This window comes from Pseudomonas sp. UBA1879, assembly GCF_002338065.1.
Lineage (GTDB): Bacteria > Pseudomonadota > Gammaproteobacteria > Pseudomonadales > Pseudomonadaceae > Aquipseudomonas.
Genome location: NZ_DDHJ01000005.1, coordinates 56753 through 113121 on the forward strand (window position 1 = coordinate 56753; position 56369 = coordinate 113121).

At 59.8% G+C, this 56369-nt stretch carries 56 protein-coding genes and 1 pseudogene (2 of these 57 running past the window's edge); 28 read left to right on the forward strand and 29 right to left on the reverse strand.

Annotated elements, in window-relative coordinates; genetic code table 11:
• The 7 genes from B3N48_RS07955 to B3N48_RS07985 form a co-directional block, all read right to left on the reverse strand.
• A protein-coding gene (locus B3N48_RS07955) for an amidase (RefSeq protein ID WP_296181794.1) crosses the window boundary here: on the reverse strand, nt 1-70 show its 5' portion. The gene continues 1223 nt to the left of window position 1, outside the view; the window shows 70 of its 1293 coding nt (coding positions 1-70); the start codon lies at nt 68-70; its stop codon lies beyond the left edge, outside the window.
• Nucleotides 71-148: 78 nt separating this feature from the next.
• Nucleotides 149-613, reverse strand: a complete 465-nt coding sequence (locus tag B3N48_RS07960; RefSeq protein ID WP_296181797.1) for a helix-turn-helix domain-containing protein — start codon at nt 611-613, stop codon at nt 149-151.
• 345 nt (nt 614-958) lie between these two features.
• Entirely contained in the window at nt 959-1576 is a 618-nt protein-coding gene (locus B3N48_RS07965; protein WP_296181800.1) for a PqiC family protein, read from the reverse strand.
• Nucleotides 1573-3258, reverse strand: a complete 1686-nt coding sequence (locus B3N48_RS07970) for an intermembrane transport protein PqiB (protein ID WP_296181803.1) — start codon at nt 3256-3258, stop codon at nt 1573-1575. Before B3N48_RS07970 ends, B3N48_RS07965 begins: the two co-directional genes overlap by 4 nt.
• On the reverse strand, nt 3248-3865 hold the full coding sequence (locus B3N48_RS07975) for a paraquat-inducible protein A (protein WP_296181805.1): 618 nt from the start codon (nt 3863-3865) through the stop codon (nt 3248-3250). The genes B3N48_RS07970 and B3N48_RS07975 overlap by 11 nt, the downstream gene beginning before the upstream one ends.
• Nucleotides 3862-4494, reverse strand: a complete 633-nt coding sequence (locus B3N48_RS07980; protein ID WP_296181808.1) for a paraquat-inducible protein A — start codon at nt 4492-4494, stop codon at nt 3862-3864. The genes B3N48_RS07975 and B3N48_RS07980 overlap by 4 nt, the downstream gene beginning before the upstream one ends.
• 335 nt (nt 4495-4829) lie before the next feature.
• The gene (locus B3N48_RS07985; RefSeq protein ID WP_296181811.1) at nt 4830-5708 is read right to left on the reverse strand and encodes a LysR family transcriptional regulator; all 879 of its coding nucleotides are present in this window, start codon (nt 5706-5708) and stop codon (nt 4830-4832) included.
• A gap of 118 nt (nt 5709-5826) precedes the next feature.
• On the opposite strand from B3N48_RS07985, the gene B3N48_RS07990 reads away from it, so the two are divergent.
• Nucleotides 5827-6999, forward strand: a complete 1173-nt coding sequence (locus B3N48_RS07990; RefSeq protein ID WP_296181814.1) for a mandelate racemase/muconate lactonizing enzyme family protein — start codon at nt 5827-5829, stop codon at nt 6997-6999.
• A gap of 78 nt (nt 7000-7077) precedes the next feature.
• On the opposite strand, the gene B3N48_RS07995 is transcribed toward B3N48_RS07990, so the two are convergent.
• The 4 genes from B3N48_RS07995 to B3N48_RS08010 form a co-directional block, all read right to left on the reverse strand.
• The gene (locus B3N48_RS07995) at nt 7078-8139 is read right to left on the reverse strand and encodes a sensor histidine kinase (RefSeq protein WP_296181816.1); all 1062 of its coding nucleotides are present in this window, start codon (nt 8137-8139) and stop codon (nt 7078-7080) included.
• Between the two features lie 9 nt (nt 8140-8148).
• Nucleotides 8149-9633 carry an ATPase domain-containing protein gene (locus B3N48_RS08000; RefSeq protein WP_296181819.1) on the reverse strand — a complete coding sequence of 495 codons (1485 nt, stop codon included), beginning with the start codon at nt 9631-9633 and terminating at the stop codon, nt 8149-8151.
• A complete protein-coding gene (locus tag B3N48_RS08005; protein ID WP_296181823.1) occupies nt 9630-10064 on the reverse strand; it encodes a hypothetical protein in 435 nt (144 codons plus the stop codon). The genes B3N48_RS08000 and B3N48_RS08005 overlap by 4 nt, the downstream gene beginning before the upstream one ends.
• Nucleotides 10065-10512: 448 nt before the next feature.
• Nucleotides 10513-10770 (reverse strand): hypothetical protein, encoded by a 258-nt coding sequence (locus B3N48_RS08010; RefSeq protein ID WP_296181825.1) that lies wholly within the window; start codon nt 10768-10770, stop codon nt 10513-10515.
• A 273-nt stretch (nt 10771-11043) separates the two neighbouring features.
• Here B3N48_RS08010 and B3N48_RS08015 point away from each other — a divergent pair, with 273 nt between their 5' ends.
• A complete protein-coding gene (locus tag B3N48_RS08015) occupies nt 11044-11541 on the forward strand; it encodes a DUF1543 domain-containing protein (protein ID WP_296181827.1) in 498 nt (165 codons plus the stop codon).
• 143 nt (nt 11542-11684) lie between these two features.
• Here B3N48_RS08015 and B3N48_RS08020 read toward each other — a convergent pair whose 3' ends face one another.
• The 6 genes and pseudogenes from B3N48_RS08020 to B3N48_RS08045 form a co-directional block, all read right to left on the reverse strand.
• Complete coding sequence (locus B3N48_RS08020; RefSeq protein ID WP_296181829.1) at nt 11685-12512, reverse strand: oxidoreductase; 828 nt, start codon at nt 12510-12512, stop codon at nt 11685-11687.
• Between the two features lie 105 nt (nt 12513-12617).
• The gene (locus tag B3N48_RS08025; protein WP_296181831.1) at nt 12618-14480 is read right to left on the reverse strand and encodes an NAD(P)-binding domain-containing protein; all 1863 of its coding nucleotides are present in this window, start codon (nt 14478-14480) and stop codon (nt 12618-12620) included.
• Between the two features lie 166 nt (nt 14481-14646).
• Nucleotides 14647-15491: pseudogene (locus B3N48_RS08030) on the reverse strand (alpha/beta fold hydrolase).
• Nucleotides 15492-15715: 224 nt separating this feature from the next.
• On the reverse strand, nt 15716-16378 hold the full coding sequence (locus B3N48_RS08035) for a hypothetical protein (RefSeq protein WP_296181837.1): 663 nt from the start codon (nt 16376-16378) through the stop codon (nt 15716-15718).
• Nucleotides 16379-16408: 30 nt separating this feature from the next.
• Complete coding sequence (locus tag B3N48_RS08040) at nt 16409-16993, reverse strand: chorismate mutase (RefSeq protein ID WP_296181980.1); 585 nt, start codon at nt 16991-16993, stop codon at nt 16409-16411.
• Between the two features lie 111 nt (nt 16994-17104).
• Entirely contained in the window at nt 17105-17548 is a 444-nt protein-coding gene (locus B3N48_RS08045; protein WP_296181840.1) for a chorismate mutase, read from the reverse strand.
• Nucleotides 17549-17962: 414 nt separating this feature from the next.
• Here B3N48_RS08045 and B3N48_RS08050 point away from each other — a divergent pair, with 414 nt between their 5' ends.
• Nucleotides 17963-18814, forward strand: a complete 852-nt coding sequence (locus tag B3N48_RS08050) for a LysR family transcriptional regulator (RefSeq protein ID WP_296181843.1) — start codon at nt 17963-17965, stop codon at nt 18812-18814.
• Nucleotides 18815-18857: 43 nt separating this feature from the next.
• On the opposite strand, the gene B3N48_RS08055 is transcribed toward B3N48_RS08050, so the two are convergent.
• Nucleotides 18858-20297, reverse strand: a complete 1440-nt coding sequence (locus B3N48_RS08055; protein WP_296181844.1) for an MFS transporter — start codon at nt 20295-20297, stop codon at nt 18858-18860.
• A gap of 44 nt (nt 20298-20341) precedes the next feature.
• Complete coding sequence (locus B3N48_RS08060) at nt 20342-20887, reverse strand: TetR/AcrR family transcriptional regulator (RefSeq protein WP_296181846.1); 546 nt, start codon at nt 20885-20887, stop codon at nt 20342-20344.
• Nucleotides 20888-21147: 260 nt separating this feature from the next.
• Between B3N48_RS08060 and B3N48_RS08065 the strand changes: the two genes are divergently transcribed.
• Complete coding sequence (locus B3N48_RS08065; RefSeq protein ID WP_296181850.1) at nt 21148-21906, forward strand: SDR family NAD(P)-dependent oxidoreductase; 759 nt, start codon at nt 21148-21150, stop codon at nt 21904-21906.
• Between the two features lie 58 nt (nt 21907-21964).
• Nucleotides 21965-22459 carry a nuclear transport factor 2 family protein gene (locus tag B3N48_RS08070; protein WP_296181853.1) on the forward strand — a complete coding sequence of 165 codons (495 nt, stop codon included), beginning with the start codon at nt 21965-21967 and terminating at the stop codon, nt 22457-22459.
• A gap of 156 nt (nt 22460-22615) precedes the next feature.
• On the opposite strand, the gene B3N48_RS08075 is transcribed toward B3N48_RS08070, so the two are convergent.
• Nucleotides 22616-23353 carry a TetR/AcrR family transcriptional regulator gene (locus B3N48_RS08075; protein ID WP_296181857.1) on the reverse strand — a complete coding sequence of 246 codons (738 nt, stop codon included), beginning with the start codon at nt 23351-23353 and terminating at the stop codon, nt 22616-22618.
• A 318-nt stretch (nt 23354-23671) separates the two neighbouring features.
• On the opposite strand from B3N48_RS08075, the gene B3N48_RS08080 reads away from it, so the two are divergent.
• From B3N48_RS08080 to B3N48_RS08115, 8 genes are all read left to right on the forward strand, one after another.
• The gene (locus B3N48_RS08080; RefSeq protein WP_296181859.1) at nt 23672-24922 is read left to right on the forward strand and encodes an alpha/beta hydrolase; all 1251 of its coding nucleotides are present in this window, start codon (nt 23672-23674) and stop codon (nt 24920-24922) included.
• Nucleotides 24923-24951: 29 nt separating this feature from the next.
• Nucleotides 24952-26673 carry an AMP-binding protein gene (locus B3N48_RS08085; RefSeq protein WP_296181862.1) on the forward strand — a complete coding sequence of 574 codons (1722 nt, stop codon included), beginning with the start codon at nt 24952-24954 and terminating at the stop codon, nt 26671-26673.
• Between the two features lie 93 nt (nt 26674-26766).
• Nucleotides 26767-27615 carry a VOC family protein gene (locus B3N48_RS08090; protein WP_296181864.1) on the forward strand — a complete coding sequence of 283 codons (849 nt, stop codon included), beginning with the start codon at nt 26767-26769 and terminating at the stop codon, nt 27613-27615.
• On the forward strand, nt 27612-28772 hold the full coding sequence (locus B3N48_RS08095; protein ID WP_296181865.1) for an FAD-dependent monooxygenase: 1161 nt from the start codon (nt 27612-27614) through the stop codon (nt 28770-28772). Before B3N48_RS08090 ends, B3N48_RS08095 begins: the two co-directional genes overlap by 4 nt.
• The gene (locus tag B3N48_RS08100) at nt 28769-29221 is read left to right on the forward strand and encodes an acyl-CoA thioesterase (RefSeq protein WP_296181867.1); all 453 of its coding nucleotides are present in this window, start codon (nt 28769-28771) and stop codon (nt 29219-29221) included. Before B3N48_RS08095 ends, B3N48_RS08100 begins: the two co-directional genes overlap by 4 nt.
• Entirely contained in the window at nt 29214-30398 is a 1185-nt protein-coding gene (locus B3N48_RS08105) for an acetyl-CoA C-acyltransferase (protein WP_296181870.1), read from the forward strand. Before B3N48_RS08100 ends, B3N48_RS08105 begins: the two co-directional genes overlap by 8 nt.
• Before the next feature lie 109 nt (nt 30399-30507).
• Nucleotides 30508-31443 (forward strand): SMP-30/gluconolactonase/LRE family protein, encoded by a 936-nt coding sequence (locus B3N48_RS08110; RefSeq protein ID WP_296181872.1) that lies wholly within the window; start codon nt 30508-30510, stop codon nt 31441-31443.
• A 159-nt stretch (nt 31444-31602) separates the two neighbouring features.
• Nucleotides 31603-32757 (forward strand): OmpP1/FadL family transporter, encoded by a 1155-nt coding sequence (locus B3N48_RS08115; protein ID WP_296181875.1) that lies wholly within the window; start codon nt 31603-31605, stop codon nt 32755-32757.
• Nucleotides 32758-32879: 122 nt separating this feature from the next.
• On the opposite strand, the gene B3N48_RS08120 is transcribed toward B3N48_RS08115, so the two are convergent.
• Nucleotides 32880-33170, reverse strand: coding sequence for a helix-turn-helix domain-containing protein (locus tag B3N48_RS08120; RefSeq protein WP_296181878.1), 291 nt, complete (start codon nt 33168-33170; stop codon nt 32880-32882).
• A 53-nt stretch (nt 33171-33223) separates the two neighbouring features.
• On the opposite strand from B3N48_RS08120, the gene B3N48_RS08125 reads away from it, so the two are divergent.
• Together B3N48_RS08125 and B3N48_RS08130 are read left to right on the forward strand one after the other, a co-directional pair.
• Complete coding sequence (locus tag B3N48_RS08125) at nt 33224-33847, forward strand: hypothetical protein (protein WP_296181881.1); 624 nt, start codon at nt 33224-33226, stop codon at nt 33845-33847.
• 32 nt (nt 33848-33879) lie between these two features.
• Nucleotides 33880-34893 (forward strand): membrane dipeptidase, encoded by a 1014-nt coding sequence (locus B3N48_RS08130; protein WP_296181884.1) that lies wholly within the window; start codon nt 33880-33882, stop codon nt 34891-34893.
• Nucleotides 34894-35035: 142 nt separating this feature from the next.
• On the opposite strand, the gene B3N48_RS08135 is transcribed toward B3N48_RS08130, so the two are convergent.
• Nucleotides 35036-35791 (reverse strand): SDR family NAD(P)-dependent oxidoreductase, encoded by a 756-nt coding sequence (locus B3N48_RS08135; protein ID WP_296181886.1) that lies wholly within the window; start codon nt 35789-35791, stop codon nt 35036-35038.
• Between the two features lie 263 nt (nt 35792-36054).
• Between B3N48_RS08135 and B3N48_RS08140 the strand changes: the two genes are divergently transcribed.
• Nucleotides 36055-36939 carry an AraC family transcriptional regulator gene (locus tag B3N48_RS08140; protein WP_296181889.1) on the forward strand — a complete coding sequence of 295 codons (885 nt, stop codon included), beginning with the start codon at nt 36055-36057 and terminating at the stop codon, nt 36937-36939.
• A gap of 244 nt (nt 36940-37183) precedes the next feature.
• Here B3N48_RS08140 and B3N48_RS08145 read toward each other — a convergent pair whose 3' ends face one another.
• Nucleotides 37184-37819 carry a TetR/AcrR family transcriptional regulator gene (locus B3N48_RS08145; protein WP_296181891.1) on the reverse strand — a complete coding sequence of 212 codons (636 nt, stop codon included), beginning with the start codon at nt 37817-37819 and terminating at the stop codon, nt 37184-37186.
• A 17-nt stretch (nt 37820-37836) separates the two neighbouring features.
• Entirely contained in the window at nt 37837-38715 is an 879-nt protein-coding gene (locus B3N48_RS08150) for an alpha/beta fold hydrolase (protein ID WP_296181892.1), read from the reverse strand.
• Nucleotides 38716-39323: 608 nt separating this feature from the next.
• On the opposite strand from B3N48_RS08150, the gene B3N48_RS08155 reads away from it, so the two are divergent.
• On the forward strand, nt 39324-40274 hold the full coding sequence (locus B3N48_RS08155; protein WP_296181894.1) for an alpha/beta fold hydrolase: 951 nt from the start codon (nt 39324-39326) through the stop codon (nt 40272-40274).
• Between the two features lie 482 nt (nt 40275-40756).
• Nucleotides 40757-41287: a GlcG/HbpS family heme-binding protein gene (locus B3N48_RS08160; protein WP_296181895.1), complete on the forward strand. Its 531-nt coding sequence runs from the start codon at nt 40757-40759 to the stop codon at nt 41285-41287.
• Nucleotides 41288-41477: 190 nt separating this feature from the next.
• On the opposite strand, the gene B3N48_RS08165 is transcribed toward B3N48_RS08160, so the two are convergent.
• Nucleotides 41478-42410: a helix-turn-helix domain-containing protein gene (locus B3N48_RS08165; RefSeq protein WP_296181896.1), complete on the reverse strand. Its 933-nt coding sequence runs from the start codon at nt 42408-42410 to the stop codon at nt 41478-41480.
• Nucleotides 42411-42579: 169 nt separating this feature from the next.
• Here B3N48_RS08165 and B3N48_RS08170 point away from each other — a divergent pair, with 169 nt between their 5' ends.
• The 3 genes from B3N48_RS08170 (at nt 42580) to B3N48_RS08180 (ending at nt 44506) form a co-directional block, all read left to right on the forward strand.
• Nucleotides 42580-43338 carry an SDR family NAD(P)-dependent oxidoreductase gene (locus B3N48_RS08170; protein ID WP_296181898.1) on the forward strand — a complete coding sequence of 253 codons (759 nt, stop codon included), beginning with the start codon at nt 42580-42582 and terminating at the stop codon, nt 43336-43338.
• A 225-nt stretch (nt 43339-43563) separates the two neighbouring features.
• Nucleotides 43564-43917 carry an SPOR domain-containing protein gene (locus B3N48_RS08175; RefSeq protein ID WP_296181899.1) on the forward strand — a complete coding sequence of 118 codons (354 nt, stop codon included), beginning with the start codon at nt 43564-43566 and terminating at the stop codon, nt 43915-43917.
• A gap of 94 nt (nt 43918-44011) precedes the next feature.
• Complete coding sequence (locus tag B3N48_RS08180) at nt 44012-44506, forward strand: hypothetical protein (RefSeq protein ID WP_296181902.1); 495 nt, start codon at nt 44012-44014, stop codon at nt 44504-44506.
• Nucleotides 44507-44674: 168 nt separating this feature from the next.
• On the opposite strand, the gene B3N48_RS08185 is transcribed toward B3N48_RS08180, so the two are convergent.
• A complete protein-coding gene (locus B3N48_RS08185) occupies nt 44675-44992 on the reverse strand; it encodes a DUF883 family protein (RefSeq protein ID WP_296181903.1) in 318 nt (105 codons plus the stop codon).
• Nucleotides 44993-45184: 192 nt separating this feature from the next.
• Between B3N48_RS08185 and B3N48_RS08190 the strand changes: the two genes are divergently transcribed.
• Nucleotides 45185-45442, forward strand: coding sequence for a hypothetical protein (locus B3N48_RS08190; RefSeq protein ID WP_296181905.1), 258 nt, complete (start codon nt 45185-45187; stop codon nt 45440-45442).
• A 65-nt stretch (nt 45443-45507) separates the two neighbouring features.
• Here B3N48_RS08190 and B3N48_RS08195 read toward each other — a convergent pair whose 3' ends face one another.
• Entirely contained in the window at nt 45508-45987 is a 480-nt protein-coding gene (locus tag B3N48_RS08195) for an LEA type 2 family protein (RefSeq protein WP_296181907.1), read from the reverse strand.
• Nucleotides 45988-46040: 53 nt separating this feature from the next.
• Nucleotides 46041-47525: a nucleobase:cation symporter-2 family protein gene (locus B3N48_RS08200; RefSeq protein WP_296181908.1), complete on the reverse strand. Its 1485-nt coding sequence runs from the start codon at nt 47523-47525 to the stop codon at nt 46041-46043.
• A 380-nt stretch (nt 47526-47905) separates the two neighbouring features.
• On the opposite strand from B3N48_RS08200, the gene B3N48_RS08205 reads away from it, so the two are divergent.
• The gene (locus tag B3N48_RS08205; RefSeq protein ID WP_296181910.1) at nt 47906-48202 is read left to right on the forward strand and encodes an ArsR/SmtB family transcription factor; all 297 of its coding nucleotides are present in this window, start codon (nt 47906-47908) and stop codon (nt 48200-48202) included.
• A 120-nt stretch (nt 48203-48322) separates the two neighbouring features.
• Nucleotides 48323-49756: an NAD-dependent succinate-semialdehyde dehydrogenase gene (locus tag B3N48_RS08210; RefSeq protein ID WP_296181913.1), complete on the forward strand. Its 1434-nt coding sequence runs from the start codon at nt 48323-48325 to the stop codon at nt 49754-49756.
• 47 nt (nt 49757-49803) lie between these two features.
• On the opposite strand, the gene B3N48_RS08215 is transcribed toward B3N48_RS08210, so the two are convergent.
• Nucleotides 49804-50547 carry a GntR family transcriptional regulator gene (locus B3N48_RS08215; RefSeq protein ID WP_296181915.1) on the reverse strand — a complete coding sequence of 248 codons (744 nt, stop codon included), beginning with the start codon at nt 50545-50547 and terminating at the stop codon, nt 49804-49806.
• Between the two features lie 106 nt (nt 50548-50653).
• Here B3N48_RS08215 and B3N48_RS08220 point away from each other — a divergent pair, with 106 nt between their 5' ends.
• From B3N48_RS08220 to B3N48_RS08235, 4 genes are all read left to right on the forward strand, one after another.
• The gene (locus B3N48_RS08220; RefSeq protein WP_296181918.1) at nt 50654-52009 is read left to right on the forward strand and encodes a class-II fumarase/aspartase family protein; all 1356 of its coding nucleotides are present in this window, start codon (nt 50654-50656) and stop codon (nt 52007-52009) included.
• A 214-nt stretch (nt 52010-52223) separates the two neighbouring features.
• Nucleotides 52224-53525, forward strand: a complete 1302-nt coding sequence (gene dctA, locus B3N48_RS08225; protein ID WP_296181919.1) for a C4-dicarboxylate transporter DctA — start codon at nt 52224-52226, stop codon at nt 53523-53525.
• Nucleotides 53522-54922 carry a class II fumarate hydratase gene (locus tag B3N48_RS08230; protein WP_296181922.1) on the forward strand — a complete coding sequence of 467 codons (1401 nt, stop codon included), beginning with the start codon at nt 53522-53524 and terminating at the stop codon, nt 54920-54922. Before dctA ends, B3N48_RS08230 begins: the two co-directional genes overlap by 4 nt.
• Nucleotides 54923-55501: 579 nt before the next feature.
• Nucleotides 55502-56369 carry the 5' portion of an MFS transporter gene (locus tag B3N48_RS08235; protein WP_296181925.1) on the forward strand. 602 nt of this gene lie beyond the right edge of the window, so the window shows 868 of its 1470 coding nt (coding positions 1-868); its start codon is at nt 55502-55504; its stop codon lies off the right edge, out of view.

Genomic DNA, 56369 nt, shown 5'->3' on the forward strand with positions numbered 1-56369 from the left:
CCCGGCGTTGAAGCAAATGCGCGGCTGCTTGGGCGGTCAGGCGGGAAAGGTCAGGGCGGGCAGGGGGCACGGCAAGGTCCATTGAGGGGAATGTGAGTTGCAGAGAATGTGCTCTGGAGCAGGCGTTGTACACCAGAGCGTGGAGGATTCAACTGAGCTTCGACGTAACGAAGATCAGTCGCACGGACGCTTGGGCCAGCTCTTGAGCTTCTGCCCGGATGGTGTCGAGTTCCTGTTTGACCGCAGTGTCTTGAGTGTCACTGGCGCGCAGTTCGACCAACAAGGTTATTTGATACAGCGCGTCGATTAGCCCATGAAGATTGCGATGCAACTGTTGGGTCACTTTGTCCAGGTGTTCGACGTGTGCATTGTCATCAATATGCGTGGCTGGCGTAATGCCATCCATTTGGGTCTGTCGTACGCCCGTTAATACATAATAAATATCGACCCCTGCTTGAGTGATGCGCAATAAGTAATCGGCTTTAGGTGAACGCGCTCCACTTTCATAATTGCCTTGTGCGTTGGTTTCCACGCCGCCAATGGCGCCCAGTGCACTCTGCGAAAGCTTGAGGCGGTTACGTTCTTGCCTCAGTCGCTGACCTATCCCTGTCATATATGCCTCTCACATTTCCTGTTCTGCTGCCACGGTCAGGCCAGTTCAGGAAGTTGCCCACACAAACCACTGCTATTGCGTGGATGATTAATCGAATGAATCGATAAAGATCATCGAATTCGCGCAGCTGTTCTGCATGCGATTGGATGACAATACCGAATATCCAATTGAAGTGGAAAGGGATCCAATCGGTTGTTGTCGATATTTCTTGAAACACACGTATGACCGAATAGCGATCAAAGCTATACACCCAACCTGTTTTGTACAGGTTGGTTTGCGGGATTCAGTCAGCGCAGTTGCCTGGAAGCCTCGTTCTAGAGAGGCTCGGCCAGGCGACAAACGTGTTCAGGAGGGGCAGCGAGAAGTGGGTTGTTGCACCCAACTGCGTGCGGTTCGGGCAATAGTGTCAGCCAGGGTCGACACCGCTTTCTGGTGAGCCAGTATCAGATTCTCCATGCCAGCGCCTGCTGGCTGACGAATGACGCTGCTGCAAGTGAGTGTCTTACGTTTGTTGCCACTGCCATTAGCGCGCAGACTCAAGTTCCAGACCACATCGATCAAGGCGTATTGATCCAGTGCCGATTCAAAACGCCTCACATCCGTGCGGACTGTGAGCACAGGCTCATCGCTCTGCTTGGGCAGCCCTGCCAGATCACGAGAACCGAAGCGACGTTCCAGTTCGCCGGTCAATGCGTCGTGGAATTCATCCCCCAGCGGTGCCCCCCACCGCTCGTTCTCCAGAATGGCCAGGCTGCCATTGCCCTGGCGCACGACCAGCGGGGGCTGGTCCACTTGAACGGCCATCAGCACCGGTTGCATTTCGAACTGAAAAGGCGCTGGCGTGACAGCAGCTGTCGACGGCGCGGCGGGGGCAATGAGAGTGTAGTAATGCGTCGGTGTCGACGAGCAGGCGCCGAGGCTCAAGGCGCATGCCATTGCCAGCAGGTGAGTACGCACAGTCATTGGGCAGGCTCCGGAGGAATTTCACGGGAAGAGGACGAACCTTTGTACGAACCCGGCGCAGCGTCACCCGAGCGACCGCGGATAAGCGACTCGGGATGGCGGCTAAGGAAGTCGGTCAGCACGCGGACCGAACGGGCCGTGCGCTGAACTTCATCCAGTGCTTGACCCAACTGCTGACGCGCCGGGGAGTCGTCCGACAATGTGTCATTCGCAGTGCCGAGGGTCTTCTGCGCTTGCTGCAGCGTACCGGCCATCTGAGGCAGCACTTGGCCATTGACGTTTTTCAAGGTCTTCTGCAGTTCGATCAGGCTACCGTTGAGGTTTTTCGCCAGGTCGTCGATCGGGATCTTGCCGAGCTTGTCGACGAACGCCTGCAGCTGTTCCTGCAACTTGTCGAAGCTGCCGCCCACGGTCGGAATCTCCAATGGGCGGGCCTTGGCGTTATACGCAATCTTCGGTGCCTTGGGGTCGAAATCCATGGCCACGTACAGCTGGCCTGTGAGCAGGTTGCCCGTGCGCACCTGTGCGCGCAGCCCACGTTCTACGAAGCGTCCCAGAATGCGCGAGGTCTGTTCTTCCTCGTCGTTGCCTGAACCGGCCTGTTCCTTGAGCTTGTCGTTGGCGGCGCCCAAACGTTGCGGGTAGATGACCGCGCCGACCACACCGGGGAACGTGCCACTGGCTGCGTCGTAATCAAGGTCGACCGAGACCACACGCCCGATGTTCACCCCGAGGAAATCAACCGGGGCATTGACTACCAGACCGCGCAGCGATTGGTTGAAGCGCATGCGGATGTATTTCGGCTCGCCGTCCGGGGGGGCCAGTGCCGTGGTCTGGTCTTCGAACAGTTTGAATTCGGCGTTTGGCTCGGCGGGCTTGGCGTCCGGGCTGTATTTCGGTTCGCGGAAGGCGATCCCGCCCGAGATGATCGAGGTCAGGGACTGGGTCGAAACCTTGAGGCCCGCAGCGCCCAGACTGACGTCAACGCCGCTGGCATTCCAAAAGCGTGAATCGGTGAGCACGTACTGGTCGTTGGGCGAGTTGACGAAGATTTCGATGTTCACGCCCTTGCCGTCCTTCGCCAACTCGTAGGCCACCACCTGTCCCACTTGGATGCGCCGGAAATAAATGGGCGAGCCGATGTCCAGCGAACCGAGGTCATCGGTGTGCAGAATGAAGCGCTTGCCCTTGTCGCCAAAGGTGACAGGAGGCGGGTTTTCGAGGCCGGTGAAATTTCTCTCGGTCTTGTCCGAGCTGCCCGCGTCGGCACCGATAAACGCCCCCGACAGCAATGTGTCGACGCCCGACACGCCGTGGGCGCCGATACGCGGTCGCACCACCCAGTATTGCGAGTCGGCGCGGGTGAACGGGGCAGCCGACTGATTGAGTTCGATGGTCGCCAGCACGTGGGTGCGATCCTCGCTCAGTTCGATGTCGGTGACCGTGCCGATTACCACGTTTTTGTACTTCACTTGGGTTTTCTTGGCTTCCAGACCTTCGGCGGTCAGGAAGCTGACGACGACCTTGGGGCCGACGTTGAGAAAATCGTGAATGACCATCGACAGGCCGATGACCCCGGCCAGAATAGGCACCAGCCAGACCAGCGAAACACGTGCCTTGCGAGCCTTGACCTGCGGTCGCGCCGGCTCGGGCGCCGAAGGGGGGAGGGCGTTATCGGACATCTTCAACCTCTGCGTCCCAGATCAACCGGGGATCGAAACTCATGGCGGCCAGCATCGTCATCACCACCACCAAACCAAAGAACAGGATGCCCAGTCGCGGCTCGATGGTGCTGAGCCCGCGAAACTGGACCAGCGCCGCCACCAGGGCGACCACCAGCACGTCGAGCATCGACCAGTAGCCGATCAACTCGATGAAACGGAACAGCCGGGAGCGCTCGCGCATCGCCCACTGGCTGCGGCGCTGGCAGGTGACCAGCAGCATGCCTAGCACCAGAAACTTGAGGCAGGGCACCAGCACGCTGGCGACGAAGATCAGAATGGCGATGTCCCAGGAGCCGCCTTCGGCAAACTCGATGACACCGCTCATGATGGTGTTTTCGCTGGCGCTGCCCAGCAGGGTCGTGAACATCACGGGCAACGTGTTGGCCGGGATGTAGAAAATCAGCCCGGCGATCAGGAAGGCCCAGGTACGGGTCAGGCTGTTGGGCTTGCGCCGATGGACTGGGGATTCGCACCGGGGGCAGCGCTCGGCGTCCTCCGGGCAGACATAGGCGCAGGTGTGGCAAAGCGTGACCTGGCGCTCGCGGGCGTAGGGAATGCCGTTCATTCGGGTACGACCCCCAATTCGTCCCACAGCCTGCGAATGTCTTTGCCGGCAATCAGCACGATCAGCACCATGAGCATGGCCATGGCCCACAGACCGACACCGGGGTGAACGTCGAGCATGCCGGCCAGCTTGACGATCGCGACCAGAATGCCCAACAGACACACTTCGAGCATGCTCCAGGGGCGCAAATGTTCCAGCGTGCGCATGCAGGTCTTGAAGCCGGGGGCGATTTCACGGCGTTGGGCGTGTATCAGCACCCAGAACAGCAACGCGATTTGCAGGGCCGGTGCGAGGATGATCGCCAGCCCGGCCACCAAGGCGATGAGGGTGATCTGTCCTTGGGCCAGCGCCTGCACCGAACCCCAGAGGGTCACTTCGTTGTACAGGCCTTTCATGCTGATGCTGATCACCGGGAACACGTTGGCGAAAATGAACATGATCCCCGCCGCGATGCTCAGTGCGAGCAGCTGTTCGATGGTCATGCGATGGCCTCGGTTGAGGACCGCCGCGCAGCGCAGGCAATACGCTGACTGCCCCTTGCTCAGAGGCTGGGCGTGATACAGCGAATCGCAGTGTTCGCAAATGATCCAGTGCGCCGGATCGGACTGCTCTGTCGGGCTGCTGGTCATTGGCGCCGTCGGTGGGGGAGTGGGCGTATTCACGTTCTTCGGTATCTAGGCGTGCATGTGAGTCATTGACCACAATGCCAGCATGGCGTTCGGTGCCATTCGGGCGGTGTGAGCAAACAGCTGAATCAACGCTCGTTCGACCTTGCGCGGGGTAGGCGAGGTGTTACGACGAGTGTCGTTTTGGAGCGCGGGAATTGTAGCGTGATCCGTAGCGGGTGCGCTGTCTGAAGTGGCCTTAACCGTCTGATAAACAGCGTTTCTTTCGCCTGGAAAGTGGCACCCGATCTGTAGGAACACGCCAGCGCCTGATCCGCAACCCGTTGGGGGGGGCATCGCTAGAGCTTCGCCCAAAAGTCTTCGGCAATGTCACTCAACGTCATGGTCGGCCTGAACAGACGGATTTCCATGGGAATGTCCCAGTGTTCCTCCAGCGCGCGGTGCAGTTTTCCGCTGGTCATTTCAGGTTCGGCCAAGGTGTTGGGCAGCCAGGCGAAGCCTTTTCCTTCCAGTGCCATGGACAACAGCACCGCCGCCAGGTGAGAGCTGAATACCGTCTGCAAACTCGGCGGTCGAGGCTCTCTGCGCAAGCGCGCGGAGACGATTCGACCCAGCCCGGACTCAGCCGTGTAGCCCAGCAGCGAGAGGGGAGCGGCTTGCCCGGATGGGGTATTGAGCGCCTGCGGTTCGGCGCCGAGGGCGATCAGCACGTCGTGACCCACAACCTTCGAATAGAACGACTCGGCCGGGAATGGCGGCGGCACGTCCGGGTGCTGATGACAGAGCAGAAACTGCACCTCGCCACCCAGCAGCATTTGCTCACAGATCCGCATGTTGTCCGAATGCAGGCGGATGGCTTCGATGGGACCGCTGCGCTCGGCGGCGCGCACCCACCCCGGAAAGAAAGTGAACGACAACGAGTGCGTGGCCGCGAAATGCAGTGAGCGCGCCTGCTTTCCTGCCACCTCCCGCGCCTCTTGCCGCATCTGGTACAGGCGTCGGGTCATGTCTTGCGCGCTGCCGAGCATGTGCCGCCCCGCGTCTGTGAGCGTGGCGCCTTGGGTGGTGCGCTCGAACAGATCGACCCCGACCCAGGTCTCGAGCGCCTTGATCCTGCGGCTGAACGCCGGTTGCGTCACGTGGCGCGTTTGCGCGGCGCGGGAAAAATTGCCGCTCTGGGCCAGCGCATTGAAGTCTTCCAGCCAAACCAGTTCCATCGTGATGCCGTCCGCGCATTGAGTGCCGCGTTTTTAGCATTGGCTGTCGCGCAAGGTCCAGACCTAGAGTGAGACACCGCTTCACGACCCACTCGTCCAAAACAACAAGGAGTCTTCCATGCGTATCGTCGACATTCGCGAAAAGACGGTGTCCATTGCCTCGCCGATTGCCAATGCCTACATCGACTTTTCGAAAATGACCTGCTCGGTGGTCGCGGTCATCACCGACGTCGTCCGCGACGGCAAGCCGGTCATCGGCTACGGCTTCAACTCCAACGGCCGTTACGGCCAGGGCGCCCTGATGCGCGACCGGTTCCTGGCCCGTGTGCTGGAAGCCGACCCCGAATCGCTGATCGACCCGGCGCACGACAACCTCGACCCGTTCGCCATCTGGAAAACCCTGATGACCAACGAAAAACCGGGCGGCCACGGCGAGCGTTCGGTCGCGGTCGGCACGATCGACATGGCGGTGTGGGATGCCGTGGCGAAGATCGAAGGCAAGCCGTTGTACCGTCTGCTGGCCGATCGGTATCGCAATGGCGTGGCCGATGACAAGGTCTGGGTGTACGCGGCGGGTGGCTATTACTACCCCGGCAAGGACCAGACCAAGCTCAAGGCGGAAATGCAGAGCTATCTGGACCGTGGCTATGACGTGGTGAAGATGAAGATCGGCGCCGTGCCGCTGGACGAAGACCTGCGCCGTATCGAAGCGGTGCTGGAGGTGGTGGGGGATGGTCAGCGCCTGGCCGTGGACGCCAACGGCCGCTTCGACCTGGAGACGGGCATCGCTTATGCCGAAGCGATCAAACCCTACAACCTGTTCTGGTATGAAGAAGTCGGCGACCCGCTGGATTACGCGCTGCAGGCCGAGCTGGCGAATCATTACGCATTGCCGATGGCCACGGGCGAGAACCTGTTCTCTCACCAGGACGCGCGCAACTTGCTGCGCCACGGCGGCATGCGTCCGGATCGTGATTTCCTGCAGTTCGACTGCGCATTGTCCTACGGCCTGGTGGAATACCTGCGCACACTGGACGTGATGAAAGACCTCGGCTGGTCTTCTCGCCGTGTCGTGCCACACGGTGGCCATCAGATGTCGCTGAACATTGCCGCGGGTTTGCATCTGGGGGGTAACGAGTCGTACCCGGACGTGTTCCAACCGTTTGGCGGGTTCGCCGATGGCATTCGGGTCGAAAACAGCTACGTCGGCCTGCCGGACATTCCGGGTGTGGGCTTCGAAGCCAAGTCGGCGTTGTACGCGGTCATGCGGGCATTGGGGGAGGGTGCCTGATCGGCCGGGTATCTGGCGTCCAACAGCGAATCGATTGGGCGGCGCATACCGGGTGATCTCAGAGACGACAGACGCGTCTCACGCCTCGGGTGACGCCTGACCGCGCCGTGCCAGCAGGGGCAGCCTGATTGTGAACTGGCTGCCTTTGCCTTCGCCGGCGCTTTCAGCGTTCACGGTGCCGGCATGGGCGTGAACCAGTTCACGAACGACCGTGAGCCCGATCCCCAGCCCGGAGGCATTGAAATCGACCGCGTGGCTGTCCTGAACGTAGGGTTCGAAGATGAGGGGCAGCGCCTGGGGTGATATGCCTATGCCGTCATCTGCGACGGTGACGTGCAACGTGTCTGAGACCACGGCTGCTATCAAGCGAACATTGCCGCCCGAGGGCGTGTATTTGACCGCGTTGGTCAGCACGTTGGTGAAGACCTGAGCCAGGCGGACGGCGTCCCCGTAGATCAGAAGGGGCTCACCCGGCACCACGACGTCGAAGCGCAAATGATGCGTGGCCATCAAGGGCGAGGACGCTTCGATCACCTCGGTGAGCACCTGGCCAAGGTCGGTGGCCGTGTAACTCAGTCGCAGCTTTCCAGTATTGGCGCGGGAGACATCCAGGAGATCTTCCACCATGCGCGAGAGGCGCTGGACTTGCCCTTCAATCAGCGCACACATCTTGGGCAGCTTCTCCGCAGGTACGCTGGCAATCCGCTCGGCCAACAGGCTGATAGGGGTCAACGGGTTGCGCATTTCATGGGCGACGGTCGCCAGCACGGTCGTCTGGCGAGCCAGGGCCTGTTCGGCTTGTAGCTGGAGTTTCTGGGCCTGGAGAGAAGAGAGGACCAGGGACTCGTTCGCTTCCCGCAACTCGAGGTAAAGACCGGGCAGGGTGTCCAGATGCGGGAGCGCTTCCCTGGCGTGATCCTGTCCCTCCGTCGACAGGGCTCTGAGCACCAGTTGCTGATTCGCTTCGATCAATTCGTCGAGGTGGAGACGTTTTGCCGTCGCGGCCTCGGCCTCCAGCAATTCGCGCTGCAGAAACGCCAGGTGCGCCAGCGCCTGCGCTTTTTTTCCGCCGCTCGCGGCGTCATCCGGGGCGTAGCCCGCCCTCCGTGGCACCTGTTCGTCGTCCTTGTTTTCAGTCACGGCAATGGCTCATGTGAGTTGATCCCCATGTTGCGTCGGGCCTGAGACCCGACGGCTCGGGCGGCCCCCCAGCAGACCTTCCTGCTCGTAGAGGCGGTCGGATATCTGCAACCCTTGATCGTTGATGCTGTACAGGCGCAACTCATCCGAATGGGCGCTTGCCCTGACCTTGACCACTGCCATGATGCGCTGAAGGCGTGAATCGACCTCGATGTAGCGTTGCACGATGATCGCGTCGGTGAGGAACGCCGTGCCATAAGGACTGAAGCGCAGGTCGGTGTAGCGGTCTTCCAGCTCGGAGGTCATCAGTAAGGTCACCCCGGTGCTGGTCAATGCGCTGACCATCCGCGACAGGGACTCGCGGAAGTCGTCACGAAAGGCCGGAGCGATCGCGAGCTCGAACCCAGAGAGCGAGTCGATGACGACCCGCGTGGCCTTCAACCGGTGAATTTCGCTCAGGAGCTGATGCACCACCTCGTCGATCGACAGGTCGGCAACCCGCCGGTCGATCATGCCCACTTGATCGTTTCGGATCAGCTGCGTGAGCGCTGCGCTGCGCAGGTGGTTGGGTCGCTGCTCGAACACCGCCATGACGCCGGTTTCGCCGTTGCGTGCGCCTTCCTCCAGGAAGGCCGCCGCCAGCAGGCTCTTGCCGGAACCCGACGGCCCGGCCACCAACAGCGAATAGCCTTGAGGAAGGCCGCCGCCGAGCATGTCGTCCAACCGCGGGACACCCATGCGCAGCCGATGAGGCAGCGCGCTGTGGGCCATTTCGGCGTAGTTGGGCACGACTGTGGACGGCGGGGGGAACACCGTGACGCCGTTCTCGCCTATGCGAAATGCATGCAAGCCGGGGAGGGTCGGCTGACCGCGCATCTTCATGATCTCCATCTTGCGGACCATGGAATTGCGCTGGACGCTCTGCCGCAGCCAGATCAAGCCATCGGCGACCGTGAAGATGGGATTGCTGTCGAGCTCGTTGAAATATTCGCCGAGCAGGAAGGTCGTCGCCTGCCATGTCGTCATCAACATGCCGAGCTGCTGCACGAATTGCGGCAAATTGTTGTTGGGGTTAGCGTGGGTCTCACTGGCCAGCACCACCGAGCGGAACGAGTCGACGAACACCAGCGCGGGTGCGTGAGTCTCGACCTCATGCACGATGCGCCGCAGCACTTCCTCGAGGTCGCCCGCCAGCGTGTCGTCGGCCAGGTTGACGTAGCGAATCGAGGTGTTGACCGCCTCCTCATCGAAAAAGCTGAATTGCTGCTGGTAACGCAGCATCTTGAGCGGCGGCTCACCGAGAACGGTGAAGAAAATCGCCGGACGTTCCGGCGTGGCCAGCGAAAACATCATCTGATGCGCCAAGGTGGTTTTGCCGCAACCGGGCGGGCCGGCGATGAGGTTGAACGAAAACTCCGGCAACCCTCCGCCCAGAATCTCGTCAAGACCTGGAACGCCTGTCGCCAGACGGTTGATTGTCACTTTGGTGCTCATGGTGAATTTTCCTGCACAGGTGTGCCGCTCAAAGGTCTTCCCCACACGTCAAGCAGCAGTCGTGCAGCGAGTGATCGCCCGATCAGGGTGGCCAGCAATTCGTAAAAGGTTTTCAGCAATGCCTCACAGAAAAACAGGGCATCGCCTTTGTTCTGCTCCGCGAGCAGGGATTTCAGTTCGCCCAGGTCCATGGCGACGATCAGCGTTTTGTAGGTGTCGGCAAACTGCGGATAGGCTGAAGTGCACAGAAACAGGCTGCGGCGGTGAAGCGCAGCCACGCCCTTGGGCCCTATGATCGGAATCAAGGTTCTGTTGATGTCCTCGAACATTGAGGTGATGGCGTCGGCGACCTGCGAACTCTCAGCGCTATGGGCCGTCCGTTGTGCCAAGGATGCTGCGATCCTCTGGCCCGCTTCGCTTTCAGCAAACATGGGAATGATTTCTGGTAGGGGTCTGGTAATGCCGCGGGTTCCGGGCACAGGGCCGAGAAACGTACGGCATGCGTGGTGAGCCAGCTCGCAAGGCTTTCGATGATGTCCAGACGGGATAACGGGTCTGACTACGACGTAGGGATACGTGAATGCCACCGCGGCGCCAATTTCATCAGTTGGCTGCACCCATGGGGGCATTCGCACGAAACAGATGCCGCTGATTTCCATTCACGGCAGGACTGGCGGAACACTACTCCAACTTGAGCGCGCTTCAAAGCCCGCCGGCAACAATAAGACAAACACAGGTCGTACGGGTGGAAGCAGGCATGCGATTGGATAGCGCCGGACCCTGCATCACAGGATGTTCAGCGTAAACGGGGCAGGTTTTTCACTGGAGGTCTTCAAATGCGGGGAAACCAGGGCATAGCGCCCTGGCGGACAACCGGTGTTACTTTTTCTTCTTTGCAGGTTTATCAGCCTTTTCAGCCTTGTCGGCTTTTTTGGCCTTTTCTGGCTTGCTGTCAGCCTTCTTTGCAGCCTTTTTCGGCTCAGCGTCCTGTTTCTTTTCCTTCTTCTCGGACGATTTCGACAGCGCAGAAGCGGCAGCCGATTTCTTCTCCGGTGTGGCTTTTTTGTCCTTCAAATCCTTACTGGCTTTCGAAGCGTCACTTTTGCTTTTCTTGTCATCTTTAGCCACGTTAACCACCTCGTGAAGTGTGCCTTGATTGGCATCGGGCTTGCGGAAGTATCCCCAAGCTGATCATTAGGCGAATGCTTGCAGAAGCGGTTCAATCTTTTTGAGGTAACGCGTGAAAGCGTCCGTAGGAACTATGATCCGCTGGCGCTGCACGCGGTTTTATCGGATGGGATTAACAGCGACCGGTAGTGTCAGGTGCAACTCATGTGCAGCGCTTTTGCTCCGGTTGACGCGCTGCCGGGTTGGAGGTTTGGGGGGTCGCACCTTGATTGAGGGCAGAAAATGCTATTCGTGGTCATGCTGGGTGGTAAGCACCCGAAAGCAAAAATAGAAGTCCACGATGTGGCCTTCGTGGTGGCCGACCGGCTGGAAGCGGCCTACCCGCAGCTTCGAGACGGTTGGTTTGGCAGCCCCGCAGGGTTGCACATCGACGCCTGGATGGCAGTCGACGGCGTTGAGCAATGGAAGCTTGAGTTGAGCCCATTGGCGCCGTCGCCTGATTCGCTGCGTTTGTTCTTCATCAATTTGGGCGGATACGAAGCACGGTCTTTTGGTGAGGCCCATCACTACCTGTTGGTGGTGGCCCGGACCCGAAAGGACGCGATGGCCAAAGGCAAGCGTCAAGGCCTTGCCCGCTGGACTCAACCCCACACCGACGCGGTCTTGGACCTCGACGATTGCCTGCCGATCGATGAAGTCGGCGGCCGCTATGTTCACTTGGTCGAAGGGGATCACGCCGGGGTGACACAGGGCAATGACTACATTGTGATCTCGCGCTGACCGCGTTCCGTTGAGCGACGCAGATGCCTCTTCATACTCGAGGCCGGAGGAGGTGTACGCCTCCTTGATCCGGGACGTGCGAGGTCAACGTGGCGCGACGGTCAACTCAGGCACGCTTTCAGCGAGCGTCCGTGTGCGGCGGGCTAGAAGTCCGTGTGGCTGGCCACGCTGCGCCATGCATCAGCGTCTTGCTTGAGCGCTGCAATTTTTTTGTCGACGATGTCGAACACCACGGCTCCGATGGGCAGATGCAGCGGCGGTCGATCACTGTTTACTGCATTGAGAATGACGGCCGCAGCCTTCGCAGGATCGCCTTTTTGCAGGCCGTCGTTGCGCTTGCTGTATTGGCGTTTCATTCCAGCGGTCTGGGCGTAAGCCGCCAGCTCCTGAGCGGCCAACACCGCCGAGCGTCCAAGGAACGCCGTACGGGAAGGGCCCGGCTTGGCGATGATGACGGCGATGCCCAATGGACTGACTTCTTGCGCGAGTGCTTCGGAAAGCCCCTCTACCGCAAACTTGCTTGCGTTGTAGTACCCATACCCTGCCGAGCCGGAGATGCCGGCGCCAGACGACACGTTGACGATACGACCTGCACCTCGGCGCCTTAACGCGGGCAGGACGGCCTTGGTCACTTCGATCAGGCCGAACACGTTGGTGTCGAACAAGGCTCGGTATTCTTCCGCCGACCCCTCTTCAACCGCCCCGATCATGCCGTATCCGGCGTTATTGACCAGCACGTCCAGGCCTCCAAACGCTTCCTGCGCGATTGCCACTGCTCGCACGGCTGTCTCGGGACGGGTGACGTCCAGTTCAGCGATTCGCACCTGTTGCGGGTAGCGACGTTCGAAATCCTGAAGCGTATCGACATTGCGCGCCGTCGCGACCAATTGATCGCCATCGCCAAGCACTGCCTCAGCCAATGAACGACCCAAGCCATTCGAGCAACCCGTAATCAACCAGGTCTTCGTCATCAAATTCATCCTTCAATACGTTGAGGTGCATGTGCCCGGTCCAGACGGCACATGCCCTGATCAGAGGGTCGTCAGCGTGTGTTCGATTGCTGATCGTTCAATGCGTCATGCAGGGTTATTTGCGTCGGCTACCCCGGCGAGCCATTGCACGACCACCTCGAAGGCGGCGTCGGAATTGCGTTCGTAGATCAACCCATGCCCATTGCCATGGATGCCTAGCGCAGGCAGGTCCAGGTGATCCACTTGGGCGCCTGCGTTCTGCAGAAAGGGCACGATACTGGAGGCAAACGAAGCGAACGTTGAGGTTTCACCTGTCAATAACGCCACCGGCACGTCTTGCAAGCCAGGGATCTTCAAAGACGCAGGGTCGGCTTCGCGGACTTGGTCGGGCGTGTCACGAGGGGGATCGAACGTGATCGGCGCCGCGGTCAGGCCCCATTCCAGCGTCCCGATGCCAGGCGTGTGGCCGAACACCGGGCCCATGGGTTCCACCGCCACGACGGCTGCCACCAGACCGGGACGGCGATCGGCGATCAACCAGCCACTGGGGCCTGACGCGGAGTGCGTCACAACGATGGCTTTGCCGATCTTGTCCAGCAGTTGAGCCAGCCGGTCCGCGTCCAATGTTTGAGAGGCAGCGAGGTCGGCCGGCATCGGGCCGTATGCCGCGATGAAGGCATCGAAGGCGGCTTCATCGTCCAGCGCGAAAGGCCACTGGGTCTCGCCGCCGCCTTCAGGGAAGTACACCTCGCGGGCGCGCTCGTAGGAAAACGCCGGACCCGTAGGTCCCATGATGTCAGGGTGATACGGCGAGCGTCCGTGGCCGGGCCGGTCCACGCGGAACACCACGAAACCTGCTTCCACGAACCGTTGCGCCCAACCCGGACGACCATCGGGGGTGTCCAGCCATTCGGTGCCCTGCAGGGTGCCGCCGTGCACCAGCACGACAGGATAGGGTTGGGTGATGAACTCGGGAGATTCCCACGCCACGTACATGGGGCCTTTCTGATAATGCTTGCCGTCCTGCTTAACCCGAGGACCGGTGAGCCAGAAACTGCCCCGACGCGAACGTCTCACTGGGCCAGTGCGCCAAGGTTCATCGGACGGATCCGCCGAGCGGGTCACGGATTCGGTGGCAAACGTTGACCAGTCCTGATGCCCACGTCCGTGCGCGACGGCGGCTTTCATTTTCGACCGCACTGCGTCGGCGGCTGGCAGTCCCAGGTCTCGGGTGTGGGCCGCCTCAATGGCGAGGTTGATGTCCTTCAGACCCAGAGACAGCTTGAAGCCCGGTTCAAACGTGCCGTTGACGATGTTCTGCCCATAGCGCTGATAGCTGGAGCAGGCGAATTGGGTTTGGGTCATGAGGTCGATGAACGTGGCCGGGCTCAGCCCATAGCGCTCAGCCAGTACGCTGGCTTCACCGAGCGACTGGATGGCGTGGGTGATCATCATGTTGCCGGCGATCTTGGCGATACACGCGTGAACCGGTCGATCGCCCATGATCCAAGTCTTTTTCCCCAGCACGTCGAAGAGGGGTTGGACGGTGGCGATCGCTGCTCGCGATCCAGCCACCACAATGTTCATTTCACCCCTGGCCGCCACCGCCGGTATGCCGAAAACGGGCGCCGCGACCAGCGCCACACCCAGCCTGTGATGGACAGCCTGCAGTTCTTCGATGAGCAGGGGGGAGAGGGTCGACATCACAATGTGAACACACGCTGTGTCGGCACTTTCCAACGCCCCGGCAGACAACAGCACTTCGCGAACGGCGCGATCATCAGCCAGCATGCTGATGACGACGTCTTCCTGGAAGGCCGCTGCCGGGGATACGAGCGCGCGTACACCCTCCAAGTCGGCCAACGCCTCAGGGTTGCGGTTCCAGGCCGATACGCGGTGGCCTGCCTTGATGAGCAACGGGATCATCGCCCGGCCCATACTTCCTGTCCCGATAAAACCGATATTCATGTGGGGTCTCCGCTACGGTTGTGCAGTCCACCCAGTATGTGCGTTGGGGAATGGCTGCGGGACTGCCATTGCTGCAACCTCAGCGTTCATATTTGTACGAAGAGCGGTGTGGGCTGGAGTTTGGGGGGGGCAGGGCATTATCCGAAGCGGCCCACCCTCCTCAGACTCACTGGCTGTCATCCAGGAAATGCACTACGGCCGCGTTAAAGAAAGCGGGGTCCTGAATGAACGCGAAATGACTGCATTGGGCAGGATCAGCAGGCCGGCTTTAGGGATGGTGGCCGCCACGTACTCCAAGTGATCGCGCTTGATGGCTTCGTCATGGTCTCCGTCCACTATCAGAATTGGCGAAGTGATTTTCTTCAGATCGTTATCGCCCCAGTTCGGTTGGCTGGCCCACATGTGGCTGATCTGCTCGACGAACGCATCGAAATCCTTGGGCGTAGGAGAGAGGCGGGCGTATTCCTTTCCAGTGCGCTCAATAAATGCCGCGAAGGTCGGATTTTCCTCGACATGCTCCTTGACCCCGGTTGTCGAAGTATTGGGTGCAAAGGCAAACACCTTGCCGGTACGAAGCGGGTAACGCATCGCAAGGTCTAAACCGATGATCGCGCCATCACTCCAGCCAACGATATCAGCGCGCGGGATCTTCAACGTGTCCAGCACGCCCACCACATCGTCGGCCATGAGGTCGTAGCCAAAGGGTTGAGCATCGCGCGAGCTGCGGCCGTGCCCTCGACTGTCCACCGTTATGACCGTGTGTTTGCCCGAGAGCGCTTTAACCTGATTGCCCCAATAATCAGAGTTTGAAAGGCCGCCGTGCAGCAGAACCACTGGGGAGCCGTGGCCGCTGATGGCGTAATAGATCTTCACGCCATTAACAGAGGCGTATCCGCTTTTTACACCGGATACAGGAGCAGGCGTCTGGGGCAAGGTTTCCCATCGCTCGGCAGCATCCGTGATCGCCGACACCGACAAGCAAAGCGCTGCAAAAATCAACTGACGAATCATTGTGAGTCCTTGGGATTTCTGATGAATGCGGGGTGCCCGACTTTATTCAGGGGCGTTTTTATATACGTTCGACCCATGGCAGACGTTCAAGAAGCTGGCGTTGGCTAGCTATATCGGCCTGCACTTGGCCTCTGACGACAAACGCTTCTTTCATCGCAGGATTGCTATCGATGGCTCATGAGCGCGGTAAGTGTTTGGCACCCTCAAACCCTGCGGATAAAGGCTCACCGCGCATCGAAATGGACCGGGTCGTCTTTGAAAATGTCTTCGTAGAGTCTCGCGACGGCAGGCGTGAAGTTCTGTTTTGAAGGCACCAGAAACGCCTCTGCGGGTGCGAGCTGTTTGACATAAATGACTTCGTAGATACGAAGCAGGGTGCCCGGCTCGGTTTCTTCGAGATCAAAGCCCGGCATGATGCCTACTGCTGTGTAGCCCGCCCGCTCCAGGGCTTGTTGCATGTAGGGGGTTCTGGTCGTGGCCATGCCGTAGATCAAGCCTGCCCCCATGTGGCGGCCCATCTTTTCGCCAAGCTCTTGGGCGGCTACTGCCAGATTGGACTGTCGATGGGGGCGGGCCACTGCGCCGACTCGCCCGAAAATGACGTCCGGGCCGTCGATCTTTTCCCAAGTGGCGATAGCAACGATTTCATCGCTGTGGCGAACGACCATGGCAAGGATTGCCGTGGTGCGGCGGTCAGTACCTACGACTTTTTCTTCGTAAAACGCCGGGTCCATGAGCGAACTGCCCATGCCCACGGAGATGGAGGGAAACCATGTTTTGAAGAAAGTTATTGCGATGTCGATCTCGTCCTGCCTTAACAGATCCCAGCTGTAGTCGGCGGGGAGCGGGGTGAACATGCGTATTTCATCAATCGTCGGCCAATTCATTGACTTCACCTTGTCGAGGGGCTGGGGGCTTTAATGGGTTACAGCGGCTGTAGCGGGAGGTTGAGCGACGCATAACTCTCCGGTAGCTCGAATCAACGCCATTTCGTGCAGTCTGTCCTTGGCGAGTTTTGGCAGTGCCTGGTTCAGCCAAAGTGGGCAGGCCGGATCAGTCCTTGAGCGGCTGAACGTTGCGTATTGCTGCAGCAGTCCGGTCTGAAGTGCATCCAGGCGAGGACGTATCTGATTCCCCAAGTCGGGACGCGGCGTCGGCGGCGCCTTTCCATCCGAGTGCCAGGCCGAGAGCAAACCGTATTGAACGAGTTTGTTCGCTTCAATCTGGGCAGCCATCAATTGCGCCGCCTCGTCTCCCGCGATGGCGTAACTCGCGGCCTGCCGTTGTGCATTGGCGATCACGGTCGACTCTCGGTCACTGTCCTGAACAGGTTGTGCGCTGTCCCATTTGGTGAGCGCTACGAGGTCGGCGATTTCGAGGCGCTCGTTGATCATGCTCAGAAGAGGCTTCAACGACTCAGGGGGCGGTGTGTGCGGATCGCTGGCTGGCGTTGCCATGGCGCTCATGCTGGCGACGGCCAGGGGAAAAAGCGCGGTTCTCATCACGAATTTCAACATGGGAAATCTCTCTGTTCCTCGCTGATCTGCAGAAAGGCGAATGATGGAAAGTTGGAAAGCGCCGAAGTCTTGCAAAAAAAACGTCGCGTCTCGCCGTCAGTTGCGGGGGAAACCCTCAGCCGGACTGTGGCTCGCTGCTTCCTCGACGGCCGCTATTTGACGGTGGCGTTGCACCACCTCACTGATCACAAACTCCATCAGTTTTTCAACGAAGCCAGGATCGAGATTGGCCTCTTCAGCCAAGCGTGTGAGCCGTTCGTATTGACGCTGCTCACGTTCCTTGTCCACCGCGGGCAACTGATATTTTGCCTTGAGCAGCCCGACCTGATCGGTGCAACGAAAGCGCTCTGCCAGCATATGGATCAGCGCGGCGTCAATGTTGTCGATCGTCTGTCGGAATGTCGAAAGTTGGGTGCCGATGTCACGTGTGTCCACGGGATGTCCTCTTTGAAACTGTGCGTTTTGAAATCCCTGTAGGGTCTCCACATAGTCCTTTTTCAGGAGCTCGATTCGGCGTAACCGAACGTCGAGAATCGTCATTCATCCGCAGGCTGCTCTTCTCGCGGTCGTTGGAAGTGAGCTGAAGAGCGAGCCCGCCCCATAGCGATATCCAACCTACTAGAAGGTAGCCTTCAAGGCAACAGGTTACGTTCTACCCTAAGGTTCTTTGGTTTAGATGGCCACAGTCTCAGAGCTGGGTGGAAGAAACCGTTTTTAAGATAAGTTGGCGTAATACCTACTGGAAGGTAGGGTTTCGTCAGCAGCGTTTTGCTACCCGCGTCCCCCCACCCATGCTGAGCATCGACGTTCGAGCGAGGCAACCGAAGCAGGATCTGCAGCAAGACTGAATGCCCCTGCGCTAGGCCGGCAGACCTGCGATACCGCTGCGCATGGGATTGCTACAAGCACGTCAATGCTGCAACCTCGTCATACAGTTTTGTACGGGGTAGGGTGATGGACTGGAGTGATATGCGGGTCTTTCTGGCGATTGCTCGCAGCGGGTCATTGGGCGCCGCGGCGAAGCAGTTGGGCGTCAGCCACCCCACGGTCGGCCGCCGCTTGCAGTTGCTTGAACAGACGAGTGGCCAACCCCTGTTTTTACGGACTGCCCAAGGGCTGGTGCTCACCGACACCGGTGAGCGGATTCTCGGTCTGGCAGAGGAGATGGAGCAGAGTGCGTTGTCGATTGAACGTCGCTTGGCGGGTGACAGCGACCAGCCTGAAGGGCTGCTGCGGATCTCGTGTGCGGAGTGGTTCGCCGGTTACGTCCTGACGCCGGTTTTTCGTGAGATGGCGAGACGGTATCCGCTGATAGCGCCCGAGGTGATACCCGGCCATCGGTTGTTCGATCTGGCGCGACGTGACGCGGATATTGCCTTTCGCATCGTGCCGTTCACCGAACCCGATATCGTGCACCGCAAGCTGACCACCATGCGCTACGGTCTCTATTCGAGCGCTGGCAGTCCTGCGCCAAAGCCCGATGGCGAGGGCCTGGGGCTGATATTGATGAACATCGCTCAAGCTCACTACCCCGATGTGCACTGGCTGCAGCAGCGATATCCACTGGCCCGTACGGTCTTCACCAGTAGCAGCCGCACGGTACAGGCTCAGATGTGCGCGAGCGGCCTGGGTGTGGCGGTCTTGCCGCGACCCCTTGGCGATCGAACGCCGGGCCTTCAACTGCTTGACCCGGACGAGCCGCCACCCGGTCGTGACATCTGGATGGGCTATCACCAGGACATGCGGCAAATGGACAGGCTGCGCGCACTCGCCGATCTGGCAGCTACCATGATCGGCTCGGATTGATGATGCGCGGTCCCGGCGGGATCGCGCTCATCGTTGGAAGGATTCAAGGGGTAGCGGGCTGGCGCAGCAGACTGAAGCTCAGCCCCGCCCCCAAGGCCAGGAAGGCGGCGATACAAAGAACAGACACGCTGAAAGCGTGAGTGATCACGGCCTCATCCGTGCCGCTGTCGAGCAGGGTGTAGAAAACGCCGCCGATCACCGCCACGCTCAGCGATGTGCTGAGTTGCAATGCCGCACTGGTGATACCCGCGATCATGCCCGAGTAGGCTGGCGCGACCCTGCCAGTCACCATTCGCATCAGCGTCGGGAGTGCCAGACCCTGGCCGAATCCGATCACAAACAGGATGACAGCCAACAGCGAGGCGGACGGCGCAGCGTTAGTAGGCGTCGCCTTCACAAGCCAGGCCAGCGCCAGGAATCCGATGACCTCCAATGCCATTCCCACCGGATTGACGTAAACCCCAAAGAGCCGCTTGAACTGCCCAGTGGACAATGGACCCAACAGAAAGCCCGCGCCAAAAGGCAGGAAAATCAGACCCGCATGGAGCGGAGTCGCGTGCAGGGCGCCTTGCAGGTAAATCGAAAACAACAGGAAGAACACGCCGATCGCATAAAAGCACAGAGCGACCATCAGGGCTCGACCCAGGCCCGGCGCTTTCAGCGCGGCAGGATTGAGCAGAGGTGTACCACCGGCGCGATGCAAACGGATTTCGTATTGCCAAAACAGCCAGGCCAGCACCGGTACCGCAGCCAGCGACAGCCAGGCCCACAGTGGCCAGCCGGCTTCGCGGCCTTCGATCAGGGGAACGATCAGAGCACCCAGCGTCAGAATCGACAGGGCCGTGCCGCACAGGTCCAGCTTGCTCGCGTGCGCCGCGCGGGTCTCCTTGAATACCGGAATCCCGAACACCACGACCAATAGTGCAATGGGCAGATTCACCAGAAAGATCGCTCGCCATCCCAAGCCCATGACATTGAGGGCAATCAGAACCCCGCCCAGCGCCTGACCGATCACGGACGCCAGCCCGAACACGGCGCCGTAGATGCTCAACGCCAGTGGCTTTTCGGATTCGGGAAAGATTGCTTGCACCGAGGCGAGCGCCTGCGGCGCCATCACCGCAGCCGTTACGCCTTGCAGTGCACGCCCGGCGATCAGCATCCAGGGCGACGTGGCGAGCCCGCACAGCAGGGATGCCGCCGCGAACCCGACCAGCCCCAGAAAGAACATGCGCCCGCGACCATAAAGATCGCCCAGCCGTCCCCCGGTGATCAGCGTGACGGCGTAAAGCGTTGCATAAGAAGAGATCACCAGTTGTTCGGCGGAAGAACCGGTGCCCAGATCACCTTGAATCGAGGGCAAAGCGACGTTAACGATGAAGAAGTCCAATGGCGGCAGGAACGCGCCGACCAGCAGGATGACGAACATGAACCAGCGCTTTGGATCATGGGTGATGTCGGCGTTTTGAGTCATGGTAAGAGACATAAGAGGGGTTCCTTTAAGAAACCGTTCGGTTCCAGACGAGGTGATTAAATGTTTGATTGGCTATCAAGAAGGCGCATTGAGCGCCCGACCAGTGCGATCATGTCTGCCTCGCTTGCACCGGTTTTTCCAAGTACCCGCATGCCCTCGATCTGACAGACGAGGAAATGAGCCATTGCCTGTTCATCGCCTTCGCCGAATTCCCCCGCCGCCTGTCCACGAATGATCGCGCTGGCGTACAGCTGTTGAGTGCGGTGAAGCATGCGGGAGATTCGTTGCCCGACCTCGGGCTCTTGCGCGACCAGTTCATTGGCCACCGCCACCAACATGCAGCCTCTTCGTCCTTCTTCGCCGGAAGAGGAGCGGGCGTGGCGCAGCATGGATTCGCGGATCGCCTGCCTGGCGGTACCGGACTGAGAAAGGATGTCTGCCGTGACTTTCAAAGCTTGTGCGCAGTAGATATCGAGGGCTGCGAGGAGCAGCCCTTTCTTGTCGCCAAAGGCTTTGTACAAACTTCCCCGGGACAATCCAGTGCCCTGGATGAGGTCGGGCAACGACGCGCCTTCGTAGCCGCGATCCCAGAACACGTGCATGGCATTGCGGGCGGCATCCCCCAGTTCGAACTGTCGTGGACGCCCGGGTCCGGGTGCATGAGTCATCGATCAGAACTCCTGAGTGTCGGTTCAGACCGAGAACCGATCGGTTCCAATCTAAATGAATCTTTCGGCATTTACGCCTCACAAAAATGTACGCCCAGCGTTCATTTGTGGCAGTGCCGTTCGCGTCGAATGTTTCCCACAATGGCTCACAGTGGTTTCACTTGATCCATCCCGCCAACACTGAGGAGTCAGACATGCCAACTAAATTCACTGATCAAATTGCAGTCGTCACAGGCGCATCCACCGGCATCGGCTTTGCCATCGCACAGGGGCTGATCGAGCAAGGTGCGAAACGCGTTTACATCACCGGCCGTTCGGCAGGCACGCTGGAAGCTGCGGTGGCCAAACTGGGCGAGAAGGCAGTGGCGGTCATTTCCGACGTTTCTCGTCAGGCTGACCTTGATGAACTGAAGGCGGTGATCAAGGCGAACGGCGATCAGGTGGACGCGGTGTTTGCCAACGCGGGTATCTGCGAAAAAAACCCGGTAGGCGAGACCAGCGAAGCGGCCTACTACACGATGTTCGACATCAACGTGAAGGGTGTCTTTTTCACCGTTCAGACGCTGCTGCCGTTGATGAAGGACGGCTCCGCGATTGTATTGACCGCCTCGATCTGCTCGAGCAACGGGCTGGAAGGGTTGAGCCTGTACAACGCTTCCAAAGCCGCCGTGCGCTCTTTCGCCCGCACATGGGCCAACGAACTCAAAGGCCGCAAGATCCGCGCGAACGTGGTCAGCCCGGGCTTCACTCGCACGCCGATCCAGGATAACGGTCTGGGGATGAGCGAAAGCGAGATCGCCGACCTGCGCAAATACGTTGAGCAGATCACACCGCTTGGTTACATGGCCGAACCGGAAGAAATCGCCTCGTCCGCACTGTTCCTGGCGTCCGACGATGCGCGGTATGTCAACGGTGTCGAGTTGATGGTCGACGGCGGCCTGTCGCAAATCTGAAGATCCACCACGCCTCGAGCAGCCCTTGTTGAGGGTCTGCTTCCAACAGGACGACATCATGAACATTGAACAACTGATAGCTCGGCTGGACGCCCTGGAAAGCCGCGCGGCGATCGACGCCCTGATTGCCTCTTACGCTCACGCTTTCGATCGCATGGACCGGGTGCTGTTGCAACGCATTTGGCACGCCGATTCGACCCTCGATTTGCCCGGTTTCGGGAATGCCTCGAACCGCGATGAGATCTTGCTGATGGCTGAAAACAGCTGGCGGCAGATGCCTCACATGCACCACTGGATGACCAACCCGTTGATCCAGATCGACGGCGACAGCGCCGCCGGTTCCGTGGCCGCAGACTGCGTGTTCTACGACATCGAGAAAGGCCCGGTGCAAGTCAGTGGTCTTTACCACGACACGTTTGAACGACGGTCAGGGCTGTGGGCCTTCACGTCGAGGCATTTCGAGCTCCACTACCTGACTCCCTTGAAAGATTGGGTGCCCATTGCGGGCAACGAGCGCTTCGGGCAGCCCGATCCTGCTTCCGAGCAAGGTTGATCGGCCGTTCTTGTATCGATGGCCCGCCCCCTGAGTCCTGTTGATGAAGGGGGAGGCTCCGAAATCGCTCCGCATGTACCGCGTAAGCAAGCGATGCAGTGGAATCGTTTGAACGCAAGAGGGGCGAGGGGTTAAGTCGTCGAGGTCGACTGGTCTTCAGTCTTGGCTAATCCATTTCTCAAAACCATCCAGCAGAATCGCTACACCCGTTTCATAGGTGGTGGGGCTGTTGAGTGATGCAAAGGGCGCTGCCAGGAACGTCGCACCGGGGTAGCTATCGTTTGCGAATCGGGCGAGGTGTGCGCTGATGAAATCTCCATGAGTGGCGGGAGACTGCCGATTCTCTTTTTCGGCCGCCATGACGGTCACGAACAGCAGCAGCAAATGGTAAATCATCGCACCCATGGCGCCGTTGACACCCATGTTCATGAGAATACGGCCCATGTGGTCGAAGTACGCCAACCCGTAATCAGTCTCCCCGGGTTGGACCCGCTGAAACAGTCGAAACTTGTTCTCCGTCAAAATGTACGTTGCCAGCCCCGGCCAGCGCTCCATTGTCTCGAGCGACGAGAGCGCGAACTGCTCCAGATCATGCCGCCACTCGCCGGTGGGCGCGGGAAGACGATCGAAGCGTTCCTTGAAGGCCGCGTTGATCACGGTGCTGATCAGATCGTCGCGACTGCTCATATGGTAGTGCACCATTCCAGCGGCCACCCCGAGTTCCTTACCAATCCGGACCATGCTCACTTCGCCCAAGGATTCGCTGCGCGCGATCCGGATGGCGCACTCGATCATTGCCCCTCGCGACACATCCGGACCGCTCTTGGGACGACGGCCGACCTTCTTCGCCGGCGTGGCCGTGGAGTGAGCTGCAGCTTTGGTCTTCTCTGACATCCAGCATTCTTCCTAAGCAAAATTGATACGGCCTCAGATTATCACTTGCGTTCCGGTTTTCTAAAGCACAATCGCGCCCTGGCCGTCTGCATTACCCGTCCGTCGCCTCCACCAGCTACGCGCCCGGACGCAGAGCCTTGGCGTCCGGGTTTCGATGGCCTGTCTGCCTTAGGGCGGTCGACGCTTCGCAGAATTATTTTTCCTGTCGATAATTGACACCCTGTCAGATACCGTTCTATCTTCTGCTCAACGCTTAATTGAGCCTGTCTCAAAAAGGCGATTTCAACAACCTTTCGAGGTTTGGTAGGAGGGCCCACAGTGGCTGATTCCAATAACAAGAAAGTGGCCGTGACGGCGGGTTTGCGTGGCGCGTCCTGGCAGCCGGAGCGCATGACCGCACCGTTCAGTTCGACCCCCGTCCCCCTCACCACGCAAGATGGTCAAGGTGCACTGGGCGTGCTGTTCGCTCGAGGGGGAGAGCGCAACGTCCTGTTCATCATGCACCCTCGTGAATTGGTGGTGACCCATTACCTGGTACCGGAGGCACTGGACGCGGGCTGGGCGTGCTGGGTGCAAGGCGCGCGCTCGATCGGCAATGACCTGCGTCTGGAGCATGAATTCGCGCTGTATGACGTCGCTGCCGGCATGCGTTATCTGCGCGCAGCAGGTTTTCAAACCATCGTGCAACTCGGCAATTCCGGCGGCGCTGGCCTGTTCGCTTACTACAACCAGCAGTCGCTACGGGCGGCGGAAAAACGCGTCGTCAAAACCCCGGCCGGTCGCCCGACGAAATTCGACACCGCCGACTTCCCGGTGGCCGATGGCATCGCGCTGGTGTCGCCGCATCCCGGCCAGGGCATCCTCCTGATGAACGCGCTGGATCCCTCCGTCACGGATGAGCTCGATCCGTTTTCCACCGACCCGGCCCTGGACCCGTTCAGCGAAGCCAACGGTTTCCGTATGCCCCCTGATTCCGCCCGCTACAGTTCGGATTTCATTGAGCGTTACCGTGCCGCGCAACGCCAGCGTGTTGCCCGTATCGACGCCCATGCCCGTGATCTGGTGGAGCGTCGGCAAGCGGCACGTCTTCGCTTGAAAACCAGTGGCGCCAATGCCGACAGGGCAATGGCCGGGCACGGGGCGATTTTTCAGGTCTGGCGTACCGATGCTGACCTGCGCTGCTGGGACACTTCCCTCGATCCGTCCGACCGTTTCGTCGGTTCGTTGTGGGGCGCCGACCCCTTTGTGTCGAACCTGGGCAGCGTGGGCTTTGGCCGCACCGTCACCCCGGAATCGTGGCTGTCGACCTGGTCGGGACTGTCATCGAACGCATCCTTGAGCAACTGCGCAGATGCCATCGAGCAGCCCACGCTGCTGATCGAATACAGCGGCGACAACGCCGTGTTTCCCCAGGACGTGGACGCCATTTTCGAGGCGATACCGGCTTCGCGCAAAGAACGACACCGCGTGCGCGGCAACCATCACGGCCAGGCATTGGGGGCGGGTGAGACCTCCGGCCAGATCCTCGCTGGTCAGCATTTGAGACGTTGGCTTCAAGAAAACTTCTGATAAGACAAATAAGACAAAGGCGTTCGCTCATGACTATTACAAAATATGAAACCGCTGCTGCAAACGCTCCACGCTTGAACCGGGTCGCCAACCCGATCGCCGGTGTCGTCTACCCGCGCCAGACCGACCTTGACCGCTATGTTGCAGGTGGCGCACTGCGTCACGAAACCCTGGTCGACGGGCTCAAGGACGTGGTTCGACACCACCCGGATAACGTGGCCTTATTGGGTCCGAAGTTGCGCATCACCTACCGCGAGCTGGATGCCTTGTCCACCCGGCTGGCCGGTGCGTTCATTCAGCAGGGGCTCAAGCCGCTGGACCGCGTCATCTATCAACTGCGCGACAGCGAGCAATTGGTCATTTCGTTCTTCGCCTGCCTCAAGGCCGGGCTTATCCCGATCTGCACCATGGCCGCCCACCGCGAGCGTGAAATCGGCTACTTGGCCAACCACGGCGAAGCGAAGCTGCACATCGTGCAGGGGGATGAGGTCGAGAAGTTCGACAGCGTGGCCTTCGCACGCAAAATGCAGGAGGCGGCGCCCTCGCTGAAACTCATCATGCAAGTGCGTGGCGAGCCGCAGGAGGGGGTGCTGTTCCAGGATGCGCTGATCGCCGGCATTGACCTGGCTGAAGCTGAGGCGCTGGTCGCTCAAGTTCATCTGGACCCGTTCCAGGTAGCAGTCTTTCAACTGTCCGGTGGCACCACGGGCGTGCCGAAAATCATCCCTCGCTTCCACAACGAATACCTTTACAACATGCGCTCCGTGGCCAAGTGGCTGGGTTTCCGTCCGGACGACACGCTGTTCATGCCGCAACCGATGGTCCACAACCTCAACATGGGGTGCTGCTTCGGGCCGTTCCTGATGACCGGCGGGACGGTGACGATCACTCCGGACCTGCAACCGGAAACACTGATTTCGCTGATCGCCACTACCCAGCCGACCTGGCTGATGCTGGGCGGGCCGATTATCGCGCGCCTGGAGTCGGCCATTCAGGAAGGCCGCGTGGACCTGTCCAACGCCCGTGGCGTGATCGTGGCCAACAGCGCCGCCAAGCTGCAGAAGTTGCTGGGCGTGCGCACCCACAACATCTTTGGCATCACCGAAGGCGTGATCGCGCTCACTCACCGCGACGACCCGGTGGAAGCCCATGACACCACCAACGGCCGTCCCGTCTCCGAGTTCGACGAGATTCGCATCGTCGTGCCCGGCACCGAAGAGGATGTGCAACCCGGGGAAATCGGCGAACCGGTGTTCAAAGGCCCGTACACCATTCACGGCTACTACAACGCCGAAGAGCGTAACCGCGAAACGTTTACCCGCGACGGCTACTACCGCTCGGGCGACCTGATGTTCACCAAGCTCATCGACGGCAAGACCTACTACGTGTTCTGCGGTCGCCTGAAGGATCTGGTCAGCCGCGGCGGCGAAAAGATCAACTGCGAAGAAGTGGAAATGGCGGTGTCCGGGCACCCGGCTGTCGCAGCGGTGGCGGCGGTCGGTTATCCAGACCCAGTGTTCGACGAACGTCTGTGCGTGACCCTGGTGCTGCGAGACGGCTTCGCCGCGCCAAGCGTGGCCGAATTGGGTGAGTTTCTGCAGGACTACGGCCTGGCCAAATTCAAATGGCCGGAGCGCATCGAAGTGCTGGCCTCGTTTCCGCTGACCGCTTCCGGAAAACTCAGTAAAGAAGGCCTGCGCGACATCGTGAAAAACAACGTCGAACGCGAGCGTGCCCAGCTCGCCAGTTGAGTCTCGCCGTTCGAACTCAGCCGATCCAAAGGGGCTGCACGCCAGCCCCGTCGCAACAGGCGTCGCCTGACGCCGTTCACAGGAGTTGTTCCCATGACTGTTAAACAGCCCGTTCTCAAAGGCGTTCATCACAGCGCCAGGCCCACCTGGAAGCTGCGGGAAACCGTGGAGTTTTATCGGGACAAGCTCGGCCTGCCATTGGTGCATGCCATCTCGGCACGTGCCTGGGGGCCCTCCAACCACCCCGATTTCCTGCACTTCTTTTTCGACAGCGGCAACCACAGCACCATCGCGTTTTTCTATTACATCAACACCGAGCAGCCAGACTTCACCCTGCCGGTGGCCGACTACCGCTACGAGGCGACCCACACCGCGTGGCGCGTCGACAGCCGCGAAGAATTGCTGGAATGGCGCGACCGCCTGGAAGCGCAACAGATCCCGTTGATTTTCCAGATCCGTCACGAGTTGATCGAGTCGATCTACTTCAACGACCCGAACGGCTACTACATGGAGATCACCATTCAAGAGCGTCCGATGAACGCCCTCGACGGTGAAGATGCCACCCGCACGCTGGAAGCGGCGATGGCCCAGGAGGACGCCCATCTTGCCGGTACAGCGCCGTTCGTGGGCATCGATCAGGTGTGGCTGGACAAGGCCAGCGGTATCGCGCCGGACAGCACCGATGAAGTCGTGCTGTTTGTCCTCGATGCGCCCGAATTTCAGCCGTTGGTGGACGCCGCCCAGCAGAACCCGGAATACGGCGTCGAGCACCTGAGCAACGGCTACTGGAAAATCACGGCGAAAGAGGCGCTGGTGTTCGAGCGTAAAAAGCTGGGCTTCGTTCCCGCCCTGTGGAACGCCGCGTTGACCGGTGGGTTCGTGGGCCAGGTCACTGAATTCGATCGCTATCGGCTGCAGATCAGCCGGGGAGCGCAGTCATGAAAGTGGCGATCGTCGGCGGCGGTCCGTCCGGTCTGTACCTGGCGCTGCTGCTCAAGCGTGGCGAGCCGGAATGGACCGTTGAAATCATCGAGCAGAATGCTGCTGACGCCACGTTCGGTTTTGGCGTCGTCATGGCCGACACCGGTTTGCAACAGCTACGCGAAGCGGATGCCGGCTCGTACGAGGCACTGTCCAAAGCGACCTGTCAGCACCAGCGTCAGGTCATCGTTCAGGACGAAACCGCCATCGGTTTCCGCCTGCCGGTGAAAGGCGGGGCCATCCCCCGCTTGACGCTGCTGCAGATTCTGGAACGGCATGCGGAAGCCGCGGGTGTGGTGATCCATTACCGCGAGCGCATCGAAAGTAGCGCTGACCTGGCACGTTTCGGCTTGCAGGATGCGGACGTCGTGGTCGGCGCCGACGGCATCAATTCGGTCATCCGCCGCGAATTCGAGCAGGGGTTCGGCACCACCTCCAGCACTTTGGGCAATCACTTCGCCTGGTATGGCACGCCGAAAGTCTTCGAGGCCTCGGCGCTGGTGTTTCGCAAGTACCAGGGCGGGCATTTCGTTGCCCACTATTACGCCTACAGCGATGAGATGAGCACTTTTGTCGCCGAGTGCGATGACGCGACCTGGCAACGCCTGAACCTCGGCGCCTTGTCCGAAGAGCAACGCCAGGCCTTGATGGAGCAGATCTTCGCGCCTGAACTTGAAGGCGCACCGCTGATCAGCGGCAACGCGCGGGTGGTCTGGCGTCAGTTCCCGGTGATCCGTAATGCCCGGTGGACGTCTGGTCGCCATGTGCTGGTGGGCGACGCCCTGGCCAGTGCGCACTTTTCCATCGGGTCGGGTACGCGCATCGCGATGAACGATGCCATCGCGCTGGCCAATGCCTTGCGCGCTCACAGGGACGATGCGTTGGCCGGTCTCAAGGCCTATGAAAACAGCCACCGACCGAGCAAGCAGAAACTGATCGGCGCCTCCGAGCGTTCTTATCTCTGGTACGAACGAATGGGCGAGTGGATGGACACGTACACGCCCGAGGAATTCGTCTATCAGTTCATGACCCGTACCGGACGTGTCAACGATGAACGTCTGCGCGAGCAATACCCTGAGCTGATGGCCCGCCTCGGGCGCGCGGGAAGTGCGGCATGAGCGGCGGTATCGAATACGTCATCGCCGAGCGGCCCTTCACGGTCCGGCGCACCGTGCGCTGGGTCGACTGTGATCCGGCCGGTGTCGCGTTTACCGGTCACTTCACGGATTACCTGATCGGCGCGGTCATGCACTTCTATGGCCATATCGGTTGGGGGCCGGAAGCCATAACCGGCAACGGCGGGCTCGCCTGCAAACACATGGCGCTGACCTTCCACAAGGCGCTGCCGCCGGGGTCCGTTGTCGATATTCGCATCGAAGTGGGTGAGGTCCGCGAGCGCACGTTCGATCTGCACGCCACGGCGTTTTTGCCGGAAGGCACGATGGCGTTCGAGGGGGTGTTTTCACCGATTTGCGTCACGCCACAGATGACCAGTCTGCCGCTCCCTGACGCGCTGAAAGCGGTGCTCGCCGAACATCGACGCACGCCGGGAGAGGGCCATGCGTGAAGCCCTGATCGTTTCAACCGCGCGCTCGCCGATCGGCAAGGCCATGCGCGGCTCGCTCAATCACATCAAATCACCGACGCTGATGGCCCATGCGCTGCGGCATGCCGTGGAGCGTGCGGGTGTCGATCCTGCGCTGCTCGATGACGTGATAATCGGTACGGTGCTGGCTGCGGGTACGGCCGGCTCGAACCTGGCGCGCAACGCGGTGTTCGCGGCGGGGCTGCCCGTGTCGGTGAGCGGGATGACCCTCGACCGTCAGTGCTCCTCCGGCCTGATGGCCATCGCCACGGCGGCCAAGCAGATCCTGCATGACGGCATGGACGTGGTGGCGGCAGGGGGCCAGGAGAACATCTCCGCCGTTCAGGACACCTATTTTCAGTGGGTCGCTCGTGAGGCGGACAGCAATGTGCAGCAGGCCGTCCCCCATGCCTACATGCCGATGTTGCAGACCGCCGAAAACGTGGCCCGCAAATACGGGATTTCCCGTGAAGCGCAAGACGCGTTTGCTCTGAGTTCGCAGCAGCGGACTGCTCGCGCGCAGGCAAACGGTCTGCTGTTGGACGAAATCGTGCCGATCACCGCCGAGCGCCGCATCGTCGACAAGCAATCCGGTGCGGTGCGTTACGAATCGGTGCAGCTGGAACGCGATGAGGGCAACCGCGCCGACACCACGCTCGACAGCCTGGCCCGGCTCTCGCCCGTCATCGACGGCGGCAGTGTCACGGCCGGCAACGCCAGCCAACTGTCGGACGGTGCCAGCGCCTGCGTGCTGATGGACAGCCGACGCGCGACCCAAGAGGGTGCTACGCCGCTGGGCCTGTATCGCGGCATCGCCGTGGCCGGGCTGGCGCCGGAAGAAATGGGCATCGGGCCGATCTTCGCGATCCCCAGACTGCTCAAGCAGCACGGGTTGCGCGTCCAGGACATCGATCTGTGGGAGCTCAACGAAGCGTTCGCCTGCCAGGCGCTGTATTGCCAACAGCAACTGGGCATCGACCCTGAACGCTGCAACGTCAACGGCGGCGCCATTGCCATCGGGCACCCCTACGGCATGACTGGTGCGCGTCAGGTCGGGCACGTGTTGCTCGAAGGACGACGTCGCAAAGCGCGTTATGCCGTGGTGTCGATGTGCGTGGGCGGCGGCATGGGGGCGGCGGGGCTGTTCGAGATTCTCTGACCTTCAAAGGGTCGCGGGCTTGAACATGGAATATTGCGTGCGTGAACCACACCGTGGACCTGCACGGTGAACCTGACAAAACTCTCTAACAACAAAGGTGGTAAGCAACATGTCCTCACAACAACAAAAATACGTGGTAGAGAAACTCACCGACGGCCTGATCTTTGGTGAGGGCACCCGTTGGCGGGACGGCAAGCTTTACGTCTCCGACATGCTGGGCAAAAAGGTTTACACCGTCGATGCCAACGGCAACAAGACCGTCATCGCCGACATGCCGCACAAGCCGAACGGCATGGGTTTTCTGTCCGATGGCACGCTGATTCTCAGTTCGATGCACGAAACCAAGCTGTACCGCTACCTTCCGGGCAAGCCGTTGGGTGAGAACCTTGAGCTGTATGCCGACCTGTCCAGCCTGTTCACGGGCTATATCGGCGACATGGTGATCGACGAGAACGACCGCATCTACGTCGACGATGTGGGCGCCCGCGTATTTGAAGGCGAAGGCCTGAAACCGGGTCGCATTGTGATCGTCGAGCCCGGCGGCAAGGACGTGCACGTAGGGCTCGAAGACTGCCATTTCCCCAACGGCATCGTCATCACGCCGGACAAGAAGCACATCATCTTTTCCGAAACGTTCATCGAGCAGCTGTCGATCGTGGACATCGTCGAGGGCAAGTTGGTGAACCGTCGCGTTTTCCTCGACATGAAGAAAGCCTTCCCGACCGATGAAGACCGTGCCGGCAACCTGGGCTGTGTGGACGGCATCGCCATCGACGCCGAGGGCGGCATCTGGCTGGCGGTGCTGCGTTCGCACCAGTTCGCGCGCATCGATGCTCAAGGCAACATCACCGATCGGGTCCACATTCCAGGCCACGAAGTGGTGTCCGTCGCGCTGGGCGGCGAAGACGGCAAGACGCTGTACATGACCGGCACTCGGCTCAAAGGCGAGCATCCGAATATTTTCGCGGCCATGGTGGCGCTGGACGTGGAAACCTCGATTTTCACCACCCGCGTGGCCGTGGGCCGTGGCGACGGTCGCCCGTAACCCCCGCCTGTGCAGCGGGGCGGGCAGGCTGCCCCGTTTCTGAAACGCATTGATCGTGTCTAACGGCGTCGGCTACCCAGCCGGCGTTGCGGGCTCGGCTTGCCCGACGCAAAGCCGTAGGCATTGACCTGCCAACAATAAATATAAGGAATCAGGGTCATGAAACAGGTGCTGGGAGTCATCCTTGCGGGGACTGTGGTGATATCGGTCGGGGCGCAAGCGGCCAACGGCGACCAATATGCAGGTTATGGGGTTACTGCCATGGGGATGGGGGGTGCCTCCATCGCCAACCCGGTGGACGCGACAGCGGCGGTGAACAACCCGGCCGGTATGGGTGCGGTCGGTTCACGGGTGGACGGAAACGTGATGGCCACCGTGGGGCAATTACGGTCCAACGTTCATGGCGCGAAGAACAGCGATGACATCTTCCTGTTGCTGCCGGGGTTCGGCGCCAACTATCAATATTCCCCCGATGTGACATTGGGTATCACGGCCGCCGGGTATGGCGCGGGCGTGGATTACGGCAAACCGATTCCCGCGTTCGGGACGTCCAAGGTCAAATCGGAACTCGCCCAATTGATCCTCTCGCCGACCGCGACCTACCAGTTCGCGCCTGGGCACTACCTCGGCTTTTCGGTCAAGCTGGGCTATGAAAGCCTGATGCTTCACGGTCTGGAAAACTTCGGCGCCAGCAATGACACCGATCATGCGTTGGGGATTGGCTTCGGCATCGGCTACCTGGGCACCGTTGCGCCGAACCTGAGGCTGGGCCTGACCTATTCCTCGCCGGTGTGGTTCCAGAAGCTGGATGCCCATGACGACATCATTCCCAATGGGCAACTGAACGCGCCGCAGCAGGCGGGGGCGGGGTTGGCCTACGACTGGGGTGACTGGACCTTCGCCTTCGATTACGTCTGGCTTAATTGGGCGAGTCAGAAGACCTTCAACAACTCACTGGTTGAAGGCGGGGCGCCCGGCTCCGGTCATGGGCCGGGCTTTGGCTGGCAGAACCAGAACGTCTTTCGCTTTGGGGCCAATTACAAGGTCAATGAGCGCTTGCAGGTTCGCGCGGGTGTGTCGCTGGCCAATCACCAGGTGCCGAACGACGAGGCAACCCTGATCGCCATCTGCCCCTGCAATCAACCCAAAAGCGTCACCACGGGCTTGACCTATACGGTCTCAAAAAACCTGGAGGTGAGCGGTTCATACATGTACGACCTGCGTCACATCACCAAGGGCACCGGTCCCAGCGAAGGCACGGAAGCGGGCGGCGAGTTGCACATGCTGGCCGTCGGATTTGGCTATAAGTACTGACGCTGGACCCTGCCATCGTCCGGCACCACGCCTGCCGGACGGTGTTTCTCTGTCCTTCATGGCAGGCTCATGCCTAGGGCGGTTGCACGTCCATTGGCGATATTGGCCTGCCCGCTGTCCGTTCAATCCGAGAGAGCAGATCGCGTGCGTCTCAGGTACTTGTAAACAGTGGCGCGCGATACGGATAAAAGCTCACACACATAATTCATTGAGTTCCGGATCGCGAATACGCCGGCGTCATCCATCTCCCCGATCAATGCGACCCTCTCTTGGGACGTCAACGATGCCAGGGTCACGTTTCGCGCACTCAAAAACTTATCCATGACCGCATTTGCCGTCTCCTGAAAGTCGGAGGCAAACAGGGCATGAGGCTTTTCAACCATCGTTTCCAGCCCCAGGAACGATGCGGCCATGTCGGCCATCCCGCTCATGACGGTGGTGTCGAAATTGATGCAGGCTGACGTCGATGCGTACCGCCCTCGCTGGGCAAATTGTGGCGAGAGCGATGGCGCCAACCCATGTGACCGGCATCGGTATAGTCGGAACCGGCACCCAGGCACGCATGCAGTTGGAACATCTGATGCCCGTCACCGAGTGTCGATCCGTCACCGTTTTTGGACGCGATCCGCAGCGTTTGAAGGGTTATCGTGAGTTTGCGGAAACCTTGGGTTTCAAGGTCACCACGACTGAAGACGCTGCCGTCGTTGCCATGAACGCCAATCTGATTGTCACAGCCACCGCTTCACGCGAGGCGATCATCATGAGTGACTGGGTCAGACCGGGCACGCATATCACGGCGCTGGGAGCCGATGGCTACGGTAAACAGGAACTGGATGTACAGCTGGTCGCTCGCGCGGATGTCATCGTCGTGGACTCGGCGGATCAATGCATCAAGTTCGGTGAAATTGCGCGGGCGATGGCTTCGCGCCTTATCGAGGAAACCAATCTCGTCGCCCTCGGTAGTGTGTTGAGTGGCGAACGGCGAGGACGGCTGAACGACCGACAGATTACCATCGCAGACCTGACAGGCCTGGGTGTCCAGGATACCCAGATCGCCAAATGTGCTGTGACAGCGTGTTCAAGACACTAATGTAGATGCTCGACGCGGAGGGGACCTTCAGTATGAATCAAGCAGAAATGACCGCCACCTCGGCCATCCAATGGGAGGCGCATGCCTGCTTGCCGTTGATCCCCGGGCAAGATATGTCCAGCTTGACGAGGTATCGTGATGCGGGCTTTCACCATGTGTCGATCAATGTCGGCATGGACATGACGCCTTTTGAAACGGTGATCCGGGTGATCGCCAATTTCAGAAGCTGGCTGGCCGAACACGAAGAAGAGTACATGCTCGTGGCCACAATGGCCGACCTGTACCAGGCGCGGATGCAGCAGAAACTTGCGGTCTCTTTTGATCTGGAGGGCTCGAACATGCTGCTCCAGGACCCCGCAATGGTCGCGCTATTTGCAAGCCTGGGCGTTCGCCAGATGCTGCTGGCTTACAACCGCGACAACAGGTGCGCCGGCGGGTGTCATGGAAAGGAAGCGGGATTGACGCCGTTGGGACGCGATGTCGTACGCGCGATCAACGCGGCGGGGATCGTGGTTGATTGTTCGCATGCCAGCAAACGTTCAAGTCTTGAAATCATGGAGATTTCAGAGAAGCCTGCGATCTTTTCCCATACGAACGTGAAGGCTCTTTTCAACCATCCGCGGACGATCGATGACGACCAGATCCTCGCCTGTGCCGCACAAGGTGGCGTGATAGGCCTCACCGGTTTGGGCATATTTCTGGGCGATCCCCTGGCTTCGGTAGATGCCTACGTCCGGCAAATCGACTACTTGGCCGAGCGTATTGGAACCCGCCACATAGGTATCGGCTTAGACACAGAGCTATACCCGGACAACAAAGATCTGCCGCAAGGCGTAGCCGAGGAGGATTGGTGGCCAAGCGAGCATTATGGCCAGATGAACGGCCATACCCAGTTGCAGCCCGAGACGCTTTGCCATGTTCGCCACATGCTGGAGCGGATGGGGTACTCAAGGTCAGACATTGAAGCCATCTACGGCAATAATTTCACACGGATTGCGGCATCCACATGGCCTGTCACAAAGGCAGAGGTGAACGCTCAGCGGTAGCGCGCCACTGGCAAACTGTTGACGCGCGGTCGCATCGAACGTCCCCGAAGGGGAATGGATGATCCATTCAGGCATCATGAATTCGTGATTTGGGTGACAGAAGACGATGGATTACGCCTGAGCGGAATCCATCGTCGATCAGTCAAATCGACTGGCCACCCGAGACTTCAATGCGCTGACCGGTGACCCAGCGATTGCTCGGGCTCAAGAGGCTGGCGATCATTGGCCCGATGTCGTCGGGCAGACCCACGCGGCCAAGCGCGGTCATCCCGGCGAACGCTGTGTTGTAGTCGGGGATGTCGCGAACGGCCCCGCCCAGAAAGTCGGTCTCGATCGCGCCGGGGGCTACGGTATTGACGGTGATACCGCGACTGCCCAACTCCTTGGCCATGTAAACGCTGAGCGTCTCGACCGCACCCTTGGCCGCCGAATAGGCCGAGAAGCCCGGGAAGGACACACGGGTCAAACCGGAAGACAGGTTGATGATGCGCCCGCCATCGGCCAGGATCGGCAGAAGCGACTGTGTCAGGAAAAACACCCCTTTGACGTGCACATCAAACAGCGCATCGAACTGCGCTTCTGTGGTAGTGGCAAAGTCCGCCATTTCGCCATGGCCAGCGTTGTTGATGAGGTGGTCGATCGTATCAACGCCCCAGGTTTGCTTTACTGCCGCGCGCACAGCGGTCACGAACGCGGGGAAGGACGACACCAGGCTGGTATCCAGTTGCAACGCAACAGCTTTACGACCCAGCGCTTGAATGTCGGCCACGACGTTCTCCGCAGCCTCTTTTCCACTGCGATAGGTGACGATCACATCGCCCCCCTGGCGAGCGATGCTCAGTGCTGTATTACGGCCAAGCCCACGGCTGGCACCCGTTACGATCGAAACAGTGGTCATCGTTTTACTCCTGGCAAGTGGCGCTGAATGAGTGTTTACGATGACGTCTTACTGGCGTTGCAGGTTGCGCGATCGGCTACTTTCATTGCCTATTAATCCAAAGGAGAAGGGTGATACGTCATCCAGACTCAGTTTTTGGCGGGGAGGTCATGCTGACGTTGCCTATTCCTCCAGATTGTTTGCTGGATTATCCAATCGGCTTGCACCAGTGGGCGTTGAACAGTGCAATAGGCCGATACAGGGTGCAGGGGGGTAGATGACGTATGAACGATCTGCTGAAGGTGGTGAGTCGCTACGCTGACGCTCATCATAGAGGCGGTATTGCAGCGACCCCTTTCCCTGGCCTGGTGATTCTTCGCGAGACACTGCCGACCGAGCTGCTTTACGCGGTCTCCAAGCCATTGGTAGCGTTAGTGCTTCAGGGCAGAAAGCGCGTCTCGATGGGCGACAACATCTTTGAATTCGGTGCCGGCGAATCATTGATCATTACCGCCGATGTACCCACGGTCAGTCAGATCACTGTGGCTTCCCGGAACGAGCCGTATTTGGCATTTGTCGTGGAGTTCGATCACGCATTGATCGAGTCGTTGGTCGTCGAGATGGGCACCGCCCCGTTCACCGTGGGTGAGCCTGTGCGGGTGGAGTCCACGGAAAAACAGGTGACAGACGCGGTCCTGCGCTTGCTTCGTTTGCTCGACCGACCTCACGCAGTCGACATATTAAAAAACCAATTGCTCAGGGAGCTTCATTACTGGCTCCTGTCCGGACGGCATGGCGGAGCGATCCGTGCGCTTGGGATTGCCAGCAGCCACGCCCAAAGAATCGGCCGGGCAATCGCCAGGATTCGGGATGAATTTGCCCAGCCGCTACGAATGGAGCAGCTGGCCGAGACAGCCGGGATGAGCCTTTCAGGTTTCCACGCCCATTTCCGGACAGTGACGTCGCTGACTCCGCTGCAATATCAAAAACAACTGAGACTGATCGAGGCGAGGCGCAGGCTTCTGGAGGGCGTTCCTATTGCCAGAGCCGCCCATGAAGTAGGGTACGAAAGTGTCCCTCAGTTCACGCGAGAATACGGTCGGATGTTTGGTGCGCCGCCTGCGAAAGATATCCGCGACCTAAAAACGCTGCATGGTACGTCGGCTTAGCCCTGGGGCTATCGAGAACGGCAAAGTCCTATTTACCGAAGCAGGTCCGCACACGTTGACGTCGCGACTTATCGGCATTTCGCAAACTGTTTGTCGCCTTTTTGGGGGGAGGATGGCTCCCCACGCCGGTCTATCTCGTGCTGATTTTTCGAACGATGGGGCGGCACTGTTTCGCTCTTCAGGGGCCTCTATTTCTCTGGACGCAGACCCGCTGACATACACCCATCAACGGGTTCATGGGTCGTCAATCCGCTGCTGGCCATTGCGACATGAACTCGCTGATGGCGCTTAACAGCCTCGTTTTAGGAGCACCATCGGCTGTTTCAATGGACAGGCCACTCATGAAAATGAATACCGAAGCGGCCAAAGCGTCCACGTCGGTGGCGGCGATGATCTCTCCTTCGGCGAGTGCACGCTGGAGTCGCGCCGACAACAGTTCTCGCTTCAAGTCCCGTTGCTTGCGCATGACGTCTCGAACACTGTCTGGCGAGGGCGACATCCCTTTGTCGCCCAATACCAGCAGACAGCCTCGGGGACGCCCTGAGTGAGTGAGGACGTGCACAGTCTCGACAAGCAGTGAATGCACACCGTCGCGGATTCGGGGGGCTTCTTCGAAGACTTGCCAGGGTTTTTCTGCTTCGGTTGCCAGATACAGCGAGACAGCCTCTTCAAACAGCGCTTCTTTACTTCCGAACGCGGCATACAGACTCGCGGGGGCCAGGCCCATTGACTGCGACAGCTCGTGAATGGAACTGCCTTGAAAGCCGCTCAGCCAAAACACCTGCATGGCTTGAGCGAGAACCTGCCCACGGTCGAAGTGGCGCGGTCGGCCGCGTTTGGCGGGCGGTTTTGTGTCTTTTTCTGATGACGAATTTGCCATGACGGTATCCCTCGGCTTCAGCGCAGAAACGCATTCAGGGCGGCCACTGTTTCGTGCGGCGCTTCTTCGGCGTTGAAGTGACCACCGGGAACCTCCACACCCACGGCCTCGGGAGTGAGGGTGCGGCGCCATGTGTCCAGCGGAGACTCCGGCGCCTGGCCCAAGAACGCCTGTCCCCAAATGATCAGGGTGGGCATCAGAATTCGTGTGCCCGCCTCGAAATCCTTCTTGTCCAACGCGACGTCCGGGCCGGCGCCTGCACGGTAATCTTCTGCGAAGCCGTGTATCCGATTGGGGTTCCTCCAGGATTCGCGATATTGCTCCATCGCCTGGGGCGCAAAACAGTCCAGACGACGACTCGCAGTATGGTCGCGCATCAGGGCCTCCATCCACGCTCCAGTCAGCATCGACTCACTCGCAGGCGTGGCCATTTCTCTCCAATGTGGAATGAAACTCGCGTCCTTGTGGATTCGATTCCACAAAACGAATGTGGGCAGATTGTCCATCACCACCAGGCTCGTGACGCGCTCAGGCGCGATAAGCGCCAAGCGGCACGCGACAAAGGCACCGCGATCGTGACCCGCGACGCAGAAGCTTTCAATGCCTAATTTATCCAGCACGGCCAGGCAATCCAGAGCCATTTGCTGTTTGGAATAGCGCAAGTGCAATGCATCCCCGGGAGGGCAATCCGAATAGCCATAGCCGAGCAGATCGATGCAGATGACCTCTCGGGTTTGCGCCAGATCAGGTGCGACTTCGCTCCAACAGGCATGGGACTGAGGAAATCCGTGTATCAGGAGCAGCGGCTGACCGCTACCGCTGCGGCGGATGTGGAAGCGCCCACGGCTGGTCTGGATAAATTCTGTGGAAAAACCGGCAAAGAAAGCAGTCGTCATTCTCAAAGCCTATTTATTTAGTGATCGATCAAAAAATACATAGGATCCGACGATTACGCAAGCGAAGGCTGTGATGCCCTCTCAGTGCTGCGGTTGCGCAAGAGGTGTGAGGTGACGAGATGTGCGAGCGAGGGGAAGGCGTTTGGTTCCATTTGCTTGCTGACCAATCAGAGTGGATCGAGGTGCGCCCTAGAACAGACGGCGAACATTTAACAACTGTAAGCGCGAGCGAAGTGATATTTGATCGGATATTCGACGCTCATCTTTATAAGGGCATTCACGCTCCAGTCCAAACAACGGAATAACAGGTTTGAGTCCCACAAATATGTACGGTCAGCGTACATATTTGAACACCGGTCACTGGCCGATCGAGTGCCAGGTTGTTCGTTCGAAGGCGCGTGGATTCACTATAGAAAGTTCCATCTTTTTTTTTGGACTGCTTGAATATCAATGGGCAGGAACATCGTTGACGAGTGGGGGACTGCTCTATTAATGTATCGATCGTTATCTATGTGGTCTGTTCAAGGCCCAGAACATTAACGACAACCCGCAGGCGACACCGGAAATAGATCCAAGCGTCCCGCACCCATGTCCAAGGGATACATGATATGAAAAAGCGCTTCATATGGGCTCTCGCAACAGCCGCGATGGCAATGGCCACGCCCTATTTGGCCCAGGCGGCAGAGTTTCCCGTCCCGAAGGGATTTAAAAGTGAGTTCAAAACCGTAGACGGGGTCAAGCTTCACTATGTGAAAGGCGGCACCGGACCTATGGTTTATCTGGTCCATGGTTTTGGACAAGCCTGGTACGAGTGGCACAACTTGATGCCTGAACTTGCAAAAAATCACACCGTCGTTGCGGTGGATTTACCGGGTCTGGGCGAGTCGGAGCCGCCCAAAGCAGGATACAGCGGCACTGCAGTCTCGAAATACCTGTTTGACCTTGCAGATCAGTTAAGCGGCCACCAGCCTTTTGATCTGGTTGCCCACGACATCGGTATCTGGAACACCTATCCGTTGGCAGTCACGCATCAAAGTCAGATCAAAAAACTGGTGTTCATGGAAGCGCCGATTCCCGACAAGAGCGTGTACGATTTCCCGGCCTTCTCCCCTGAAGGGGAGTCACTGGTCTGGCATTTCAGCTTCTTCGCTGCAGGCGATCACATGGCCGAAACGTTGATTGCGGGGCATGAGAAGTTCTTCCTCAAGCGGTTCATCCAGTCGCACGCAGCCAGCATGGATGCGTTCACGCCGAAGCTGATTGATCTGTACGCCAAGTCATATGCCAAGCCCCAAACGCTGAATGCGTCGTTCGAGTATTACCGTGCTCTGAACACATCGATCGCTGAAAACGCCGAACTGTCGAAGACGCCCTTGAACATGCCTACGTTGGCCATCGGCGGTGGCGGTCGCAATGGGTTGGGGCAATTTCAAATAGACCAGACAAAAAAATATGCAACTAACGTCCAAGGCGAAATCTTGCCGGGTTGTGGGCACTGGTTGCCAGAAGAATGCTCCGCTGGGCTCAATGCGGCGGTGGTTAAATTTCTGGGTAACTGACAGGCGCTGACGTGGACCGCACTCGGGTAATGGCGAAGTCTGAAGTTTGGGCTTCGTCCAGGGCCTGAGTTCGCATTAAGTTGATCAGGACAGCGACATACGTGGCTGTGTTTTGCAGGATCACAAGTCTCGCGATACGCAGCCACTTACCCCTTACAAAAATGAACGGTGGAGGTACAGAAATATCAGTACCGTTCCCTGATGCGCTGTTACAGAATATTTTTAATTGTAACTATGCCAACGGTTAACTCAGTGTTACATGCCAGCTCTTTCATGCGCTGCAAGCGCGGCCGCGGCATTACCCTCCTTGACTACGAGTCCCAGCTCGCATTTGTTCTGTCTCGTCCTGCGTTTCAAACCCCACGGGGTGAGTTCCAGGCGGTGACTTCTCGTCGTCGAATTGGCTCCGCAGCCGTCCCTGGAGTCATACGGGGGCAAGGACGCACCCACCTCTGGCGCCGCTCACTCACCGAGGATTTTGAATGCTGACGCAGAACACCCTGACCTTGGCCGCTGCACGGCAGATTATCTTTGCGGCTGAAACCGAAGCCTATCGACTGGCCTGTCTGTGCTGTATTTCGGTCGTCGACATGCGCGGACAGATGATTGTCCAGGCACGCATGGACGGTGCGCTCGGGAGTCGGGTCGAGGAATCACACCACACAGCGCTCAACGCATTAGCCGTGGGGCTCTGCCTGATGCTTCATCGGGCTTCGGGCGGTGCGCTGCCCGCAGGCCACGAAGCGCCAGAGGGCGAGGCGCATGGTGGTGAGATACCCGTGGGCTGGGAGGGCGATGTCGTTGGCTCGCTGAAGGTGGAAGCCGGCGGGATCACCATTCAATCCGAGGGTGTGTTACGGGGAGCGATCGGCATCAGCAGCGGCAGTGCGGACACTGACCAGGCGATCGCATTGGCCGCGTTAGAGGCCTACCGCTCATGCCAGACTCAGGACAAACAGGCGACATCGGCCGTTCAGCCGTTAGCCGGCAACATGTTCTTCGAGTTCCGCTGAAACCGTGCTCCTAGGCGATTGGCCGACGGTTGAACGAGGTGAACAGTTCATGGCCCTAGCCCGCTCGTGCGGACTGCCCGCCGAGCGCTTGAGCGATGAGCTCAGAATCACCGTTCCTGACAGGGGATTGGCCTGGGCTTGGATCAAAATAGAGGCTGGGTCCAGGCCCCCCATATCCGTGCAGCTGAACCTAGCCCCGATGACGATATTCGCGCGGCGTTATGCCGGTATGGCGTCTGAATAAATGAGCGAAATAACTCGGACTGCCATAGCCGACTTCAAGGGCGATATTCAGGATGCTGAGATCGGATTCCAGAAGCAGCTCACGCGCCGCTTCCATGCGCAGATGAATAAAGTACTGGGATGGGCTCTGTCCTGTCGCTTTCTTGAACAGGCGACTGAAGTGCGAAACGCTCATGCCTGCTTCAGATGCCAGTCTGTCCAGGCTGAATGCACTGCCCATCTCTGTTTGCAGGGTCGTAATGGCCTTATGGAGTTTGTAGGCCGGCAGGGCGTTGACATGTCTGGAGGGTTCGCCGCCTTCGCCATAGCGTCGGGCCAGATGCACGGCCAGCGCCTGGCCGACGCCTTGTAGATACAGCGAGCTGGCTTGCAGGCTCGACGTCACTTCGTGATAGAGGGCGCTCATCAGCCTCGTCACTTCGGGATCTCGTTCGCCGGAGACCTCTCGTAGCTGCTGGACGCTGTCTGGACCCGAAACGATATCCCGCGCTGCAAGATCCAGCAGATGCTGACTGAGATAGACATGCATCACTTCAAAGCCCTCATCGCTTTCTGCCTGCCATCGCATTTCATAGGGGAGGGGCGACGTTGTCAGGAAAAAGTCCCCCGCCGCAACAGGGGTGGCCGTCCACTCTTCGCTCCCAATGCGCTCTTCTATGACGGCAGCCCCTGAAACGATCAGAACGAGCAGAGGCTCTGCGACAGCAGGAATCATCAGACTCTGCCGGGTGGTTCGATGCCTGAATAGCTGTACCTGCACCTGTGAGCTCAAGCTGTGGCCAAAAGGCCGATGGGCCGTAGCAGGCAGGTAGTCCGGCATCTTATGGGCGGGAATCCGTTCTGGGTGATCTGAACGGGCGGGGTGGCCAGGCGTTTCCATCGCAGGGTCTTCTTGAGTGATGAGTCGACAGCGTAGCGAGTCGAGGTGACTAAAAGCAAAATCCCGACAGTCCGGCAAGACTGCGGCAGATCGGCACGACAGAATGGGAGAAGGTGTCGTCGTCTACAGCCGTAGCGGTTGCGGCTGGATGCCTTTTCTGGAGAGAAAGATGACGACTGATACACGCAGTGAATTCGAAGGGCGGGTGGCGCTGGTGACCGGTGCAGCGAGTGGGATTGGCCGAGCTGTCGCCCTGATGCTGCATGAGCGTGGGGCTAAAGTGGTAGCTGAAGACAAAAGTCCGACAGTCGATCAACTGGCCCGGCCCGGCCTGGTCCCATTGATTGCGGATATCACTGAAGATGGCGCTGCCGAAACAGCAGTGGCGACAGCGATCGCGCACTTTGGTGGTCTGGATATATTGGTCAACAATGCCGGGATCATCATCAATAAACTGGTCGTGGACATGACACGCGATGACTGGGAGCGGATCCAGGCCGTCAATGTCACGGCCGCATTTTTACATGCTCGGGAAGCCATAAAAGCGATGATCCCGAACCGAACGGGAGCCATTGTCAACATCGCGTCCTATGCGGCTTACCAGGCGTTTCCTACGATTGCGGCTTATACCGCGTCGAAAGGTGCGCTGGCCCAGCTGACGCGTACATTGGCTTTGGAGGTTATTGACTATGGCATACGCGTCAACGCAGTCGGCTCCGGAGATGTGGTGACCAATATCCTCAACGAGGTTGTAGAAGACGGTCCGCAATTCCTCGCCCGGCACGGCGAAAAGACGCCGATCAAACGTGCAGCTCAGCCCGAGGAAATCGCTGAGGTCGTGACGTTCCTGGCATCGGAGCGGGCATCCTACATTTTGGGCGCCGTCGTCATGGCGGATGGAGGGATGAGCGTCCCCGCCGGAGCCTGAGGCAGACCATTCAACTGATTCACACCGTGTCGACCCACTTGGCTCGGGGATCAAGTCGTGTGATGGGTTGATTGGCTCGCATCAATCCCAAAACGCGCCATGGCCAGACCGGTACCGAAAGCCGCCTCAACGGGCGGCTTTTTGTTGAAGCCGTTGAACAACACAGACAACCCGCGACGATCCCCGGTGGTAGACTCTCGCCACTTCAAACGAGGAGCGACAGACGTGCGCAAGATGGCAATGATGGTGGCGGTGCTGATGCTGGCGGGCTGCGATGGTGGCAAACCGGCGACGCCGGCGAATGTTCCGAGCACGGATTCGGTGGCAGAAGCACCCACCCCGGCTTCGTCGCAGTGGACCATTCGCGTCCATTTGAAAGAAGCCCTGAGCGACATGGCTTATTGGCTGGTCGAGCACCATTATCCTTCGTACGTGGTCAAGGTCGATGGCAAGGAAGTCGTCATGATCGGTCCGTTCGAGTCGCAAGCCGTGGCCGAAAAGGCCAAAGCCGACATTGATGCCGCGTTGGTCAAGGGCCATCGCCTGTCGCAACTGGAAGTGATCCCGCCTAAATCCTGATCGTTCGACGATCTGCCGCGACACCCCGACGTGGCTGTGCCACCCTGCCTTCACGCATTCGAATACTCGGGTGCGTGAACCGGGAATCGCCGTTATGGACGAGATTCAACGCCTCAGCGAATTGCTGGCGGCCAATCAGCGCTACGAAGAACAGAAACAGCAACGTTTTCAGGATGACCTGGCACAGTGGAATGCCAGTATCGACGCACTTTACGCGCAGGTAGAGAGCTGGCTGCAGCCATTGGTCGATGCGCAGCAGACCCATTTCGAGTATGAGCCGCACTTGGCACAAGGCAGGGGTTACCCTGACGAGAACTCACCTTTCATGACCCGGCGCATGAGCTTTTTTCTGGGCGGTCATGAGGTCGCCTTTGTGCCCGAGGCCATGGGTTCGAAAGGGCAGGTGAGCCTTGCGGTGGCGGGCTTGAGTCTGCACGGGCAGGAGAAATACACCCTGCAACTGGATCCCATGCGTCGCGATTGGCTGCTGAAGAAGTCCGTCGGCGTCAAGGATTCGGAGCCTCTAGCGTTTACCGCAGATTATTTCGGGAAATTGCTGCAAGCGGTGGTGCCGCAGCGTCAGGGCTGACCTGCGAATTAGCCGCGGTGGGGAGGGGCGCCGGGAATGGACTGCGCACCGGCTGGCCGGCGCGAGCGGTGGGTCAATGGGCATGGCCACACTTGACCCTTTGCGTTCAAGAGCTGGCGCCTACCGTCGGTGACGCGCGCTCGTTGCAACGAAGTCGGCCAGAGCGGCTCAGCGGCGACCGAGCAACAGGCCGACCACCAGACCGAAACCGGCGGACACGGCAACGGTTTGCCATGGGTGGCCACCGATGTAGGTCTCGGTCGCCTGAACGGCGGGCTTGGTCTTGTCACGAACGCTGCTCAGGGAGTCAACGGCCTGTTTGAGTTTCAGGCTCAGTTGGGCACGTACGGTTTCTGCCTCTTCGCCCACCAACGATGCGCTGTCCTTGAGCAGTTTGTCGGACTCTTCGATCAGGGCCGCCAGTTCGCTGAACGCTTGATCCTGGATCTGTTCGGCGGCGTTTTGGGCAGCAGTTTTACGAGCCATGGCAAATTTCCTTTCAGTTGATAATGGCAGTGAGCAATGGAGTCGCATGGGCCGGGAAAAGTTGCAGGGTATTTCCAGCCCTCGGCAAAAATGGCGACGAATGTGGTCGGGCGTCGGCGGCAAGCGGGTGTAAGATGCTGACGCTTTTGAGCCAACGTCCGGCTCCGTTTTTTGAACACAGAGGTAACCGTCATGAGTTTCAACCTGGCCACTAAGTCTCTCGCCGAGCGCGCTGAAATCGAGGACGAGAAATCCCGTCTGTTCGACCTTTGGCAGAGCAATCTGGGCAAGGCCAAGGGCGAAGCCGCCCGGCTGATGGGGGAGCGCGCCAAGCGCAAGGGCAAATGGTCGGAGTGGGTCCGCTCGGAGCTCGACGCCATGTCCCCGCCTGAATACGCCAACATGGTGCGCGCCGAGGTCAACCGGCTGGTCGCTGCCGCCCGGGCCTGAGGGCCTGCTCGATCACGCGAGCAGCGCAGGCTGTCCAGCGGGGATAGCGGCTGAGCGGTGCGCGGTTACCAACTGCCGCTCGCCGGCTGCGGCAGACTCAGCGTGCCGCTGTCGTAAAAGCGCGTTGTCCCGAACAGCCCGCCTGCCAGTTTGCCGTGCAATTCGTAGGGCAGGTTGTCCAGCCTTTGTTGCTCGGTCAGCCCTACGGCCTGGCGAAGCGCCGCAAACGCCGAGACCGTTACCGGCACCGTCAGCACACCCTCCGAGAACCGCGTGATCGTGCCTTTTTGATCGCTGACACCCGAGGCCAGCAGCTTGCCATTGACGTCCAGATTCAACGCCACGCCGTCATACGGGATGTCGACGTCGTTGGGGTTTTGCAGGCGCAGTTTGACCGCAAACCGAATCTCCAGGTCTTGCCCTGGCAGAGGTTCGATGCCCACGACATTGATGTTCAGCGGGTCGCGGTTGGGGAACAGGGCGCAGGCGCTCAACGCCAGTAACAGCAAACAGGTGAACAAAGTGCGAATCGGGCGTTGCGGCATCGTGGCGCTCCAGTGGCGAGGCAGAGCGAGAGACAGCTCCCGCTCGTTGAAGCCTAGCGTTCCAACTGTGCGACCGTGTGTGAAGGGAGAGGTTCTGTTTGCCCGGGGGACGCCGGGTCTTGCAACACCTTGACGGTCGAGGCTTCCGGGTCGAATTCGGTGAGCTCTTCTTCTATAAAGTCTTCTGGCAGAAAGATATTGAGCAGGATCGCGCAGAAAGCGCCCACCGTGATTGGCGATTCGAAGATATTGTGCAGCGCCTTGGGCAGTTCGCGCAGCACCTCCGGCACCGCCGCCACGCCGAGGCCCATGCCCAGGGAAATGGCCACGATCAGCATGTTGCGCCGATGCAGACCCGCTTCGGAGAGGATCTTGATGCCCGCCACGGCAACGGTGCCGAACATGATCAGCGTTGCGCCGCCCAGCACCGGTTTGGGCATCAGTTGCAGCACCGCGCCGATGATCGGGAACAGCCCCAGCAACACCAGAATCCCGGCGATGAAAAACGCCACGTAGCGGCTGGCGACTCCGGTCAGCTGGATCACCCCGTTATTCTGGGCGAAGGTCACCATCGGCAGGCTGTTGAAGGTCGCGGCCATGGCCGAGTTGAGGCCATCGGCAAGCAAGCCTGACTTGATCCGGCGGATGTACACCGGGCCGCTCACGGGTTGCTGGGAAATCATCGAGTTGGCGGTCAGATCCCCTGCGGCCTCCAGCGGCGATACCAGAAAGATCACGGCAATCGGAATGAAGGCCAGCAGGTCGAACGAAAAACCGTACTTGAAGGGCACCGGAATGCTCATCACCGGCACCTGCGGCATGTGCGCGAAATCCACGCGGCCCATGTACCAGGCCACCACGAAGCCAAGGGTCAAGCCGATGATGATTGCGCTAAGACGCAGCAACGGAATGTTGAACCGGTTGAGCAGCACGATCGTGCCCAGCACCAATGCCGCCAGGCCGAGGTTCGCGGCAGAGCCCAGATCCGCGGCGCCGAAACCACCGGCCATGTCGGTCATCGCCACCTTGAGCAAGGACAGTCCCATCAAGGTGATGATCGTGCCGGTGACCACGGGGGTGATCAGCTTGCGCAGCTTCCCGATAAACTGACTCAACACCACCTCGACGAACGCGGCGCAAAAACACACCCCGAAAATGGTCGAGAGGATTTCCTCGGTCCCGCCCCCTCGGCTTTTCACCAGAAAACCGGCGCTGAGGATCACGCTGAGGAAGGAAAAGCTGGTCCCTTGCAGGCACAGCAGGCCCGAGCCGATAGGGCCAAAACGCTTGGCTTGCACGAAGGTACCCAGGCCTGACACGAACAGCGCCATGCTGATCAGGTAGGGCACTTCACTGTCCAGGCCCAACACGCCCCCGACGATCAGGGTTGGCGTAATGATGCCGACGAAGCTGGCCAGCACGTGTTGCAAGGCGGCAAAGACCGCAGCGGTGAAGTGCGGGCGGTCGTTGAGGCCGTAGATCAGGTCGGTGTGGCTCGCGGCGGGGCGCGACGGGGACGTGTTTTGCGGTGTGGTCATGGTTAGCCTGCCAATTGTTTTTATTCGGTCGTGGGCTTTGCAGGTGACGCAATAGTGACCTGACAACAAAAGCTGCCTGTTGGGTCAGGTTTGACGACTTTACAACATGTCTACACAGCTAAAAACAATTTTCGAGAATATTGTGTACAAAAAAAAGAATCGCGAGCGATGTAGGGCCTGTGAGAAAAGGGCGCGCAGAATGCCAGAAAACGCTTCGCGGGTATGCAGAAGGCGCTTATTCTGTGGCCACTGAACCTTGATACGCCGGTCGGCGTCCTAACGGATGCCTGATTTTCAGTCGGCGTCAGGTATCGCTCGAGGCAGCTCTTGATCACAAGAAGCATCGACAGGGAGGTTTCAACCGGGGTGTAACGATCTTCATGAGTACGGCACATCAATCTTCATTGACCGATCAGCAAGTGGCCCTCATTTCCCGAGCGCTCGCCGATCGCAGGCGTTACCAGATTCTGTTGCAGATCAGCGCCTCTCAAGCGGCCGTGCCTTGTGCCGAGCTGCTCAAGGTTCATCCGGTGAGCGCCGCGACGGTGTCTCATCACACCAAAGAGCTGGAGCGGGCGGGTTTGATATCGACGGTCCGCGAAGGCAAGTACGCCAGCTTCATGATGCAGCGCGAGGTCCTTAAAGCGTATGCGCAGCAGCTGATGCACCTTGGCTGAACCTTTCTCATCAGACGTCTTACGAATTCGTCTTGATCGTTCAAGGTATATGCCTGTAACTTTCTCGGCTTGGCTTTTTCCATTCCCTCGCCTCGAATTGGCGCACCCGGAGTTTTCTTCATGTACCCAGACGTTCAGCTGTATATCGACGGCCAATGGCGCGCCAGTGAAGCTGGCCGCACCCTGCCGGTCATCAACCCGGCCACCGGCGACACCCTCGGCACCGTAGCCCACGCCGACATCGCCGACCTGGACAAGGCGCTTGCCGCCGCCGAGCGCGGTTTCGACACCTGGCGCAATACGCCAGCGTATGACCGTTACAAGATCATGCAGAAAGCGGCCAATCTGATGCGCGAACGCGCGGACACCATCGCCAGCATCATGACCCAGGAACAGGGCAAGCCGCTGGCCGAAGCACGCATGGAAACCCTCGCCGCTGCCGACATCATCGACTGGCTGGCCGAAGAGGGCCGCCGTGCCTACGGCCGTCTGGTGCCGTCGCGCAACGTTTCGGTGGAGCAGAAGGTGATCAAGGAGCCTGTAGGTCCGGTGGCGGCCTTCACCCCTTGGAACTTCCCGATCAACCAAGTGGTGCGCAAGCTATCGTCGGCCTTGGCGGCGGGGTGTTCGATCATCGTCAAAGCGCCGGAAGAAACCCCGGCATCGCCTGCCGAGTTGATTCGGGCGTTCATCGACGCGGGGGTGCCGGCCGGTGTCATCGGTCTGGTCTTCGGGGATCCGGCGCAGATTTCCAGCTATTTGATCGCGCACCCGACCATCAAGAAAGTCACCTTCACCGGTTCCACGCCTGTGGGCAAGCAATTGGCGGCACTGGCCGGTCAGCACATGAAGCGCGCCACCATGGAGCTGGGCGGTCATGCACCGGCCCTGGTGTTCGATGACGCCGATCTGGATCTGGCGGTCCGTACGTTGGCAGGCGCCAAGTTCCGTAACGCCGGGCAAGTCTGCGTGTCGCCGACCCGCATTCTGGTCCAGCGCGGCGTCTATGAGCAGTTCATCGAGAAGTTCGTCGGCCTGACCCGTGAGGTCAAGGTCGGCAACGGCCTGGAGCAGGGCGTGACCATGGGGCCGCTGGCCAACGAGCGCCGTGCCCCGGCACTGACGTCGCTGGTCAAAGACGCTGCGGACAAAGGCGCCACCCTGCACACGGGCGGCACGTCGATCGACGGCCCGGGGTATTTCTTCCCGCCGACCGTGCTCAGCGGCTTGACCCCCGACATGCGCATCATGAATGAAGAGCCGTTCGGTCCGGTGGCGCTGATCGTGCCGTTCGACACCGTCGAAGACGCTATCAAAGAGTCCAACCGCGTGCCATTCGGCCTGGCTTCGTATGCGTTCACCACGTCGATGAAGACCGCGCACATTCTCAGCACCCGCATCGAGGCAGGCATGCTGTCGATCAACCATCAGGGCATCGGTCTGGTGGAAGTGCCGTTCGGCGGGATCAAGGATTCCGGCTACGGCTCCGAGGGCGGGACCGAAGCGATCGAGGCGTACCTGAACACCAAGCTGGTGACTGTCTTCAATCTGTAAGTGGCACTGACTGAGAAGAGCCCACCGTTTGGTGGGCTTTTTTTTTGTCAGCCGCGCCGTTCCCGTTTCATCTGCATGACCAGCGTGAATCGGTCATCCGGATAGACCGTCTCCGACACAGCGATCAGCCCGCCCTGATCATCGCGATACTGCCGGATGATGTTCAGCCCCAATGACCCGGCGGCGGCATTCAGGCGGTGGGCGAGGTCGTTGTTCAATTGCACGGGGCGGACTTGCTGATCCACCGCATCAATGCGCCGCCCGAATTCGCGCTCGATCAGCGCCGCGATCAATTCGCCTGGGCTTTCTTCAGCCAACGGGATGACCCTGGCATAGCTCTCGTCGGCGTACACATCGGTCCAGCATAACGGCGCCTGGCGCTGATTGACGTCCACTTTGACGCTCGACATGCAGAAGCAATGCGAGCCGGGTTCGAGCCCCAAACGCCGCGCCAGAGCAATGTCCACGACGAAATGCCGAACGTCCTGCACGTCACGAATGTGGGTCTCGGCCACATGCACCAGATCCGCGACTGACGCCAGCGATTGTGAGTAACCGCCACTCGGTGTGTCAGCCTCGACGCGGGTCCCGACGCGCTTGCGACGCGACACCATCCCCTGATTCTGCAACTGCATGATCGCTGCGCGAACGGTGTGGCGGCTGACGTCATACAGCGCACACAGCTCGAACTCCGTCGGCAACAACGACCCAACGGGATAACGCCCATTGGCGATGCGCTCCATCAGGTCATTGGCGACGGCCACGTAACGCGTTTGATTGGTGCCTTCCATCGAGCTCTCCCCACAGCGAGTTGACAGTGTATCAGGACAGCGGGTATTAATTATGTACGGACATAAAATATATGTACGGCCAATAACAACATTTGAGACGCTTCCCATGTCGACCACCGTTTTTGATTCCGCACTGTTCCGCGACATGTTCGGCACCGCCGAAATGCGCGACGTCTTCTCCGACAAGGCGCTGATCCAGCGTTACATCGAGGTCGAAGTGGCCTTGGCTCGCGCTGAAGCGCGCTGTGGCGTGATTCCCGCCGAGGCGGCCGAACAGATCGCTGAACAGGCCACCTTTGATGCCCTGGACCTGGCGCTGATGCAGCACGAAACCGAAATCGTCGGCTATCCGATCCTGCCGTTGGTGGAGCAATTGTCGAAGACCTGCGGCGACGCCGGACGTTATGTGCACTGGGGCGCGACTACCCAGGACATCATGGACACGGCGGTGGTCTTGCAAATTCGTGCCGCGCTGAAGCTGGTCGAGCGTGACGTTCAGGCCGTACGTGGCTTGCTCGCGGGACTGGCCCGGACATACCGCGACACGCCGATGGCCGGGCGCACACACCTGCAACACGCGTTGCCGATCACCTTCGGCTACAAGTGCGCGGTGTGGCTGAGCATGTTCGACCGGCACGCCGAGCGCCTGGTCGAGCTGCGCCCGCGGGTCGAGGTGGGTCAGTTCGCCGGCGCTGCCGGGACGCTGGCGTCGCTGGGCGACAAAGGCCTGGAGGTGCAAGCGGCGTTGATGGCCGAACTGGGCCTCGGTGTGCCGCAAGCCACCTGGCACGTGGCACGGGACGGTCTGGCCGAAACCCTGAACTTCCTTGGTCTGGTCACCGCGTCGCTGGGCAAGGTGGCGTTGGACGTCATGATGATGATGACCAGTGAGCTGGGTGAAGCCTACGAACCGTTCGTCAAAGGCCGTGGTGCCAGCAGCACCATGCCGCAGAAGCGCAACCCGATTTCCTGCGAGCTGATGTACGCCGCCGCCAAGGGCGTGCGTCAGCAGGCCGGTCTGATGCTCGACGCGATGATTCAGGATTTCGAGCGTTCGACGGGCCCTTGGCAAGCGGAGTGGATCGCCATTCCCGAAGCCTTCGCGCTGAGCGCAGCATCGCTGGGCCAAGCCAAGTTCATGCTCGCCGGACTGGAAGTACGGCCTGAGCGCATGCTGAAAAACCTCAACATGACCCAGGGTCTGATTGTCGCCGAAGCCGTGATGATGGGCTTGGCACCCGCCTTGGGACGCCAGGTCGCGCACGATGTCGTTTACGCCGCCTGCCGCGTGGCCAATGACGAACATATCAGCCTTTTCGATGCCCTGATTGCCCAGGGCGCCGTGACTGAACGCCTCGACCGCGCCGAGCTGCAGCGCTTGACCGACCCCCGCAACTACCTCGGACTGGCGCCGCAGATGGTGGACCGCGCCTTGGCGCAGGAAGGCTCGGTAAAACGCTGACGGTTTGAGCTGTACCAGAAACCCGTGGGACCCGGCCTGCTGGCGCCGCTGACAGATCAGGCATCGCCTGTTCAGACGGCCTACCGATGGCGTCGTAACGCCGCCCGCAGCAAACCGGCTTCTGCAATCACTGCATCAGACGGAGAGCCGTCGAGCGACACCGAATGTCTGCGACCGCTCGACTTCCGCCCATAACAACAATGAGAGCGCCAACATGTCTTCAACCGGTAAGAAACCGTTTTACCGCGACCTCACGTTTCAGGTGGTCGCCGCCATGGTCCTCGGGATTGCCTTTGGCTTCATCGCCCCTGAACTGGCTGCCAGTTTCAAGATCCTTGGCGATATCTTTCTCAAGCTGATCAAGACCGCCGTGGCCCCGCTGGTGTTCTTTACTGTGGTGCACGGCATCGCCTCGGCGGGCGATATCAAACGCGTGGGCAAGCTGGGTTTACGTGCGCTGATTTACTTCGAAGTGTTGTCCACCGTCGCGCTGGCCATCGGCCTGATCTGGGGCAATGTGCTGCAGATCGGCTCGGGCATGCACGACGCCCATCCCAGCAACGCCACCGCTGCCGCTGCCAGTGCCGCCGTCGCCAAAGGGCATGGCCCGGCGTCGACGCTGGATTTTATCTACGGGATCTTTCCGGACAACTTCGTCGGCGCCTTCGCCGGAGGGCAGTTGCTGCAGGTGCTGGTGATCTCGGTGTTGTTCGGCTTCGCGCTGCTGGCTCTCAAACCTGAGCGGCGTGAAGTGATCGAAGAGGGCTTGAGCCGGATCTCCGAATGCTTCTTCGAGTTCATCAACCTGATCATGAAGTTTGCGCCGCTGGGCGCCTTCGGTTCGGTGGCCTACGCAGTGGGCAGTAATGGCACCGCTGTTTTGATGTCGCTGGCCAACCTGGTGCTGATGTTCTACGTGGCGATTTTCTTCTTCATTTTCGTCGTGCTCGGCGTGGTGTGTCGGGTGTCCGGGTTCAGCCTGTGGCGTTTCCTGCACTACATCAAGGATGAGATTTTCATCGTGTTGGGGACGGCGTCCTCCGAAAGCGCCTTGCCCCGTCTGTTGCAAAAGCTGGAAAAATTTGGCTGCTCGAAACAAAGCGTGGGCCTGGTGCTTCCTACCGGCTATGCGTTCAACCTCGATGGCACGTCTATCTATATGTCGCTGTGCGTTCTGTTCATCGCCAATGCCTACGGCGTGCCGCTGAGCTGGGAACACCAACTGGGCATCGTCGCCATCATGCTGGTGACGTCCAAAGGCGCGGCTGCGGTGTCGGGCGGCAGCTTCGTGGTCTTCGCCGCCACCGTGACCGCCGTGGGCGTGCTGCCAGCCGAGGGCCTTGCCTTGTTATTCGGGGTGTACCGCTTCATGTCGATGGCCATCGCCACCTGCAACACCATTGGCAACAGCGTCGCCACGGTGGTCGTCGCTAAATGGGCCGGAGAGTTTTCCGAGCAAACTGCTCAGGAAGAATACCGGCGTGAACTGGGCCGTGCACCGGGGGCCGCGCTATGAGGGAAGTACGTTATGAAAACGATGCGTTCGGCCCGGTAGCGATTCCGGCCGACCGCTACTGGGGGGCGCAGACGCAGCGGGCGTTGGAGGTGTTCGGCAATCATGGCGAGCGTTTTGCCCCGGGGCTGATTCATGCGTTTGGTTGGCAAAAAGTCGCCGCTGCTCGCGCCAATTGGCGCTTGGGCGCGTTGTCGGAATCAATCGCTCAAGCGATCGAAGACGCCGCCGGGCAGGTGGCGGCTGGGGCGTTCGATGAGCATTTCCCGCTGACCGTCTGGCAGACCGGCTCTGGCACCCAAACCAACATGAACGCCAACGAGGTTATCGCCAATTTGGCGAATCAGGCGTTGGGCGGGAAATTGGGCGGCAAACAGCCGGTGCACCCCAACGATCACGTCAATCGGTCGCAATCCTCCAACGACAGTTTTCCCACGGTGATGCATGTGGCGGCGGCGCTGCAGTTACGCGATCACTTGCGGCCTGCATTGATCGCGCTGCGCGATGCCTTGGCTGACAAGGCGCAGGGTTGGCAGAAGGTGCTGAAGATCGGTCGCACCCACTTGATGGATGCCGTGCCGATGACACAGGGGCAGGCTTTCGACGCGTTTTCCCGGCAGATCGGCCACGGCATCGCGCGCATCGATGGCTGCCTGCCGCGCTTGCGCCTGTTGCCTCAAGGCGGCACAGCAGTGGGCACCGGGCTCAATGCGCCGGAAGGATTCGATCAGGCGTTCTGCGAAGAGCTCAGTGCGCTGACCGGCGAGCCTTTCGTGCCGAACCCGAGCAAGTTCGAAGGGATGGGCACTCACGACGCGCTGGTCGAGGTGTCAGGGGCGCTGAACGTCCTCGCGGTGTCATTGAGCAAGATCGGCAACGACATTCGTCTGCTAGGGTCCGGTCCGCGTTGTGGCCTGGCGGAATTGCTGTTGCCTGATGACGGGCTGACGTCCTCGATCATGCCGGGCAAACGCAATCCCACGTTGGCCGAAGTGCTGGTGCAGGCAGCGATGCAGGTCATGGGCAACCACACGACCGTGACCCTCGCCGGAGCGTCCAGCGCATTCGAGCTGAACGTCGCCAAGCCGGTGCTGATTCACAACGTGCTGCAATCCATTGGGGTGCTGGCGCATTGCGTGGGCATCTTCACCGAAAAATTGATCAAGGGGCTGGAGCTCAACCATCCGCAGCTGGCGCACAACGTAGAGAACGCGCTGCTCATGGCCACCGTGCTCAACCCCGTTCTGGGTTATGACCAGGTAGCGCAGATCACCCGTAAAGCCGCAGCGGAGGGACTGTCTCCCAAGGCCGCAGCGGTGGCGCTGGGGTTCGTAACAGCGCAGGAATATGAGCGCTTGGTACAGCCTGAACGGATGGTGGGGCCTCAGGCGAGCGACTGATCGCTGATGTCGTGCCTGCGCATTTCCTACAAGGAATTCAGCGTGCCAGAAGACGTGTACGCCTCCGATGCGGCGGCAAGGTAATCACCAAACCCTTGTACACCCCATGACCCGTAGGAGACGCCGGAGGCACGATGGCAGCGACCTGGCGCGCAGCGGCAGCAAATCCTGTGCATGCGGTGTGTCAGGGGTAACGCGGTATCGACGGTGGTGAGCCAAGGAAATCGTTGGCGACCGATAGGCCGTCATCGCTGCCGTCGTTCCTCCGGCGGCTCCTACAGATGTTCAGCGTGTCAGGAGATGTGAACCCCTCCGATGCGGCAGCAGGGTAATCACCAAACCCTTGTACACCACATGACCCGTAGGAGACGCCGGAGGCACGACGGCAGCGATCTGGCGCGCAGCGGCAGCAAATCCTGTGCAAGCGGTGTGTCAGGCGTAACGGGGTGCCGACAGTGGTAGCAGACGGATTGCATGAACGTGGGTGACGCGAAGGGGGTGAGGGAATTCGCTGAACTCATACGCGGCCCTTGCGCTCTCACCCTCAGATCATTTCGATCTGTGGAGCAGGGATTCGCCATGAGCGTCGCGGACGTTGATTCAGCCACCGACCAGACCCGGGGCACGGTATTCGAAACCGATCTTACAGCGCGACTGGATCGTCTGCCGTGGGGTCGGTTTCACACGTTGCTGGTGTTTGCCCTCGGCATCACTTGGCTGCTCGACGGTCTGGAGGTCACGCTGGCGGGGTCGGTGTCCGGGGCGTTGAAAGAGAGCCCGGTGTTGCACCTGACCAACGCCGACATTGGCCTGGCCGGTGGCGCCTACATCTGCGGCGCGGTGCTGGGTGCGTTGTTTTTCGGCTGGCTGACTGACCGTCTGGGGCGGCGCAAGCTGTTTTTTATCACCCTGGCCCTGTACATCTGCGCCACGGCGGCTACCGCTTTTTCGTTCAGCCTGTGGAGCTTCATGCTGTTCCGGTTTCTGACCGGGATGGGCATCGGCGGCGAGTACACCGCGATCAATTCGACCATCCAAGAATTCACCCCCGCCCGGTTTCGCGGCTGGGTGGACCTGACGATCAACGGCACGTTCTGGATCGGCGCGGCGTTGGGAGCAGGCGGTTCCATCATTCTGCTGGACGCCAGCTGGATCGGCGGCGATCTGGGCTGGCGTCTGTGTTTTGGCATCGGCGCGGCGCTCGGGCTGGTGATTCTGGTGATGCGCCTGTGGTTGCCGGAAAGTCCGCGTTGGTTGCTGATCCACGGGCAGGCGGAAGAAGCGAAAGCGATCGTCGAAGACATCGAAAACCGCTTCCGTGAGCAGGGCCATGACCTGCCGCCGCCCGCTGGAAAGACCTTGCGCCTGCACGCCCGGGATCACACGCCGCTGCGGGAAATCTTCGACACCCTTTTCAACACCTATCGCCAGCGGGCGCTGGTGGGCC

Coding starts and splice junctions, on each gene's coding strand:
- B3N48_RS07960 (WP_296181797.1), bottom strand. CDS start 613: ATGACAGGGATAGGTCAGCGACTGAGGCAAGAACGTAACCGCCTCAAG.
- B3N48_RS07965 (WP_296181800.1), bottom strand. CDS start 1,576: ATGACTGTGCGTACTCACCTGCTGGCAATGGCATGCGCCTTGAGCCTC.
- B3N48_RS07970 (WP_296181803.1), bottom strand. CDS start 3,258: ATGTCCGATAACGCCCTCCCCCCTTCGGCGCCCGAGCCGGCGCGACCG.
- B3N48_RS07975 (WP_296181805.1), bottom strand. CDS start 3,865: ATGAACGGCATTCCCTACGCCCGCGAGCGCCAGGTCACGCTTTGCCAC.
- B3N48_RS07980 (WP_296181808.1), bottom strand. CDS start 4,494: ATGACCAGCAGCCCGACAGAGCAGTCCGATCCGGCGCACTGGATCATT.
- B3N48_RS07985 (WP_296181811.1), bottom strand. CDS start 5,708: ATGGAACTGGTTTGGCTGGAAGACTTCAATGCGCTGGCCCAGAGCGGC.
- B3N48_RS07990 (WP_296181814.1), top strand. CDS start 5,827: ATGCGTATCGTCGACATTCGCGAAAAGACGGTGTCCATTGCCTCGCCG.
- B3N48_RS08000 (WP_296181819.1), bottom strand. CDS start 9,633: ATGAGCACCAAAGTGACAATCAACCGTCTGGCGACAGGCGTTCCAGGT.
- B3N48_RS08005 (WP_296181823.1), bottom strand. CDS start 10,064: ATGTTTGCTGAAAGCGAAGCGGGCCAGAGGATCGCAGCATCCTTGGCA.
- B3N48_RS08015 (WP_296181827.1), top strand. CDS start 11,044: ATGCTATTCGTGGTCATGCTGGGTGGTAAGCACCCGAAAGCAAAAATA.
- B3N48_RS08020 (WP_296181829.1), bottom strand. CDS start 12,512: ATGACGAAGACCTGGTTGATTACGGGTTGCTCGAATGGCTTGGGTCGT.
- B3N48_RS08025 (WP_296181831.1), bottom strand. CDS start 14,480: ATGAATATCGGTTTTATCGGGACAGGAAGTATGGGCCGGGCGATGATC.
- B3N48_RS08035 (WP_296181837.1), bottom strand. CDS start 16,378: ATGAATTGGCCGACGATTGATGAAATACGCATGTTCACCCCGCTCCCC.
- B3N48_RS08040 (WP_296181980.1), bottom strand. CDS start 16,993: ATGAGAACCGCGCTTTTTCCCCTGGCCGTCGCCAGCATGAGCGCCATG.
- B3N48_RS08045 (WP_296181840.1), bottom strand. CDS start 17,548: ATGACGATTCTCGACGTTCGGTTACGCCGAATCGAGCTCCTGAAAAAG.
- B3N48_RS08050 (WP_296181843.1), top strand. CDS start 17,963: ATGGACTGGAGTGATATGCGGGTCTTTCTGGCGATTGCTCGCAGCGGG.
- B3N48_RS08055 (WP_296181844.1), bottom strand. CDS start 20,297: ATGTCTCTTACCATGACTCAAAACGCCGACATCACCCATGATCCAAAG.
- B3N48_RS08060 (WP_296181846.1), bottom strand. CDS start 20,887: ATGCACGTGTTCTGGGATCGCGGCTACGAAGGCGCGTCGTTGCCCGAC.
- B3N48_RS08065 (WP_296181850.1), top strand. CDS start 21,148: ATGCCAACTAAATTCACTGATCAAATTGCAGTCGTCACAGGCGCATCC.
- B3N48_RS08070 (WP_296181853.1), top strand. CDS start 21,965: ATGAACATTGAACAACTGATAGCTCGGCTGGACGCCCTGGAAAGCCGC.
- B3N48_RS08075 (WP_296181857.1), bottom strand. CDS start 23,353: ATGTCAGAGAAGACCAAAGCTGCAGCTCACTCCACGGCCACGCCGGCG.
- B3N48_RS08085 (WP_296181862.1), top strand. CDS start 24,952: ATGACTATTACAAAATATGAAACCGCTGCTGCAAACGCTCCACGCTTG.
- B3N48_RS08090 (WP_296181864.1), top strand. CDS start 26,767: ATGACTGTTAAACAGCCCGTTCTCAAAGGCGTTCATCACAGCGCCAGG.
- B3N48_RS08095 (WP_296181865.1), top strand. CDS start 27,612: ATGAAAGTGGCGATCGTCGGCGGCGGTCCGTCCGGTCTGTACCTGGCG.
- B3N48_RS08100 (WP_296181867.1), top strand. CDS start 28,769: ATGAGCGGCGGTATCGAATACGTCATCGCCGAGCGGCCCTTCACGGTC.
- B3N48_RS08105 (WP_296181870.1), top strand. CDS start 29,214: ATGCGTGAAGCCCTGATCGTTTCAACCGCGCGCTCGCCGATCGGCAAG.
- B3N48_RS08110 (WP_296181872.1), top strand. CDS start 30,508: ATGTCCTCACAACAACAAAAATACGTGGTAGAGAAACTCACCGACGGC.
- B3N48_RS08115 (WP_296181875.1), top strand. CDS start 31,603: ATGAAACAGGTGCTGGGAGTCATCCTTGCGGGGACTGTGGTGATATCG.
- B3N48_RS08120 (WP_296181878.1), bottom strand. CDS start 33,170: ATGGCCGCATCGTTCCTGGGGCTGGAAACGATGGTTGAAAAGCCTCAT.
- B3N48_RS08125 (WP_296181881.1), top strand. CDS start 33,224: ATGCGTACCGCCCTCGCTGGGCAAATTGTGGCGAGAGCGATGGCGCCA.
- B3N48_RS08130 (WP_296181884.1), top strand. CDS start 33,880: ATGAATCAAGCAGAAATGACCGCCACCTCGGCCATCCAATGGGAGGCG.
- B3N48_RS08135 (WP_296181886.1), bottom strand. CDS start 35,791: ATGACCACTGTTTCGATCGTAACGGGTGCCAGCCGTGGGCTTGGCCGT.
- B3N48_RS08140 (WP_296181889.1), top strand. CDS start 36,055: ATGAACGATCTGCTGAAGGTGGTGAGTCGCTACGCTGACGCTCATCAT.
- B3N48_RS08145 (WP_296181891.1), bottom strand. CDS start 37,819: ATGGCAAATTCGTCATCAGAAAAAGACACAAAACCGCCCGCCAAACGC.
- B3N48_RS08150 (WP_296181892.1), bottom strand. CDS start 38,715: ATGACGACTGCTTTCTTTGCCGGTTTTTCCACAGAATTTATCCAGACC.
- B3N48_RS08155 (WP_296181894.1), top strand. CDS start 39,324: ATGAAAAAGCGCTTCATATGGGCTCTCGCAACAGCCGCGATGGCAATG.
- B3N48_RS08160 (WP_296181895.1), top strand. CDS start 40,757: ATGCTGACGCAGAACACCCTGACCTTGGCCGCTGCACGGCAGATTATC.
- B3N48_RS08165 (WP_296181896.1), bottom strand. CDS start 42,410: ATGGAAACGCCTGGCCACCCCGCCCGTTCAGATCACCCAGAACGGATT.
- B3N48_RS08170 (WP_296181898.1), top strand. CDS start 42,580: ATGACGACTGATACACGCAGTGAATTCGAAGGGCGGGTGGCGCTGGTG.
- B3N48_RS08180 (WP_296181902.1), top strand. CDS start 44,012: ATGGACGAGATTCAACGCCTCAGCGAATTGCTGGCGGCCAATCAGCGC.
- B3N48_RS08185 (WP_296181903.1), bottom strand. CDS start 44,992: ATGGCTCGTAAAACTGCTGCCCAAAACGCCGCCGAACAGATCCAGGAT.
- B3N48_RS08190 (WP_296181905.1), top strand. CDS start 45,185: ATGAGTTTCAACCTGGCCACTAAGTCTCTCGCCGAGCGCGCTGAAATC.
- B3N48_RS08195 (WP_296181907.1), bottom strand. CDS start 45,987: ATGCCGCAACGCCCGATTCGCACTTTGTTCACCTGTTTGCTGTTACTG.
- B3N48_RS08200 (WP_296181908.1), bottom strand. CDS start 47,525: ATGACCACACCGCAAAACACGTCCCCGTCGCGCCCCGCCGCGAGCCAC.
- B3N48_RS08205 (WP_296181910.1), top strand. CDS start 47,906: ATGAGTACGGCACATCAATCTTCATTGACCGATCAGCAAGTGGCCCTC.
- B3N48_RS08210 (WP_296181913.1), top strand. CDS start 48,323: ATGTACCCAGACGTTCAGCTGTATATCGACGGCCAATGGCGCGCCAGT.
- B3N48_RS08215 (WP_296181915.1), bottom strand. CDS start 50,547: ATGGAAGGCACCAATCAAACGCGTTACGTGGCCGTCGCCAATGACCTG.
- B3N48_RS08220 (WP_296181918.1), top strand. CDS start 50,654: ATGTCGACCACCGTTTTTGATTCCGCACTGTTCCGCGACATGTTCGGC.
- dctA (WP_296181919.1), top strand. CDS start 52,224: ATGTCTTCAACCGGTAAGAAACCGTTTTACCGCGACCTCACGTTTCAG.
- B3N48_RS08230 (WP_296181922.1), top strand. CDS start 53,522: ATGAGGGAAGTACGTTATGAAAACGATGCGTTCGGCCCGGTAGCGATT.